This is a genomic window from Acrocarpospora pleiomorpha (assembly GCF_009687885.1).
Classification (GTDB): domain Bacteria; phylum Actinomycetota; class Actinomycetes; order Streptosporangiales; family Streptosporangiaceae; genus Acrocarpospora; species Acrocarpospora pleiomorpha.
In genome coordinates, this window is record NZ_BLAF01000015.1 from 1 (window position 1) to 55,624 (window position 55,624).

The following is a 55,624-nucleotide window of genomic DNA, read 5'->3' on the forward strand; positions in this document are numbered from 1 at the left end:
GCGGTGGGGAAACACCCGGTTACATTCCGAACCCGGAAGTTAAGCCCTCCAGCGCCGATGGTACTGCACCGGGGACGGTGTGGGAGAGTAGGACGCCGCCGGACAATCTTTATCGAAAGCCCCAGCCGTTTGGCTGGGGCTTTCGTGTTTTCTGAGGCTTCTCTGGGAGCTTCGCCAGGCAGGGGACAACACGCCCAAACCCCCACTAAGTTGGGTCCCAGACCCGACGCCCCTCCCCGGAGACTCCCCCCATGGCGCCCAGGCACGCGACGATCGCAGCCGCACTCGCCCTGGCAGTGGCCTGCGCCCCGGCCTCCCCGTCGGTCACTCCTGCGGCGACTCCCCAGCAACAATCCGCTCTCGTCCGCCTCAGCGCTGTCGCCACGGAGAGAACCGAACACGTCCCCCCGATTGACCAGGCGAAGCTCACCAAGCAGCTCCGCATTTTCGTGGCCAAGCACCCCGGTCGGACGTCCGCCGCGGTGGAAGACCTGCTAACTGGCCGCGTTTACCGCTTCCGTCCCAATGAGCTGCTCCCGACCGCCAGCACCGCCAAGGTCAACATCCTCATGGCCGCCCTCCGGACAACCCGCTGGAAGAGCCTCCCCGCTTCGGCCCGCCACGACGCCGACATCATGATCCGCGTGAGCGACAACAAAGCCGCCGACCGCCTCTGGGAGCGAATCGGCCGAGAAGGCGGCCTGACCAGGGCCAACAAAGCCTTCAAACTAAAGAAGACCACCGCCATCGGCGGCAGCTGCGTAGACCTCTACTGCTGGGGAATCACCAGAACAACCGCCCCCGACCAGGTCCGCCTGATCAAACTCCTGACCCGCAAGAACAGCCCCATCAAAGACCGCCGAACCATCCTGACCCTGATGGAAAAGATAGTCCCCGAACAAAAATGGGGCATCAGCGCCGGCGCCTGCGAAGGCGAATCCGTCGCCCTGAAGAACGGCTGGCTCAAACACGTCGCCAACAAACAATGGGTCATCGTCAGCGCCGGCCTCATAGCCAACAGATTCGCCGTGGCAGTCCTCACCGAGGACAACCCATCCAGCGAATCCGGCATCGCCAAGGTAGAAGGCATCACCAAACAATTGATGACCGCCTTCCGGACCTGCCCGTCTACGGAGTGACTAGGCGGTAGCCGACGCCTCGGACTGTTTGGATTAGTTTGTCGTCTTCGTCGCCTAGGCGGGCGCGGAGGCGTTTGACGTGGACGGCGATGGTGTTGGTGGACATGGCGTCTACCGAGTGCCAGACGTGGCGCATGATCTGTTCGCGGGTGACGGTGCGGTCCGCGTTGCGCATCAGGTAGTGGAGGAGTTCGAATTCGCGCAGGGGTAGGTGGACCACGCGGCCGTCGACCTTGACCTGGTAGGCGGTGACGTCGAGGGACACCTCGCCGATGGTCAGGACGGTGCGCTGGATGCCCTGGCGGCGGAAGGCGGCCTGGACCAGGGGGAGGAGTTCGGGGACGCGGTAGGGGCGGGCGACGCAGGCGGTGGCGCCGGCGGCGAGGGCCTCCATGGCCTGTTCCGCGTGGCCTTCGCCGACGCCGAGGAGGACGGGGATGGCGCGCGCCAGCCGTACCGCGCGGACGAAGTCGACGGGGCCGATGATGGGCAGCGAGGCGCTGATCAGCACGGCGTCGGGGCGCAGGGCGCCTGCTTGAAGCAGGGCCTGCGCCCCGTCGAAGACACCGGTGACGTCGATGCCCTCGGATTCGAGTTCGGACGTCAGCGTCTGCACCATGTCACTGTCGGGATCCGCGATCAGTAGCACCGGCGCCGATCGAGTGTCCCCCTCCACTGCGGGTGCCGTCACCCGGGTCCTCCCTGCGAGTGTGCCTGTGAACCAGAGCGAGTTCGAAGAAAACGATCAGCCGAAGCGTCCGGTGATGTAATCCTCGGTTCGCTTGTCGGAGGGCTTGGTGAAGATCCGGGTGGTCTGGTCGAATTCGACCAGTCGCCCGTGCCGCACCCCGGCGTCGTCGACGTCGGCGGTGAAGAACGCGGTCCGGTCGGAGACGCGGGCCGCCTGCTGCATGTTGTGGGTGACGATCAGGATCGTGTATTCCTGGCGCAGTTCCTGCATCAGGTCTTCGATCTTCGTCGTCGCGATCGGGTCGAGGGCCGAGCAGGGCTCGTCCATGAGGATGACCTCAGGCTTGACCGCGATGGCCCGGGCGATGCACAGTCGCTGCTGCTGTCCGCCGGACAGCGAGAGCGCGTTCTGCTTGAGCTTGTCCTTGACCTCGTCCCAGAGGGCGGCCTTCTGGAGCGCCTCTTCGACGATAGAGTCCATGTTCTTCTTGATGCCGTTGACCCGCGGGCCGTACGCGACGTTGTCGTAGATCGGCTTGGGGAACGGGTTCGGCTTCTGGAAGACCATGCCGATGCGGCGGCGGACTTCGATCGGGTCGACGTGGTCGCCGTACAGATCCTCCTCGTGGTAGAGGATCTTGCCCTTGATGTGGGCGCCGGGGATCAGGTCGTTCATCCGGTTGAAGCAGCGCAGCACCGTGCTCTTGCCACAGCCGGACGGGCCGATCATGGCGGTGATCTCGCGGCGGCCGATCATCATGTCGACGTTCCGGACGGCCTCGTAGTCGCCGTAGAAGACGCTGAGGTCCTCGACGGTGAAGACGGGGTCGAGTGAGCCGGGGGTGTTGGGGACGTCGGGGCCGCGGAGGGTCACGTTGGGCTGAGTCACTCTGCCTGCCTGAGTCGTTCCGTGCGTCAAGGGATTCACCAGCGCTTCTGGTAGCGGTTCCGGAGCCAGATGGCGAGGGAGTTCATCAGCAGCAAGATCGCGAGCAGCACGACGATCGCAGCCGCGGCGAGGATGTGGAACTCCTCGCGGGACTGGCTGATGAGGTTGTAGATCTGCAGCGGCAGGACGGTGAAGCTGCTCCAGATCCCATCGGGGTTGAAGCGCACCAGTGTCGCGGCGCCGAGCATGAGGAAGGGGGCGGCCTCGCCGATGGCCCGGGACAGGGCCAGGATGGAGCCGGTGGCGATGCCGGGGATGGAGGCGGGCAGCACCTGCCGGTAGATCGTCTGCCACTGGGTGGCGCCCAGGGCGAGCGAGCCTTCCCGGATGGAGGGCGGCACCGCGCGGATGGCCTCCCGGGCCGAGATGATGACGATCGGGAGCACCAGCAGCGAGATGGTGACCGCGCCGGTCATGACCGTGAATCCGAAGTCGAGCCAGCGGGCGATGATGCCGAGACCGAGGATTCCGTACACGATGGAGGGGACGGCGGCCAGGTTGGCGATGTTGAGCTCGATCAGCCGGTTGTACCACCTGGTGTTGTCGGCGTACTCCTCCAGGTAGATGGCGGCGAGGACGCCGGTGGGGAGCGCCATCAGGGCGGTCAGGCCGATGATCCAGAGGGTGCCGGTGATGCCGGAGAGCACGCCGGCGGTCTCGGGACGCCGTACTGACGGGAAGTTCTCCCAGAGGCGGGAGTCCAGGCGCGGCCAGCCTTCGGTCAGCGTGTACGCCAGGAGCAGGGCCAGGAAGATCAGCGCGATCGCCAGGCTGGACAGGAGGGCGATCCTAAACAGATGCTCCCGGAGCGGGCGTCCCTTGCCGACCAGATCAACCTGGGACCGCGGTGTCGAGAGGATAGCCATTACTCGTACACCTCACGATATTTCTTCACCATGCGGGCGCTGAACCAGTTCATCGCGAAGGTCATGATGAACAGCAGCGACCCGACCGCGAAGATGGTCTTGTACGCGATGGACCCCACCGGAGCGTCCCCGGACCCCGCGCTGGCGATGAAGGCCGCCATGGTGGCCATCTCACTGCCCGGGTTGAACGTGAAGATCGACTTGAAGCCGGCCGCGATGGCCACGATCATCGTCTCGCCCGCGGCGCGGGAGATGGCCAGGATGATGGCCGCCACGATGCCGGAGAACGCCGCCGGGAGCACCACGCTCACCGACGTCGTCATCTTCGAGGCGCCCAGCGCGAACGAGCCTTCGCGCAGGCTGCGCGGCACCGCCGACATGGCGTCCTCGGACAGTGACGCCACGATCGGGATGATCATGACGCCGACCAGCAGACCCGCGCTCAGCGCGTTCCTGGGGTCGAGCGAGAACGGCAGGATGTCCTGCAGCAGCGGGGTGACGAAGCTGAAGGCGAAGAAGCCGAAGACCACGGTCGGGATGCCCGCCAGCACTTCGAGCACCGGCTTGAAGATCTTGCGGATCCTGGGGGTCGCGTACTCGGACAGGTAGATCGCGGCCGCCAGGCCGAGCGGGATCGCCACGATGATGGCGATCAGGGTGATCTCCAGGGTGGCCACGATGATCGGCCACACGCCGAAGCTGGGCGGCGAGAACAGCGGACCCCACGAGGTGGAGCCGAAGAACTCGCCGAAGCTGACCTCGGAGAAGAACTCGATGGTCGGCTCCAGCAGGGCCGCCACGATGCCGAGCGTGGTCGCGATCGACACCAGCGCGGCGGCCAGGAGGAGCACCTTGACGGCGGCCTCTCCATAACGCGGGCGCGACCGCGCCAGGGACCGGTTGGGCCCCGGCGCGGTCGCTCGGTTGTTCGCCGAAGTCATCAGCCGGCCTGCGTCTTGAGGGACGCGGAGTCCGTCTTGAGCTTGGCCTCCTGCTCAGGGTTGAGCGTGATGAACTTGGCGTCCTTGGCGATGGTCGCGATGTTGGCCACCAGGTAGTCCACGAACGCGGTCACTTCGGGCTTCTTCAGCTCAGCCAGGTTGGGGTAGATGAACAGCGGCCGGGACAGCGGGGTGTAGGTGCCGTCCTGAGCGGTCTGCGCGCTCGGCCCGACGCAACCGGCGCCGGAGTCGACCTGCACGGCCGTCAGCTTGTCCATGTTCTCCTCGTAGTAGGTGAAGCCGAAGTAACCAAGGCCACCCTTGGCGCCGGCGACACCCTGCACGATGACGTTGTCGTCCTCGCTGGGGGAGTAGTCCTTGCGGCTGACGTTCTTCTCACCGTTGATCTCTTCGGTGAAGTACTCGAAGGTGCCGGAGTCGGTGCCCGGGCCGAAGAGCTTCAGCGGCTCCTTCGGGAACTTGGCGTCGACCTGGTCCCAGCTGTTGATCTTGCCCTCGGCGCCCGGCTCCCAGATCTTCTTGAGCTGGTCGACGGTGAGGCAGGTGGCCCAGGTGTTCTCCTTGGGCACGACCACGGTCAGGGCGTCGGTCGCGACCCGCAGCTCGCCGAAGTTGATCCCCTTGGCGGTGCAGGCCGCCTTCTCCTCGTCCTTGATCGGGCGGGAGGCGTTGGCGATGGCGGTCTCACCGGCGCAGAACTTCTCGAAGCCGCCGCCCGTGCCGGAGGTGCCGACCGCGAGCTTGACCTGCGGCTGCTCCTCACCAAAGATTTCCGCGGCGACCTGGATCAGCGGGGCCACCGTGCTCGAGCCATCGATCTTGATTTCGCCGGCGAGCGCGGCCGGAGCGCTTTCCGCGCCACCCGTGGCTTCGGTGCTGGGGTCGGCCGGAGTGGCCGTTTCCCCGCCGCCACATGCAGCGAGCGAGAGCACACCGGCGAGCGTCACCGCGGCGAGTCGACCTGCATACTTCACGGTCTTCGTCCTCCCATTTGTTTCATCAACGGGTAGGACGCTAAGGAGCCAAGGTGACCTAATCCCCAGGCAAAGGTGAACGCATAATGAACGGGCTAGGTCATCTCGCTACTGATAACGAGCAGGTCACGCCGGTGACGTTCATCTGAGACCGGGCGTAACACCACGCCCGGTTCAGTTAAACGACAGTTGAACGCAGCCGGTCATCGAATTCGCGGACCAGCAGAGAGGGCGGTCCCTCGTAGTCGCGCCGGAACCGGCGGACCCGCTGGAGCACCCGCTCAGAGGAATAGACGACGCCCGCTTTGAGCGCTTCCTGGGCGAGGGTGAACGCCTCGTCCACCTCGCCGGCCATGCGCCGGGCGGTCGCGATCTCCAGCATCAGCAGGGCCTGCTGCTTGGCGGCGGGCCGCACCGACACCAGGGATTCGGTGAAGGCGGCGACGGCGTCCTGGGGACGGCCGAGCCGGACCATGACCAGGGCTCGGTATCCGGCGAGTTTGCCCGGATCGAAGGGGAACACCCACGGCCATGGCGGCGAAACCGTGCGTTCACCCGCGGCCACCGCGAGTTCGGCTTCGCGTAAGCAGCGCAGGGCGCCGTGCGCGTCGTGGCGGGCCGCGTGGCCGAGCGCCTCGATGCAGGCCAGCCAGGCGCGCGCGGTCGGGGGCGGGTGCGAGCCGGTCCGCGCCCGGGCCTGGGCGACCATGGACAGGCCCAGCTGCGGGTCGTCATGATCGATCTCGAAGGCGGCCAGGCTGCCCAGCATGTACGCCTCCAGCAGCGGATGCTCGGCCCGGCGCGCCGAATCCACCGCGAACCGGTAGAACATCCGGGCGGTGCCGATGTCCTGCATGTCGGCGTGCAGCCAGGCGGCGAACCCGGCGGCCTCGCTGACCGTCGGGCACACCTCGATCGCGAACGGCGTCTCCGCCGACCGGACCAGGGCGCGCTTGGTCAGCTCCACGTGGGCGACCGCCCCCCGGGCGAGCTCGCGGGCGGGCGTGTCGGACTCCAGCCTGCGCTGCGCGCCGGTGATCGCGGCGAGCGAGGCGGCGGTGGTCTCGTCGGCGGCGCGGTAGGAGATCGACGGCGTCACCGGCAGCGCGGCCAGGAAGGCTACCTTGCTGAAGTCGCGGCGTTTCGTGGGATCCTCACCGCCCCGGTCGCCAATCCGGAGGAGGTACTGGGGCACGCCGAGCGTCCGGGCGATGTCCCTGATCTGGTCGACCGAGAGCATCTGCTGCCCGCGCAAGACCTTGGACACCCAGCTTTGCGAATAGCCGACCGCGTGGGCGAGCTGGCTCTGGGTCCAGCCATGAGCGGACCGGACCTCGTCGAGGAGTGTCGCCATGTCGCATTCCGCGAGCGCGGTGGCGACGAGGGGGCGGGCCCAGAATTCGGGCTGCAGACCGTTTCCGTCATGACCCATGACCGTAAGTTACTCCCGATCCCGGCGTCACGCAGGAATTCGTCTCACGAATAGTGCGATTGCTGATCGTGGTGGCGTATTCCTCCGGTCGCTCGACCCTGTTGAGGATCGCGAGTATGGATGCTCTCACCAGGACAGGCTCGCGTGGAAAGGTCATGACCAGCTATCACGGCCCGCACGTGCCCAGTCGGCCGGAGCCGGACGCGAAGCAGATCAACTGGCGCCCCGGGATTCGGCGGACCGATCGGGAACGTGTTCGGGCTCATTCGTGCTCGTGCCGGGGTGTGGTGTACGAATTCGTCGGCGCGGCGGGGCAGTACTTCATCCGCAGGACGACCCTGCAGACCGGCGCGATGGAAGAGACCGAGCGCATGCTGGCGGTGCGCGCCGAGCAGATGTGGGCCGATCTCTTCGCGGGCCGTGTCTATTAATGAGAAAGTCGTGATCTGGACAACCGCAGCGGTGAATCGCCTGGTCGGCGGCTATGCGGCTGGCTATGGGGCGGGTTTCTCATTAATTTGATCAGCCGCCGAGGCGCTTGAGCACCTCGCTGTGGAGCAGGCCGTTGGTGCTGACCAGGTTGCCGGCTTCCAGGGGTGACGCGCCGTTGAGCCCGGTGCAGGTGCCGCCCGCCTCCTCCACGATCACGGTGATGGCGGCCATGTCCCAGGGCGACAGTTCGGGTTCAGCCGAGATGTCGACCGAGCCCTCCGCCACCATGACGTGCGACCAGAAGTCGCCGTAGCCGCGGCTGCGCCAGACGGCGCGGTTCAGGTCGAGGAAGTTGTCGAGTTTGCCCGCCTGCTCCCATTCGTGCAGGTCGGAGAAGGACAGCGAGGCGTCGTCCAGGCGGTGCACCGAGGAGACCTGGCAGCGGCTGGCCTTCGTCAGGCTGCGGCCGGTCCACGCGCCGCCGTCCTTCGCGGCCCACCAGCGGCGTTGCACCGCGGGGGCGGAGACGACGCCGACGACGACCTTGCCCTCTTCCATCAGGGCGATGAGGGTGGCCCAGACGGGCACGCCGCGGACGTAGTTCTTGGTGCCGTCGATGGGGTCGATGACCCAGGAGCGCATGCCGTATCCGGTCTTGCCGAACTCCTCGCCGATGATGGCGTCGCGGGGGCGGGCGCGGCGCAGGGTGCCGCGGATGGCCTCCTCGACCGCGCGGTCGGCGTCGCTGACCGGGGTGAGGTCGGGTTTGGTGTCGATCTTGAGGTCGACGGCTTTGAAGCGGCGCATGGTGATGTCATCGGCGGCGTCCGCCATCACGTGCGCGAGGCGCAGATCGTCGCTGTATCCCATCACGGGACACAACGCTACCGCGTATACACGGGCCGCATCAGAGGCGGGACCGGTCCAAATGCTACGTGCTGGTAGCTAATCCTCGGCGTTTCCTTCGCGGCTGAGGAGGAGCCTGCGCAGCGACTCGAGGCGGGCGGGCTCGGCGTGTCCCTCGGCCACGAAGGCGTTGAGCGCGCAGTCGTCGCCCAGATGGGTGCACCCTTTGGGGCAGTTGACGGTGGCTTCATTGAGGTCAGGGAAGGCCACCAGGACGTTTTCCATCTCCACATGGCCGAGTCCGAAGCTGCGCACCCCGGGCGTGTCGATGATCCAGCCGCCCTCCGGCAGCTCCAGCGCGACCGCCGAGGTGGAGGTGTGCCGCCCGCGCCCGGTGACCGCGTTGACGTCGGAGACCGCCCGCGCGGCGGTCGGCACCAGCGCGTTGACCAATGTGGACTTGCCCACGCCCGAATGCCCGACGAGCACGCTGACCCGGTTGACGAGATGGTCGCGGACCTCGCCCAGCTCGCCGCCCTTCCGGTGCACCAGGTACTGCACACCGAGTGGCTCATACTGCGCCACCAGTGGCCCGGGCGAGGCGAGGTCGGCCTTGGTGAGGCAGAGCAGCGGTTCGATGTCGGCGTCGAAGGCGGCCACCAGCATGCGGTCGATCATCCGGGGCCGGGGTTCGGGATCGGCCAGCGCGGTCACGATGACCAGCTGATCGGCGTTGGCGACGATCGGGCGCTCGATCTCGTCGTTGTCATCCGCGCTGCGGCGCAACATCGAGCGGCGCTCCTCGCGGCGCACGATCCGGGCGAGCGTGTCGGGCCGCCCGGACACGTCCCCGACGAGGGCGACCAGATCGCCGACGACGATGCCCTTGCGGCCGAGCTCGCGCGCCTTCATGGCCACCACGACCGCGGAGCGTTTGCCCCGGCGGCGCGGGATGGGCGCCTCGCCGTCCACCAGCGGGGGGAGGGCGGGGATGCTGGGACCGATCAGGCAGGTGTAGCGCCCGCGGTCGACGGCGATCACGAAGCCTTCGACGGCCTCCTCGTGGGCAGGGCGGAGCCGGGTCCTGGGGCGGGAGCCCTTCCCCGGCCGGACCCGGACGTCGTCCTCGTCGTATTCCCTCTTTCTCAGGACATGTCCCCCAGCATGTGCGCCCACATCCGGGTGAAGTCCGGGAGGGTCTTGCGCGTGGTGGCGATGTCCTCCACCTGGACTCCGGGTACGAGCAGGCCGAGCACCGCGCCGGCGGTGGCCATGCGGTGGTCCTCGTAGGAGTGGAAGACGCCGCCGGTGAGCGGGCGCGGGCGGATCTCCAGGCCGTCCTCGGTCTCGTTGGCGTCGCCGCCGAGGCGGTTGATCTCGGTGACCAGCGCGGCCAGGCGGTCGGTCTCGTGGCCGCGGATGTGCCCGATGCCCCGCAGCCGGGTGGGCGAGACGGCCAGCGCCGCCAGGGCCGCCAGCGTGGGCGCCAGCTCGGAGGCCTCGCGCAGGTCGGCGTCGAGGCCGGTGATCGTGCCGGTGCCGCGCACTTCGAGGCCGCCGGGCACCCGGGTCACCTGGGCGCCCATATCGGCGAGGAGATGGCGCAGGTGGTCGCCGGGCTGGGTGGTCTGCTCCGGCCAGTCCGGCACGGTGACCGTGCCGCCGGTGGCCATCGCGGCGGCGAAGAAGGGGGCCGCGTTGGACAGGTCGGGTTCGACGGTGAAGTCGGTGGCCGCGATCGGGCCCGGGGCCACCCGCCAGAGGTCGGGTTCGCTGTCGTCCACCTCGACGCCGCGGGCGCGCAGCATCTGGACGGTCATCTCGATGTGCGGCATCGAGGGCACCGGCGGGCCGACGTGCCGGACGGTCACGCCCTTCTCGAACCGGGCGGCGGCCAGCAGCAGGCCCGAGACGAACTGGGAGGAACCGGAGGCGTCCAGGGAGACCTCGCCGCCGGTCAGCGGGCCGCGGATGGTGAACGGCAGGGTGTCGGCGCTGACCTGGGCGCCCAGGGTGCGCAGCGCGGTCAGGATGGTGCCCATCGGGCGTTTGCGGGCGGCCGGGTCGCCGTCGAAGGAGACCTCGCCGTCGGCCAGCGCGGCCACCGGGGGGACGAAGCGCATCACGGTGCCGGCCAGGCCGACCTCGATGTGGCCGCCGCCGGTGAGCGGGCCGGGGGTGAACGCCCAGTCGGCGCTTTCCGCGGTCTCGTTGGAGGCGGTCATGCGGGCGCCGAGCGTGCGCAGCGCGGCGGTCATCAGATCGGCGTCCCGGCTGCGCAGCGCGAGCCGCACCGAACCCGGGCCGTCGGCGAGCGCGGCCAGGAGCAGCGCGCGGTTGGTCACCGACTTCGAGCCGGGCAGGCGGACGGTCGCGGTGACGGGCTCGGAAGCCGTCGGCGCGGGCCACAGAGGAGCGGACATGCGTCCCAGCCTATCGTTGGGGCAGGCTGGGGGTTTAACGAGAAAGGCGTGATCCTGGACAACCGCGGCGGTGAGTAGCCTGGTCGGTGGCCATGCGGTTGTCTATGGGGACGGGTTTCTCGTTGAAATGTGCGGAAGATATGCGTCGGCGCGCAATCGGCATGATCTGCTGGAGGAGTTCGAGGTCGAGCTCGACTCGGAGGAGGAGATCGAGCCCGACTACAACGTGGCTCCGACCAAGGACGTGTACGCGGTCATGAGCCGGGTCCCCAAAGTCGAGGGCGCCACCCAGCCGGTACGGCAACTGCGCGTGATCCGCTGGGGCCTGGTCCCCAGCTGGGCCAAGGACCCGTCGATCGGCTCCCGCCTGATCAACGCCCGGATGGAGACGCTGGCCGACAAGCCCGCCTTCCGCAAGGCGTTCGCGTCCCGGCGCTGCCTGCTCCCGGCTGACGGCTATTTCGAGTGGATGCCGACCCCGGACAAGAAGAAGCAGCCGTACTTCATCCATCCGGCGGACGGCGGCGTGCTGGCCATGGCCGGCCTGTACGAATTCTGGAAGGACCCCGACGGCGAGTGGCTCTGCACCTGCACGGTGATCACCACAGCCGCCGAGGACCACCTGGGCGAGATTCACGACCGCACCCCCATGTGCATTGAAAAAGACCACTGGACAGATTGGCTCGACCCGCGCATTACGGACGCCTCTGAACTCCTGGTTCCGGCCAGTGCCGCGGGGCTGGTCGCGGAGCCCGTGTCAATGGCGGTCAATAACGTCCGGAACAACGGCCCGGAACTTATCCACCCACTTCAGGACACTGGGGACCCCAGCCCGCTCTTCTAACCGCCCACTGGTGTAAGAACAGCCCGGTGAGGAAAGCATGTAACAAATGGCCCTTGCCGGGAGACCGGGGGATATCTCCGGCGGGGGTTTCCCCCCATTTTCCCGGAGGTGCGGATTCGTGGACGACGCGACCGCGCGTATGCGCCTGGAGAGCATGCTCGAAGAACTGGACCGCTCGATCGGGGTGCTCACCGGCGATCCGGTCGCGGTGCGGGAGCGGTCGGCCGCCGACGCGGGCTCCGATCTGACCGACGCGGATCGCACCCGGGCGATGATCGACGTCGCCACCCGGCAGCGCACGGCCGTGCTGGCCGCGTTGAAGCGCCTGGACGAGGGCGGTTACGGCCGCTGCGTGGACTGCGGCAAGATCGTCCCGGAGGGCCGCCTGGAGGCACGCCCCGAAGCCGCCAGGTGTGTGCTGTGCCAGGCCCGGGTGGAGCGCCGCCGCTAGGCGGGTTTGCGCGCGCTCGCCACCAGATGGATGCCGACCGTGTCGTCGTCGTCGGGGTGGGCGTCCAGCTCGGTGCGTACCAGCCAGGACAGGGAGCGGCCGTCGGCGCCGAGGACGTGGTCGACCGTGGACGGCGACAGCACCGTGCGCGGGCGGATCCACTCCACCTCCAGGCCCGCGTCGTTGAGCACCTCGCGCAGCTGCAGGCTGGTGAAGCACCGGGTGATGCTGCCGTCGGGCCACGGCACCAGCATGACCTCGCCGGTCTGGCACAGATGCGCCCAGTAGTTCTGCTCGGCCAGGATCGCCATGCCCAGCACCAGCGAGTCCACGCAGACCAGCGCCCGGCCGCCGGGCTTGAGCACCCGGGCCACGTCGGCCAGCGCCGACTCGGCCATGATGTCCATCGACAGGGCGCGCTCCTCGGCGACCACGGCGTCTACCGAGGCGTCCGGCAGGAACCCCAGATCGTCGGCGCGCACCTTGTGGATGGGGCTGTGGATCACGTCGAAGGCCTCGCGCAGCCAGGGCTCCCCGTTCCTGCGGAAGTCCACCAGCTCCACCACCCGATGCCCGGCCCGCGCCGCCTGGGCCGGCCAGCGGCCGCGGCCCCCGGACAGGTCGAGCAGGAGCGAAGGCCGGGTCGGCAGCCAGCGCCGCAGTTGCTCGGCGACGACCGCGTGGTAAAAGGTCCAGTACGGCCCGAGGGTTCCCGTGCCGTTCAGTTCGGTGGCCGGAATGGGCAGCACGCTAGGCTCCTGGACGTTGGGTTCCGGGCTACCAGCCGGTACGTAGCTTTTTCCCCGAAGTTGGCCACCCGTACCTTTCCACGGGAACAGACTCTACGCGTGCCCTGTTGCAAAGGGGCATGAACGCGTTGCTGGAGAGGCCTTTCCAGGCTGCCGATGTCGTGCCGGTATTCTCGGGTGCGAACGGTGTCCTTGAGGGGGTGGGTCCGGTCTCCAAGACAGTCGAGGAGACTCTGGAGCAGCGCAGTGAGCGGTTCGAGCGGGATGTCATGCCGTATCTGGACCAGCTCTATTCCGCCGCGCTCCGGATGACCCGTAACCCCGCAGACGCGGAGGACCTCCTGCAGGAGACCTTCGCGAAGGCCTTCGGCTCGTTCCACCAGTTCCAGGTGGGCACGAACCTCAAGGCCTGGCTTTATCGAATCCTGACGAACACCTTCATCAACAGTTACCGCAAGAAGCAGCGGGAGCCCAAGCAGGCCGGGACCGAGGAGATCGAGGACTGGCAGCTCGCGCGGGCCGAGTCGCACACCTCCAGCGGGCTCAAGTCGGCCGAGATCGAGGCGCTCGAACACCTGCCCGACAGTGACGTCAAGGACGCCCTGGCGGCGCTGCCGGAAGAGTTCCGCATCGCGGTATATCTGGCTGATGTAGAAGGCTTTCCCTACAAGGAGATCGCCGACATCATGGGGACCCCCATCGGGACCGTGATGTCGCGTCTGCACCGCGGCCGCAGGCAACTGCGGGCGCAACTGGAGGATTACGCGCGCGAGCGCGGGCTTGTGCGATCGGAGGACGAGGCATGAGCTGTGGTGACCACCACGACACGGACTGCGGTGACGTGCTGGACCGGGTGTACAGCTACCTCGACGGCGAGCTGGACGAGGCCGGGTGCGCCGACATCCGGCAACATCTCGACGAGTGCAGCCCGTGCCTGCGGGAATACGGCCTGGACAAGGCCGTGAAGCAGCTGGTCGCCAAACACTGCGGCTGCGATCCGGTCCCGGACGATCTCCGGGCCAAGATCCGCTCCAAGATCGACGAGGTCCGCGCCGAACTGGTCGAGTGACCAGTCGAAAGTGACCTAGGATCGTTCCATGCGGATTCTGGTCACCGGGGGCGCGGGGTTCATCGGTTCAACGCTGGTCGACCGGCTGCTCTCCGACGGCCATGACGTCGTGGTCGTGGACGATCTGTCCACGGGTTCCCACCGCAATCCGGACGCGCCGCTGCACGTGCTGGACGTGCGCGATCCCGCGCTGGCCGACGCCGCGAAAGGCGCCGAGGTGGTCTGCCACCTGGCCGCCCAGATCTCCGTACGGCGAAGCGTGGCCGACCCCGTCCTCGACGCCCAGGTCAACGTCCAGGGCACGGTCAACGTCCTGGAAGCCGCCCGCAGGGCAGGCGCCCGCAAAGTCGTCTTCGCCTCTTCTGTCGCCGTGTACGGCAAGCCCCCGACGATCCCCGTCCCCGGCGATGCCGTCCCCGACCCTCGTTCCCCCTACGCGGCCGGCAAGCTGAGCGCGGAGACGTACCTGTCGTCCTATCGCGCCCTCCACGGGCTCGAATACACCACGCTCGTGCTCTCCAACGTCTACGGCCCACGCCAGTCCCCCGACGGGGAGGCCGGCGTCGTCGCCATCTTCACCGACGCGCTCCTGGTCGGGCGCCCCACCGTGCTGTTCGGCGCGGGCACCCAGACCCGCGACTACGTCTTCGTCGAGGACGTGGTGGACGGCTTCGCCCGCGCCTGCGGCCCGCCCGGCGACGGGCGGCGCTTCAACCTGGGCACCGGCCTGCAGACCACCGACCGCGACCTGCACACCCTGATCGCCGCCGCCGCCGGAGCGCCCGACCTGCCGGGCCTGGCCCCGGCCCGCCTCGGCGACCTCCCGGCCATGGCCGTGGATCCGGGTCCGGCCCGGGACGGCCTCGGCTGGCAGCCCAGAACCGACCTGGCCACCGGCCTGAAGATCACTGTGGAATGGGTGCGCGGCCACGCACCGTGATTGCTTGGTTACGTTTTGGCGGCGGTTCGCCGACATCCCTGACCAGGCACGTTGATTTCTGTAGCCTGAGTGGCGAATCGAGTGGAGGCAGCGCATGTCAACAGCGCACCCGGGAATCTCCTGGACCTGAGCACGCGCCTTCGTGAGGGATGGCCGCATTGCGGGAACTACCGTGGCCTGCCAAGGTCTACTTCGTCGTTCTCATCGGGGCCGCCGGAGTGCTGCTGGCTCGCAGCGGGCTGGCTTACGACCGCCTGGAGTGGTCGACGCTGCTCGTGCTCGCGCTGCTGTTCCTGGTGTGCGAGTCCGTCCCCACCCTGTTGAGCGTGCGGCAGGCGGCGGTGTCGGTCAGCTACTCGGCCGCGCTGGCCGCGGTCGTGCTGGTCGGGCCGCAGGGCGCGGCGCTGGTCGCGGCCACCGCGGTGCTCAGCGTGCGGCCGGGCCTGCCGATGGTGAAACGCCTGTTCAACGGTGCCCAGTTCGCGGTCTGCGGGTATGCGGCGGGGCTGGCCTACAACTGGGCGGGCGGCACGGTCGGGCTGCCGCAGAAGACCGACTTCCCGGAGATCATCCTGCCGTACGGGGCGGCCACCGGCGCCTTCGTGGCGATCAACTTCGTGCTGACGGCGTTGATCCTGGCGCTGGCCGAAGGGGTGGGCAAGCGGCAGGTCCCGGTCCGGAACATGGTGCAGTTCCTCGTCTCGTACTGCGGGTATGCGACGTTCGGGCTGCTGATCGCCGGGCTGTGGGCCACCGTGCAGTCGATCTCGGCGGTGCTGGTGCTGCTGCCGCTGTTCGTGGCCCGCTGGGCGTTCGGGCAGTATCACGCCCAGCAGCGCTCGTACGAGGCGACGATCGCCGCCCTCTGCCAGGCTGTGGAGACCAAGGACTACTACACGCGGGGCCACTGCACCCGGGTGTCGCTGGCCTCCTCGATGATCGCTGAGGAGATCCGGATGGGCACCGAGCGCCTCAACGCCATCCGGTATGCGGGCATGCTGCACGATGTCGGCAAGCTCGGCGTGCCCACCAAGGTGTTGCAGAAGGACGGCGTGCTCACCGAGGAGGAGTTCGCCGCCATCCAGCTGCACCCGATGCGCGGCCTGGAGATCGTGCGCGGCATCGACTTCCTGGACGAGGCGTTCGCCGGGATCATGCACCACCACGAGAAGTACGACGGGCGTGGTTACCCGATGGGCCTGGCCGGGGCCGAGATCCCGGAGTTCGCCCGGATCATCGCGGTGGCCGACGCGTTCGACTCGATGACCTCCGACCGCTCCTACCGCAAGGCCAAGCCGATCACGGACGCGATCGGCGAGCTGCGCAAGAACGCGGGCACGCAGTTCGACCCGGTCATGGTCAGCGCGTTCATCCGGGCGCTCGACCGGGTCGGCTGGCAGCCGCGTACCATGCCGGAACCCGCCGAGCCGGTGCGGGAGATGGCCGCGAAGGATCACGACGACCCGACCACGCCGATCCAGGTGGTGTCGGAGCGGTGACGATGACCAGCCGGAACATGGAAGGGCTCGACTCGGGGCAGTTACTGCTGATCTGCGCGGCCGGGCTGCTCACCATCGCCGGGATCGCGCACACGGCCGCCGTCGGCCTGGTCGGCTCGCAGGTGGCCATCGGCTTCGGCGCGCTGATCGCGGGCGGGGAGCTGGCCCGGCTGACCATGCCGGGCAACCGCGAGGTGGCCCCGATCAGCACCGCCGCCGCGCTCGGCTACGCGCTGCTCCTGGACGTGGGCGGCGAGCCCGCCACCCATTCGGCGCTGCAGGTGGTCGCGGTGATGGCGGTCGGCATGATCGCGGGCGGGCTGCCGCACCTGGCGGTCGGCCGCGCGCCCCGGCTGGACGCGATCGCCCGGCGGCTGTTCTCCGGCTCGCTGCTGGCCTTCGCGTTCCGCCCGCTGGCCGACGTGCTGCGGCCGGAGCCGGGGCAGGGCTGGTGGGCGCCGCTCGGCGTGATGACCGTGCTGATCGGGCTGATGCTGGCCGCCGACGTGGTCATCGCCTCGATGCTCAGGGCCGAGCAGGTGCGCACCGCGTTCGGCGTGGCCGTACGGGACGAGACCAGGATGGCCGCGCCGCTGGGCGCGGCCGTGGCCGCCTCCGGCATCCTGCTGGCGCTGGCCTCGCACAGCATGGACATGACCGCCCTGCTGGCCTTCGCCGCGCCGCTGCTGGTCACCCAGGTCGCCTTCCGCAAGTACGCCGGGATCAGGGCCACCTACCTGCAGACCATCCGGGCGCTGGCCCGGGTGACCGAGGTCGGCGGCTACGTCGAGCCGGGGCATTCGCGGCGGGTCAGCCGCCTGGCCGTGGCGGTCGGCCGCGAGCTCGGCATGGCCGAGCCGGAACTGCTGGAACTGGAGTATGCGGCGCTCATGCACGACATCGGCCAGCTCTCGCTGAGCGACCCGATTCCGGGCGGCGCGACGGTGCTCACCGACGCCGACCAGGCCCGCCGGATCGCCGCCCTGGGCGCCGAGGTGATCAGGGAGACCGGCGTGCTCGGCCGGGTGGCGGAGATCGTCCGCCGGCAGTGCGACGGGCTGGAGAAGAACCCGCCGGCGGCCAGTAGGATCATCAAAGCCGCCAACGCCTACGACGATCTTGTCAGCGGTTCCACCGACCGGGATCGGGCCGCCGCCGCGCTGGAACGGCTGCGCTTCGACGGCGGCGCCGAGTATGACCAGGACGTGGTCGCCGCGATGGCCCGGGTGATCGACCGCCTCGCCCCGGTGAACCGGCTCTGAGTTGTGGGCTTTCTACAGATTGTGGCCGAGTGATCGGTGGTTTGCGATGTACGGCTGACAACAGGCACTGCCCGTAGGGTTGGCTGCGTGTTCGACTCTGTACTGATCGCCAATCGTGGTGAGATCGCGCGCCGGATCATCAGGACCGTGCGCGGCATGGGCCTGCGGTCGGTCGCCGTGTACTCGGAGGCCGACGCCGATCTGCCGTTCGTGCGCGAAGCCGACCAGGCCATCCCGATCGGCCCGGCCAACCCCGCGCAGAGCTACCTGGACCAGGACAAGGTCCTGGAGGCCGCGCGGGAGACGGGTGTGGGGGCGATCCACCCCGGTTACGGCTTCTTCTCGGAGAACGCCGACTTCGCGCAGTCCGTGATGGACGACGGGATCGTCTGGATCGGCCCGTCGCCGGACGCGATCCGCCGGATGGGCGACAAGATCAACGCGCGGAACCTGATGGAGGCGGCCGGAGTCCCGGTGGCCGCGGGCACCCGCGAGCCGGTGACCGAACCCGGCGCGGCCGCGGTCGCCGCAGAGCGGATCGGCTACCCGGTCATGGTGAAGACCGCCGGTGGTGGCGGGGGCATCGGCATGGGCGTCGCCCACGACGAGGAGTCCCTGGCCAAGGCCTTCGAGCAGGCCTCCCGCGCGGCGGCCAGGTTCGGCGGCACGCCCGCCATCCTGCTGGAGCGCTACATCGAGCGGGCCCGCCACGTCGAGGTGCAGATCCTCGGCCTGGCCGACGGCACCGTGGTGGCCCTGGGCGAGCGCGACTGCTCGGTGCAGCGGCGGCACCAGAAGGTCGTCGAGGAGTCCCCGTCGCCCGGGATCACCCCCGAGTTGCGGGCGCGCATGCTCGCGGCAGCCGTACGGGCCGGGGAAGCGGTCGGCTATCGCGGCGCGGGCACGGTGGAGTGCCTGGTCGACGCCGACGCGCAGGACTTCGTGTTCCTGGAGATGAACACCAGGCTCCAGGTGGAGCACCCGGTCACCGAGCTGGTCACCGGGGTGGATCTGGTCGAGGCCCAGCTGCGGATCGCCGCGGGCGAGGACCTGGTCCTGGACGCCACGCCGACCGGCCACGCCATCGAGTTCCGGGTGTATGCGGAGGATCCCAAACGTTTCTTCCCCGGTCCTGGCAAGATCGCCCTGTGGAAGGAACCCACCGGCGAAGGCGTCCGGGTCGACTCGGGCTATGCCGAGGGCAACACGGTGACGCCCTTCTACGACCCGCTGATGGCGAAACTCTGCGTGCACGGCGCCACCCGCGCCGAGGCCCTCGACCGGGCCCGCGCGGCGGTCGCCAGCTTCGCGCTCGAAGGACCCAAGAACAACCTGCCGTTCTGCGCGGAACTGCTGGAACACCCCGAGTTCGTCAGCGGCGACTACGACACCGGCCTGGTGTCCCGCATGAGATCGTGATCCGGAAAGATTGAAGGGGAGACAACCATGGCTGAAGTGCGCGCGGAGATGGTGGCGAACGTCTGGAAGGTCGTCGTCGCCGCGGGAGACGCCGTCGAGGACGGCGACACCCTGGTCATCCTGGAGTCCATGAAGATGGAGATCCCGGTGCTGGCCGAGGACGCCGGTGTGGTGGCCCAGCTGAAGGTGGCCGAGGGCGACGTGATCCAGGAGGGCGACCTGATCGCCGTCATCGAGTAATTCTGGCCAGGAAACGTTCCCGGTCGACGAGCATCCGTTCGATGGTCGCGGTGAACACCAGAGTGCCCCGCCGGTCGACCGCGGTGACCGAGAAGACGAGCCGTCTCCCCTCCACTTCGGTCAGCTCGGCGGCGATCTCGACGTGCGCGCCGACGCCGGTGGCGGCCAGGTGGCTGAGCTCGACGCGGGTGCCGACCGACGTCTGCCCAGGCTCCAGCTCCTTGGCGATCGCCGCCGTGGTGACGCCTTCGGCGAAGGCGAGCAGCCGGGGGGTGGCCAGCACGGGCACGTCCCCGCTGCCGGCGGCGATGGCGGTGTCCTCGCGCTCAACCATGATCGTCCGGGAGGCGCGCAGGCCGGGTGCCAGAGTCATGTGCGCGATTGTATTGGGAGGGCCGTGAACACTTATTGCGATCATTGCGGCGCGCCGGTGAGTGAAGGCGATCATGGCGGATGTCGTGCCGCACGGGCGATGGAGCCGCCGCGTTACTGCGGCGAATGCCGTCGCAGGATGGTCGTCCAGGTGACGCCGACCGGGTGGACCGCGCGGTGCGCCGAGCACGGCACGATTAGCTCGTGACCCTTTTCGCGGGGGTAAAACCCATTCGCCCGTAGCCCGCTACACTTCCGCTCAGGTTCTTGTGACCGTGACGTGACCCGCGTCTGCTTGGTTGGACAGCTCCGGGGTGGATGTGATTTAGGGGGTAAAGGGGCGCCATGGTTGCCCGAGGGACGACGCTCGACGGGCGCTACCGCTTGGACGTCCGTATCGGCGCCGGTGGTATGGGCGAAGTGTGGCGGGGCGAGGACACGGTTCTGGCTCGCACCGTCGCTGTCAAGGTGCTGCTCCCAGGCCGCCTGGACGACCCCGGCTTCGCCGTGCGGTTCCAGGGCGAGGCCCGCGCGATGGCCACCATCAACCACCCGGGCGTGGTCGACGTCTATGACTACGGCGTCACCGAGGTCCCCGGTGACGGCCCCACCGCCTACCTGGTGATGAAGTTCGTGGACGGCGAGCCGCTGGACAAATTGCTGTCCCGGCTCGGGCGGATCCGCCCGGAACCGGCCATGGAGCTCATCGCCCAGGCCGCCGCCGCGCTGCAGGCCGTGCACGACCGCGGCATCGTGCACCGCGACGTCAAACCCGGCAATCTTCTCGTACGGCCTGACGGCACGCTGGTCCTCACCGACTTCGGCATCGCGCGCTCGGACGCGGCCAGCCGGTTGACGGACGCGGGGATGGTGCTGGGCACGGCCGCGTACTGCGCGCCGGAGCAGGCCGAGGGTGAACCGGTCACGTTCGCGGTGGACATCTACGCGCTGGGCGTGGTCGCGTACGAGTGTCTGCGCGGGCGGCGCCCGTTCGAGGGCGACACCCCGGTCACGATCGCGCTCAAGCACATCCGCGAGATGCCGCCGCCGCTGCCCGCCGACATCCCGCCCGCCATCCGGCACGTGGTGGAACGTGCCCTCGAAAAGGCCCCGGCCGACCGCTGGCCGACCGCCGCCGCGATGAGCCAGGCCGCCGCGCAGTCGGTCCACGCCGGTCCGGTGTCGGCGGCTTTCCCCGAGCCGTTCCCGCAGACCGGCGGGTTCGCGGCCGAACCGGTCGGTCAGGGGTACGGCGGGCCGGTCAGCCAGGGCTTCAGCGGGCCGGTGACGGGGGCGACCACCTGGAACGAGGAGGTCCGGGTGGGCGAGGGTCCGCCCACCGGGATCACCGCCGTCACCCCGCAGCAGCCGAACCGAGCGTCCCGCCGGGCCGCCAGGAAGCTCGGCAAAGGGCCGGCCATCGCGGCCGCCGGGGTTGGCGTCGCGGTCTTCTCGGGGCTGGCGGTGCTCGGCATCAACCTGGCCAACGCCGGTTCGGGTACGGAGCCCACGACGGAACCGAACATCGGCATTGTGAGCGACACGCCGAGCCCGACGCCGTCCAACACGCGCAGGACGCCGCGCCCGCCGAGGACGCCCACGCCCACGGTGACGAAGGAACCGGTCACGCCGAGCGTGGAGCCCTCTACGGAGGAGCCGACGCCCACACCCACGCCCACGCCGACCAAACGTTCTCCGTCGCCGTCGCCGACTCCCGCCGGGCCGACCAAGACGGTGCCCATCCTGTGGAAGCGGACCGAGGCGCAGGCCAGGACCATCCTGCTGGACGCCGGTTTCAAGCCCAAGTTCACCTTCAAGGGAGACTCGTCCCTGGGCTGCACGTCGGTGTTCAAGCAGGTTCCGCAGGCGAACACCAAGGCTCCCGTCGGTTCGACCGTCACCGTGTCGGTGGACTATGTCGCGTGCCCGTCGCCGACTCCCAGCCCGTCGCCGAGCCCTTAGACGCCGGTCGTGGTGCGCGGGTAGGCGACCTCCGGGTCCGTGGCGATGTTGACCAGGTAGGGCACGCCCGAGTCGAAGGCCCGCTGGAGCGCCGGGCCGATCTCCGACGGCTTGGTGACCAGTTCGCCGCCGCCGCCGAGGGCGGTCACGACCTGGTCGTAGCGGGCCTGCGGTTGCAGGTCGGCGGCCACGTCGTAGCCGTACAGCATGCGCATGGGGTGTTTTTCCAGGCCCCACATGCCGTTGTTCCCGCAGATCATGACGACTGGGAGGTTGTGGCGGACCAGGGTGTCGACGTCCATCAGGGAGAAACCGGCCGCGCCGTCGCCGAGCAGCAGGACGACCTGGGAGGACGGGCGGGCGATCCGGGCCGCGATGGAGTAGCCCAGGCCGGTGCCCAGGCAGCCGTACGGGCCTGGGTCGAGCCAGTTGCCTGGTCTGCGGGGTTCGACGTACTTTCCGGCGTAGGAGACGAAGTCGCCGCCGTCGCCGATGACCACGGCGTCGTCGTCGAGCTGGCGGTTGAGCTCGCCGTACACGCGCATGGGGTGGATCGGGTCGGCGTCGGACTCCAGTAGATCCGCGTCGGCGGCGATCGCGCTCGTGGCGGCTTCGCGGAGCTTCTCCGTCCAGTCCGGGCGCGGGGTGACGCCCGCGGTGGCGCAGGCCTGGGTGAGGGCCCAGAACAGCATCGACAGGTCACCGGCCGCCGAGCCGGACAGGCCGGTGTGGGTGGCCAGCTGGGAGGGCGCGTCGGCCAGGTGCACGACGCGGGCCAGCGGCGCGCCGTCCTTGCCGCCGAACCAGCCGTAGCCGAGCCGGAAGTCGAGCGGGGTCCCGGCCACGATGACCAGGTCGGCCTGGCCGAACGCGAGGCCGCGGGCGCGGGTGGCGAGCAGCTCGTGCCCGGCGGGCAGGATGCCCCGGCCCTGGCCGTTGGGGATCACCGGCAACCGGAACTCCTCGGCGAAGTCGCGGGCGGCCTCCTCGGCGCGGTCCATCCAGACGTCGGAGCCGAGCACCAGCACCGGGCGCTGCGCCTCGGCCAGCAGGCGCGCGATCTCGGCCAGCCGGTCCGGGTCGGGTTCGAGCGGGGACGGCGCCAGCGTCTCGGTCGCGCGTTCCTCGGCGGGGGAGAACAGGTGGTCCATGTAGAAGTCCAGGAACACCGGGCCGCGATGCGGGGCCAGCGCGGTGCGGAACGCCATCTCCACGTCCTGGCCGATCGCGTCCGCGCCGGACCCGGTGAAGGCCAGCTTGGTGATCGACTCGAACAGGGGCGGATGGTCCATCTCCTGCAGCGCGCCGGAACCCCAGCGGGACGCCGGCGCCCTGCCCCCCAGGACCACCACCGGGGAGCCGTTGAAATGGGCGGTCGCGACGCCCGACACCCCGTTGGTGATCCCTGGTCCCGCGGTGAGCACCGCGAGCCCGGGCTTGCGCGTCAGCCGCGCGGTCGCCTCGGCGGCGAAGACCGCGCTCTGCTCGTGGCGCACGTCCAGAATGCGCATATTCTCGTGCACGGCGCCGTCGTACAGGGGGAAGACGTGGCCACCCGACAGCGTGAACATCGTGTCGACGCCGTAGGCCTGGGAGACGGCGACCGCGATGTCACCGGCATGCTTGTCCATGCGCTGAAACCTACCAGTCGGTTAACTAGCGGGGCAGGAGATGTTCTTGCTTCCCGCCCCGCCCGTGTTCACAACGTCTGGGACAGCGCCTTGATCGGCATCTTCAGGTCCTGGAGCAGCCCCAGGTCCTGCTCGGCCGAACGGCCCAGCGTGGTGAGGTAGTTGCCCACGATGATGGCGTTGATGCCGCCGAGCATGCCGTCCCGGGTGCCCAGGTCGCCCAGGGTGAGTTCGCGTCCGCCCGCGTAGCGCAGGATCGTGCGGGGCAGGGCCAGCCGGAAGGTGGCGATCGTTTTGAGCGCTTCGGTGCCGTCTACCAGGGGGTAGTCGGCGAAAGGCGTACCGGGCCGGGGGTTGAGGAAGTTGAGGGGGACCTCGTCCGGCGCCAGCTCGCCCAGCTGGGCGGCGAACTCGGCGCGCTGCTCCACCGTCTCGCCCATGCCGATGATGCCGCCGCAGCACAGCTCCATGCCCGCCTCACGCACCATCAGGCAGGTGTCCCAGCGCTCCTCCCAGGTGTGCGTGGTCACCACGTTGGCGAAATGCGACTCGCAGGTCTCCAGGTTGTGGTTGTAGCGATGCACGCCCATCGCCGCGAGCTCGTCCACCTGCTCCTGCGTGAGCATGCCGAGCGAGCAGGCGACGTTGATGTCCACCGCCGCTCTGATCGCTTTCACACCCTCCCGGACCTGCTCCATCAGCCGCTTGTCCGGCCCGCGCACGGCGGCCACGATGCAGAACTCGGTGGCGCCCGTCGCGGCCGTCTCCTTGGCCGCCTCGACCAGCGACGGGATGTCCAGCCAGACGGCGCGCACCGGTGAGGAGAACTGTCCCGACTGCGAGCAGAAGTGGCAGTCCTCCGGGCACCCTCCCGTCTTCAGCGAGATGATCCCCTCGACCTCCACCTCCGGCCCGCACCACTTCATCCGCACTTCGTGCGCGAGCGCGAGCAGCTCGGGCACCCGCTCGTCGGGCAGGGTCAGGCAGGCCAGCGCCTGGTCCCGCGAGAGCCCTCGCCCCTCCTCCAGAACCTGTCGCCGCGCGACATCGAGAATGTCGGCCTGAACGTCACTGCGAGTCTCCATGGTCTCCGTCACAGGCCAAAGCCTACGGGTGACCGAATTCCTCCGGGCTTCAACCCACACCGGTTATTCATCACCGCTGCCGGCGCCCTTGACAAATTGGTTTGTCAAGGGGCTTCCTGAGTGCCATGCAGGACATCGAGGTGATCGCTGATCCCGCCACCGCCGTGGTGGCGCTGGACCCGGTGCGCGCGCGGTTGCTCGCCGAGCTGCGCGAGCCCGCCTCCGCGGCGACGCTCGCGGCGCGCGTGGGGCTCGCCCGGCAGAAGGTGAACTACCACCTGCGCCAGCTCGAGGCGCACGGCCTGGTGGAGGTGGCCGAGACCCGCGTCTGGGGCGGGCTCACCGAGCGGTTGCTGGTGGCCACGGCCGCGGGCTACGTGGTGGCGCCGGAGCCGCTCGGCGCGGAGCGCGACCAGGTGCGCGGCGGCAACCAGCTCTCGGCCGCCTACCTGATCGCGCTCGCCGCCAGGGTGGTCCGCGAGGTCGGGGCGCTCGCCCGGCGGGCCGCCCGCGCGAGCAGGCCGTTGCCCGTCTTCGCGCTGGACACCGAGATCCGTTTCGCCGCCCCGGGCGACCGCGCCGCCTTCGCCGACGAGCTCGCCGCCGCGGTGTCCCGCCTCGCGGCGAAGTACCACGACGAGGGCGCGCCCGACGGCCGGTGGCAGCGGGTCATGGTCGCCGTCCACCCCCGCCCGGGGGACGCCGCGTGACCGACGATCGCGACGCGCACGTGACCCGCGCCGAGGTGGAGATCGCGGCCGGTCCCGAGGAGGTCTGGGCGGCGATCACGACCGCGTCCGGCAGCGCGGCCTGGTCCTTTCCCGCCGACGTCGAACCGCGCGAGGGTGGCGCCGTGCGGCTGCACAGGGGACCGTTCGGTCCGGACGCCGCCGCCACGGTGACCGCCTGGGAGCCGCCGTACCGGTTCGCCTACCTGGAGCGGGCAGTCGCCCCGGATCCCACGATCGCGACCGAGTTCCTCGTGGAGGCGCGTGCGCACGGCAGCTGTGTGGTGCGCGTGATCAGCAGCCTTTACGCCGACGGCGAGGGCTGGGACGACATCGCCGAGGAGGCCGGCACCGGGTGGCGGATGTCGCTGCTCCTTCTGCGCTCCTACCTCACCCACTTCTCCGGCCGGCCCGCGGCCCGGCTCGACCTCACGGTGCCCGTCAGCGCACCACCGGCGGCACGCGCCGAGGTCGGCGCGCTCGTCGCGAGGGCACTGGGGGTGGGCGGCCTCGCCGCGGGCGCGCCGTTCCGCACGCCGGAGAACGCGCCGCACACCAGCGGGACTCTCGAGCACCTCGGGCCCTTCTTCGTGCTGCTGCGTGCGGCACAGCCGTGCCCCGCGCTGCTGGCGATCTCCAGCTTTCCCATGGACGCCGTCACGCTCTCGGTCAACGTGGCCGGGCGCCTGTACGGCCCGGGCGCCGACGCGGTCGCCGCGCGGGAACTCCCGCACTGGCACGAGTGGCTGACGCGCCTCGTGGCCGGAATCGAACACTGATCGAGAGAAAGGAATACATCATGTTGCTGGACGGCAGGAACGCCATCGTCTACGGGGCCGCGGGACAGGTCGGCACCGCGCTCGCCACCGCCTTCGCCCGGGAGGGGGCGAGGGTCCACCTCGTGGGCCGCACGGGCAAGACGCTCGGCGAGGTCGCCGACCGCGTCCGCGCCGACGGCGGCCTCGCCGAGACGGCCGTCCTCGACGCGCTCGACGAGGCGGCGGTGGACGAGCACGCCGACGCGGTCGCGGCGAGTTGGGGCAGCGTCGACATCTCCGTCAACGTCATCGGCATCGAGGACGCCCAGGGCACGCCGCTGGCCGAGATGTCGCTGGAGGACTTCGAACGGCCGATCCGCATCGCGACGCGGTCGACGTTCCTCACCACCCGTGCCGCGGCGCGGCACATGATCCGGCAGCGGTCGGGCGTCATCCTGACCTTCGGCGGCGACGGCGGCGGCGAGCCGATCCGCGACTACGCGATCGGCGGACTTCAGGTGGCGCTCAACGCGGTCGACTTCCTCCGCCGCCAGCTGGCGGCGGAGCTCGGCGCCTACGGGGTCCGGGTGCTGGCGCTGCACACCGGCGGCATCACCGAGGGCCTGCCCGAGGACTTCGCCGCCCGCGAGGCCATCACCGACATGATCGTCGGCAAGACGATGCTCAAGCGGGCGGCGACGTTCGCGGACGTCGGCAACGTGGCCGTCTTCGCGGCGTCCGACCTCGCCCGTTCGATGACCGCCACGTCGCTCAACATCACCGCCGGCGCCGTCACCAACTGAACCGGCATGGCTCCGGCCCGGGACGGGACGTCCAGGTCGGCTCAGTGGGGCAGGGCCAGGGTCGACCGGAAGGCCTGGGCGTCGAAAGCGCCGCCCAGGCTCGGGCCGAGTGAGCGGTGCGCCAGTTCGAGGAATTTCCCCGCCGAGAGGTCGCCCGCCGCTTCGGGGAGGGCGCCCGTCAGGGGGCGGGCGGCCAGCATTTCGAGGTCGGGGACGTTGCAGCGGTCGGCCAGGCCGGGATCGCGCGGCCAGGAGCCGATGACCACGCCCGCCAGTTCAAGACCACGATGGGCGAGCACTTCCAGTGTCAGCGCCGTGTGATTCAGCGTGCCCAGGCCCGAGCGCGCCACCACCAGAACCGGCACCTTCAGCGCGTGGGCGAGATCGGCGATCGTGCCGCCCTCTTCGTCGAAGCGAACGAGAAGACCGCCCGCGCCTTCGACGAGGACCAGCCGATGGGATTCGGCCAATTCGGTGATTCGGGATGCCGCCGAACTCAGGGAGAGCGGAGGCAAGCCGGAGACGCGCGCGGACGCGGCAGGGGAGAGGGGGTCCGGGTAGCGGGCGAACTCGAAAGTCGTCGTCACGCCCGCAAGGCGGATGATCTCGTCCAGATCCCCGGGCTCTCCGGGCCCGACCCCGGTCTGGGCGGGCTTCACCACCGCCACAGAGGAACCTCGCGCCATGGCCAAAGCCGCTATCGCCGCAGTGACCACCGTCTTGCCGACACCCGTATCGGTTCCCGTAACCACGAGCACACTCATTCGCCCCACCTTAGGCGCAACGATGTCACCAGGAGTGACCCTGACGCCGATCTCATCGGGACCGGAGACCGCCAGGAGGCTCATTCAGCCGGCGCTGGGCAGACGTTGCGGCGGGGACCGGTCGCACGGGGTGAGCCCTGGTGGAGGAGAGGCGCGGGCGCGATGGTCGGGTTGGAAGCGGCGGAGCCGTAACGAGAAATTACGGTCGACGCAGCCGGGTGACGAATTTGTAGCGGTCGCCTCGGTAGAGGGATTGGGCCCATTCGACGGGGTTGCCGTCGGCGTCGAAGGCGTGGCGGGTGAGCAGGAGCATGGGGAGGCCGACGTCTACGCCGAGGACCTGGGCGTCGTAGGGGGTGGCGAGGACGGTTTCGATGATTTCCTCGGCGTCGGTGAGGCGGACGCTGTAGGCGTTGTGGAGGGTTTCGTAGAGAGAGGGGTGGCCTTCGAGTTCGCGGCGCAGGCGGGGGAAGCGGCGGGCGGACAGGTGGGTGGTGTCGATGGACATGGGTTCGCCGTTGGCGAGGCGGAGGCGGTGGATGCGCAGGACGCGGCCGCCGGGGTTGATGGCGAGGCGGCGGCCGAGGGCCTCGTCGGCGGTGATGTAGCTGATGTCCAGGATCTTGGTGTCGGGCTCGAGGCCGACGGTGCGCAGGTCCTGGATGTAGGAGGTGAGCTGGAGCACCTGGGCGACCTTGGGCTGGGCGACGAAGGTGCCCTTGCCCTGGATGCGGAGCAGGCGGCCCTCGACGACCAGTTCGGTGAGCGCCTGCCGTACCGTCGTGCGGGAGGTTTCGAAGCGGACGGCGAGCGTGCGCTCCGGCGGAAGGGCGCTGCCGGCCGACAGGCTCTTGGTCAGTTCGAGCAGGCTGCGCTTGACGTCGTAGTACTTCGGCACCCGGGGAGTGTCTTCGGTCACGCGGTCACCTTCGTTCCGGCCACGGCGGCGAGCGCGCGCCCGATCACCGCGAGATCATCGCACCCCAGATTGGCCCGAGCGGTCAACCTTAGACAAGAGCGACCTTGCGGGACGGAAGGGGGGCGGAAACATCCGACTCGCACCCCGTGCTCCGCGCAGAGCGCGGCGGCGGCCAGCGCGGCCTGGGGCGCGCCGAGCACCACGGGCACCACGGCGGCGGCCGGTTCCGCGCTCTCCAGGCCGAGCTCGCGGGCCAGCGCGGCCAGCTCCCGGGCCCGGGCCCTGGCCTGTTCCGGCAGGTCAGCGTCCTGCTCCAGGATCTCGACCGCGGCCAGCGCGGCCCCGGCGCAGGCGGGCGCGAGGCCGGTGTCGAAGATGAAGGAGCGGCCGGTGTCGATCAGCGTGTCGATGACGTCGGGTCCACCCAGCACGGCGCCGCCCTGCGCGCCCAGGGACTTCGACAACGTGACGGTTCTCACAATTGTAGGATTCCCCGCAAGTCCGGCTTCGTGCACCGCGCCGCGTCCGTGTTCTCCGACAACGCCGAGTGCGTGCGCCTCGTCCACGACCAGCAGCGCCCCATGCCGTACGGCTGCCGCGTGCAACCCCGGCAGCGGCGCCAGATCCCCGTCCACCGAGAAGACCGAGTCGGTCACCACGATCGCCCGCTCCTCGGACCGTTCCCGCAGCGCCCGCTCGACGGCGGCCACGTCCCCGTGCGGCGTGACCACGACGCGGGCCCTGGCCAGCCGGCAGGCGTCCACGAGGGAGGCGTGGTTGCCCGCGTCGGAGACCACCAGCCCGCCCCGCCCCAGCGTCGCCACCGCCGCCAGGTTGGCCAGGTAGCCGGAGGAGAACACCAGCGCCCTGGGCGCCAGCGTGAAGGCGGCCAGCCGCTCCTCCAGCTCGGCGTGGAGCAGCGTGGTCCCGGTGACCAGGCGGGACCCGGTCGAGCCCGTGCCCCACTCCCGGGTGGCCCGTACGGCGGCCTCGACCAGGCGCGGATCCCTGGACAGGCCCAGGTAGTCGTTGGAGGCCAGATCGAGCAGCCCGTCATGGCCGGGGTCGCGCGGGCGCAGCATCCGCCGCAGCCCGGCCCGCTCGCGTGCCGCCGTGTCCGCCCGCAACTGGTCCAGGGGTTTCATGCAGGCATCTTGCCAGGTCGTGTATGTCGATTCGCTTTCGACCCGGCGTAGCACGCATCATGCACAGGTGCCCACCCTTAGCGATCTGGTCGTCAAACACAGTGCACTCGACGCGGCCGACCTCGAATGGATGCACTCGCTGGTCTCGGACTGGCAGTTGCTCGCCGACCTGTCCTTCGCCGACCTGATCCTGTGGATCCCCGGCAGGGACGGGTGGATCGCGGTCGCCCAGATGCGCCCGACCACCGGTCCCACCGTCTATCACGACGACGTCGTCGGCTCGGTGGTGGCCAAGGGGGAGCGGCCGCTGATCGAGACGGCCTGGAACGAGCGCCGGATCTGCCGGGAGGGCGACCCCGACTGGTCGACCGGGGTGCCGGTGCGGGAGGAGACGATCCCGGTGCGGCGGTCGCTGGAGGGCGACTTCATCGCGGTCATCCAGCGGTCCACGAACCTGTCGTCGGCGCGTACGCCGTCGCGGTTGGAGCTCACCTACCTGCAGAGCGCCTCGGATCTGGCCCAGATGGTGTCGGAGGGGCGGTTCCCGTTCGCGGAGGCCGAGCCGATGCTGGTCAGGTCGCCCCGGGTGGGGGACGGGCTGCTGCGGCTCGATCGGGCCGGGCGGGTGACGTACGCGTCGCCGAACGCGCTGTCGGCCTACCGGCGGCTGGGGCTGCACGCCGATCTGGTCGGCTCGGAGTTGGGGAAGACGACGGCGGAGCTCTGCTATCGGGATGAGCCGATCAACGAGGATCTGATGCTGGTGGCCAGCGGGAAGGCGCCGCGCGAGACCGAGGTGGAGAAGGGTGGCACGGTCGTGCAGCTGCGGGCCATCCCGCTGATCGTGGGCGGCGGGCGGATCGGCGCGCTGGTCCTGGTCCGGGACGTGACCGAGCTGCGGCGGCGGGAGCGCGAGCTGCTCACCAAGGACGCCACCATCCGGGAGATCCACCATCGGGTGAAGAACAACCTGCAGACGGTGGCGGCGCTGCTGCGGCTGCAGGCGCGCCGGATGCGCATGCCGGAGGGCCGGGAGGCGCTGGAGGAGGCGGTCCGGCGGGTCGGCTCCATCGCGATCGTGCACGAGACGCTGGCCCAGATGCCGGAGGAACTGGTCGAGTTCGACGACATCGCGGACCGGGTCATCCAGATGACCGCGGAGGTGTCGGTCACGCCCGCCATGGTCCGGCGGGTGGGGTCGTTCGGCATCCTGCCGGCGGCGGTGGCGACGCCGATCGCGATGGTTCTCACCGAGCTGCTGCAGAATGCGGTCGAGCACGGTTTCGCGCATCAGACCGGAAAGGTGGAGGTGCTCGTCTCGCGCGATCAGGACCTGCTGGAGGTGGTCGTCGCCGACGAGGGCCGTGGTCTGCCGGATGATTTCGATCTGGAGGTCAGCGCCAACCTCGGCCTGCAGATCGTACGGACGCTGGTAGTGGGAGAACTGTCGGGCCGGTTGGGGATCGCGCCTCGACCGGAGGGCGGCACAGAGGTCTCGCTCAGCATCCCAGTCAGTCCTGCGTGAGCGTCTGCCGGTGAATGTCGCCGAATGTCGTATGACAAATGACATTCACCGGAATTGACGCGGGGGTCGGCCCGCGTCGGTGATGTCTAAACTCAGGCGTTGGCGCGGGCGCGGGCGCGAGCCACGCGGCGCTTTACGGCGCGGCGTTCGTCTTCGCTCAAGCCGCCCCAGACGCCGGCGTCCTGGCCGGATTCGAGGGCCCACTTGAGGCAGTGCTCGCTGACCGTGCACGAACGGCAGACGGCCTTGGCCTCTTCGATCTGCATCAGCGCGGGCCCGGTGTTGCCGATCGGGAAGAACAGCTCGGGGTCCACGTCACGGCAGGCAGCGCGGTGGCGCCAGTCCATGCGTTCCACTCCTTCGTAAGTGGAGCCTCCGCGGCTCCTGCACCTTTGTGAACTCTTTCACTAACTGGGGCGAACGCTTGCCCCCCGGAGTCGGGGCCAGTGTCCGCCGATTGATCGCCGGGGACCCTCCGGAAGCTGTGGCTCCCGCAAAGGTCCTACGTTCCGACGTCGCGTTCAGCCTTTCAGGCACGTCTAGCGCACACAAGAGGTTTGGGAGAACGTTTTGCCTGTTATAGCTGTCGGATGCGTCACACTATGACGGCATGTAACGGGCTAGACCAGAACTTGTAACGCGTCCGGGATAGAGCGAAAAACCACCCGTTCCCGTTCCCCCAGGTAATCGCCGTCAAGCTGGAAAGCGACCGGCCGTTCCGCCGACAGGGTGAACTCGGCCTCGTCATGCGCCTGAACGAGGTGTTTACCTGCCGGCAACCCGGAACGCTCTCCGACGATCTGCCGGAAGAGCCTCAGCATGGCAGGCAACCCCATGCGCTGCAGGCCGATCAGGTCCAAACCCGTGTCGAATCCCGCCCACGGCGTCGGATTGACCGGACGGTTGCCGACATACGTCCACGGCGCCGTGTTCGACACGATCGCCTGGAAGATCCCGCGATCGTCGGCGAAGCCCGGCCGCCGCAGGGTCATCGCGGGATGCCGCCGGTCTGTCATGAAATAGTGCCGCAGCGCGGTGTGCACGTAGAGCGTCGGGGAAGCCCGGTAACCCGCGCTCCGCAGGCCTTCCACCGCCCTGATGACCTCGGCGTCCCAGCCGAGCCCGGCACAGAAGGTGAAGTACCGGGACCCGCGGTCCGCCATCGGCAGCCCGCCGTTCCCCAGGGTCTCGTCCAGGTCCCAGGCAGCCTGGCCCAGGCTGATCGTCCGGCGGCGACCGTCGCGCAGGGCCTCCAGGATGGCGCCGGTGGCCTCGATCGGGTGGTTCGGCAGGCCCAGCGCCCGGGCCAGCACGTTCGCGCTGCCCCCCGGGATGATGATGAGCGCGGGCCGCACCTCGTCGGCCATCAGCCCGTTGGCCACCTCGTTGACCGTGCCGTCCCCGCCCAGTACGGCTACCGCGTCGAAACCCTTGGCCCCGGCCGTACTCGCCAGAACGGCGGCGTGACCGCGATAGCCGGTTTCCTCGACGGTGAGGTCCACCGCGGCGCCCAGCGCCCGGAGGAGCACGTCGCGGGAGCGCCGGTTGGTGGAGGTCGCCTTGGGATTGACCAGGAGTAGAGCCCGCATGCCTGAAGGTTAGACCAGCGGTAGGGTCGGCAACTGTGTCGAATCGTCCGGTGACCTTGACCGTGGCAGCCGCCGTCCTGGCCCTCGAAGGCCTGACCGCCCTGGTGTGGGGGGGCTATGCCGGCTACGAGATCGTGATCGGCAAGGCCGAGGATGTGCCGAGCGCGCTCGCGCTGGCCGGGTTCTGCGTCGCGGTGGGAGCGGGTTTCGGCTGGGTGGCCCTGGCCGTGTGGCGCGCGCTGCGGTGGAGCCGCGGCCCGGCCGTGGTGGCCCAGATCTTCCTGCTGCCGCTGGCGGTCAACCTGATCCAGGCCGAGCAGTACGGGTGGGGGATCCCCCTGGTGGCCGCCGCCGCGGTCGCCCTGGTCACGCTGCTCGCCCCGCAGTCCACCCAGGCCCTGATGGACGAGTGACGGGCCCTGCCGGGCAGTCCCTCGCTGATGGCGGCACTGCCCAGCCGGGCGGGGGATCAGAGCGAGAGCTCGCGCTCGATGCGCTTGAGGTGGTGGCGGGCCAGCGCCAGGTTGGCGCGCTCCCGGTCCAGGACCAGGTAGAGGAAGAGCTGCCCGCCGGGCGCGGCCAGCAGCCGGATGATGTGGTACTGCTTGTTCAGCGTGATGAGGATGTCCTCGATCGTGTCGTCGAGCGCCAGCGAGGCCATGGTCCGCAGCTTGGCACGGACCACATCGGTGTTACCGGCGGACGCCACCTCCAGATCGAGGCCCCTCCCCCCGCCGATCGTCCCGAGGGACATGCCGCTCCCGTAGTCCACCAGCGACGCGCCCAGCGCGCCGTCGATGGCCATGGCTTCCTTCAGTGCGGTTTCGATGTTCATAACGCTCTTTCGACTCAGCGGGTGATCCAGAAGATTCGGCCCAGTAGGGGGATTTTTGGTGTCACCCGCTCTTGCAGTTGTAGGGACATAAAGTACTCTTGCGGCCTCAGATAGTGAAGGGGACATAGTGTGCAGAGTGACAACACCTCCGGTTAGGACCTTCTGACCAAATCTCGACCCCCCGACCGGCACCATCACGCAGGACGTCAACGTGAACGGGCAATACTCCACCGGCCTCTCCACCCCCTCCACCGCGTCGTTGGACGACCTCGGCCCTGTCGGGACGATGTTGCGCGAGCACGGGCGAGCCAAACTCTCCGGCCTGCTGCGGATCAGCGGCAGCCCCGGGGGAACCGTGTTCCTCCGCGACGGCCTGATCGTCGCCGCGTCGACCCCTGCCTCGCCGGGACCCGAGTCGCTCCTGCTGCGCTCGGGCCGGGTCAGCGAGGAAGCCTGGAACCTGGCCTTCACCGCCGGCGCCCCGTCCGGCCACCTGGCCGCCGAACTGGTCGCGCAGAGCGCCATCGGCTCGGCCGGGCTCGAGGTGGTGTGCCTGTCCGCGATCTTCGACGCGGTGTTCGCGATGGAGCTGTTCGGCGCGGAGACCTGCGAGCCCGAGACGACCGGGCCGCACGGGCTGCTCCCGCCGTTACCGGTGCTCCCCGGGATCACCAGCGATCGGCTGGTCCGGGATCTGACCCGCCGGATGGCCATGACCGCGGTGTGGCAGGAGATCGGCGTCTACGCGCAGTGCCGCCCGAAGGCGATCCGGCCGCTCCCCGAGCCGTCCCTGCCGGTCGAGAAGATCCGCCACGACGTGCTGCTCAAGTGCAACGGGCGCAGAACCCCCCGCGACATCGCCTTCGTGCTCGGCCAGGGCCTGTACGTGATCATGCAGGAGATCGCCTCACTGGTGGAGGCCGGCGTACTGGACTCAGGCTCGCCGGCAGCACCCAAGACCGTGTCCGCCGAAGACCCGACAAAACTCCCCACGCTGCCGCAGCGCCGCCGGGGGGCCAGCAAGGTCGCCAAAGCAGTGCCCCCACGTCCCGGCCGCTCGACGCTCGGCCCGCGCATCCCACCTGACCTCACGGTGCGCCCAGAGGAAGACCCCGAAACCTGACACCTGTCCACCGGGCCGTACGAGGGCGACCCAGCACCACTTACCGCACCAAGAAATAGAAGGTCAGAACATGACGCACAACGCGTTACTTTCCGAGTTGCATTCGCTGCGCGACCAGGTCACGGGGGTGATGGAGTCCGCCGTCGCCACCGTCGACGGGCTGCTGGTCGTCGCCGACACCGATGGGGCGCGGCCGGAGGTGGTGTCCGCGCTCGCCGCCGCCACGCTGGGCCTGGGCAAGCGTACGGGGCACGAGGTCGGCATGGGCGAACTGCGCGAGGTGGTGATCCGCTGTCGCGGCGGGTACATCGTCGTCTACGCGGTGGGACAGGTCGCGTTGCTCGCGGTGCTGGCCGACGAGGGCCTCGACGTCACCCGCCTGCACATCGAGTCCCGCCCCGCCGTGGAACGTCTCGGCGCCCTGCTGACCCGGGAGCACAGCACGAACTGACGGGGACGGGTCGGCCGCGCGCACCTCGCCGTGCGCGCGGTCTCAGTCCTCGGCCGTGAGGCCCTCGCGGAGCTGGGTGAGCGTGCGGGCCAGCAACCGCGAGACGTGCATCTGCGAGATGCCCAGTTCGGTGGCGATCTGGGATTGGGTCATGTTGCCGAAGAACCGCAGCAGCAGGATGCGCTTCTCGCGCGGCGGCAGCCGTTCGAGCAGCGGTTTCAGCGACTCGCGGTATTCGACGCCCTCCAGCGACTCATCCACGATGCCCAGCGAGTCGGACACGGCGGGCGCGTCGTCGTCGCCCGAGTCGGGCGCGTCCAGGGAGACCGTGGAGTAGGCGTTCGCCGACTCCAGGCCCTCCAGGACCTCTTCCTCGGTCATCTGCAGGTGCGCGGCCAGCTCGGCCACGGTGGGCGCGCGGCCCTCTCGCTGGGAGAGCTCGCTGATCGCCTTGGTCAGCGACAGCTTGAGCTCCTGCAGGCGGCGCGGCACCCGGACCGCCCAGCCCTTGTCGCGGAAGTGCCGCTTGATCTCGCCGACGATGGTCGGTGTCGCGTACGTCGAGAACTCCACGCCGCGGGCCAGGTCGAACCGGTCGATCGACTTGATCAGGCCGATCGTGGCCACCTGGGTCAGGTCGTCGAGCCACTCGCCGCGGTTGCGGAACCTGCGGGCCAGATACTCCACCAGCGGCAGGTGAAGCTCGACGAGCTCGTCGCGGATACGCTGGCGGCGCGGGTCGTCGGTCGGCAGCTCCGCCAGCTCTCCGAAGAGCGTGCGCGCGCGCACCCGATCCGGCACGCCGGAGTCGCTGGAGGCCATGGCACGGGTCCTTTCCGTCACGCCGGCCTCGCCGCGCCTCGCCGCTTGCGCAGCACGATCGCCATGTGATCGGGGGAGTCGGACACGGCGTCGACGTCGTCGGCGAGTGCGGTGAGCACCATCCAGGCGAAGTCATCGCGTTTGGGCTCGGCGATCCCGACCGTGCTGACCTCGACCCGGATCGACATCTCCTGCCCGGTCAGCTCGAATTCAGCCGTGAGATCGGTGCCGGGCACCGCCTGCCTGAGCAGCATGGCGCACGCCTCGTCCACCGCGATCCGCAGGTCCTCGATCTCGTCGAGCGTGAAATCGAGCCGCGCCGCGAGGCCGGCCGTGGCCGTTCTCAGCACGGACAGATAGGCGCTGGCCGCGGGTAGCCGGACGCTCACCGCGTCCCTGATCCCGGCCAGATCCCCTGTGACATCAGTTGCGTCGGTCACGTTCCTCCTCGCCCTGCCGGCCCGAGTTCTGTGGGGGGCCGCTTCCCTGCAACCTACCGCCATCAGCACCGGATTGCTCGGCTTGGACGCGCCGATGCCCGAAATGCGAGGACCCCGCACCATTTCGTGCGGGGTCCGTGGCAAAAAGCAGGTATATGCCCTACGCTGCCTTGGTCTCCCAGAAGATCTTGGAGATCTCGTCGATCTTGGCAAGCAGGTCGTCGGCCTTGCCGACGTCCACCGTGCCCTTCGCGCCGGCCGCGCCGGCCAGCTTGGTCGCATCCCAGAAAAGCTGGTGGAGCTGGGGGTAGGTCTCCAGGTGCGGCGGCTTGAAGTAGTCCGTCCACAGCACCCACAGGTGGTGCTTGACGAGCTCCGCCCGCTCCTCCTTGATGTTGAGAGCACGCGCGCGGAACACCGGGTCCTCATTGTCGGCGTACTTGGCCATGATGGCCTTGACCGACTCGGCCTCGATACGGGCCTGCGCGGGGTCGTAGACCCCGCACGGCAGGTCACAATGGGCCGATGCCACATGCTTGGCAAGCATCGGGGTTTCCTTTCCTCGGACTGGCTACAACATCCGACCCTACTCCCCTCGCCGAGGCTGATCATGTTCACCACCGTCCGAGTGACCGGAGACTCGATGTTGCCGGTTCTCCGCCCAGGTGACTGCCTGCTCGTACGGCGCGGAGCCCCGATCCGGGCGGGGGATCTGGTCATCGCCCGCCGCCCGCACGGCCTGATCGTGAAGCGCGCTTTCCGCCGTACGGAGGAGGGCTGGTGGCTGGAGAGCGACAACCAGAGCGCGCCCGGCCGCCAGGACAGCTGGGACTTCGGCGCGATCCCCGAACAGGACATCCTCGGCCGCGTCCTGTTCCGCTACTGGCCGCTCAGGCGTTCCGCTTCCTAGCCCGGTACGCGGCGACATTCGCCCTGCTCGCACACCGCTCCGAGCAGTACCGCCGGGACTTGTTGGACGAGGTGTCCAGATAGGCGTTCCGGCACGGCGGCGCCTGGCAGATCCCCAGCCGATCCGCCCCGAGCCCGGTCACCACGCTGGCCAGCCCCATCACCGACCCGACCGCCACGGTGTCGGCCACCCGGCCGCCCTCGGTCAGGTGCATGTGCCAGGACTGCCCGTCATGACCGGAAATTTGCGGATGCACGGGGTGACGTACCAGAAGTCCGTTGAGGCGCTCGACCACGTCGGCCTCATCCCCCTGCGAGGCCGACTCGAACACCCCGGTGAGCTCTTCCCTGAGCTCGCAAATGGCGTCCAGATCGCGCCGCGTCGCCCGTGCGGCCGCCTCGGTCCTCCCCGTCTCCGCAAGAAGATCGCGAAGCGCTTCGAGGCTCCTCAGCTCGTACTTCCTGTTGACCAGAAGGACGGCGAGTTCTGCATAAGACGTCAGATCCACCGTGAGACCTTGTAAGAAGTGACTCCGGACTTTGAGTATTACATGGTTCAAAGAAGTTCCATAGGTCTTACGAGGTCGATAAATCCTCATCAGATGGGCGTGCACCCCGGCGGGGGTCGGTCATCTCAGCATGTGGCACAATCGAGCGCACGCGGGTGACCCCCGTACCCCGTCAGGAGACACCGTCAACGGCGACGGCCGAGGGGCATAACCCATGCCTGGGCCCTCGTTCTCTTGCGCTGTCTAACGTGCTTTCTAGACAAACTGGGGTCATCGATGACTGCTTCCCTCGACGCTCTTGATCTGGATCCGGCGTTCGCCCTGCATCGGGGCGGCAAGCTGGAGGTCCGCTCCACCATTCCCGTGCGCAACGCGGACGACCTCTCCCTGGCGTACACGCCGGGGGTCGCGCGGGTCTGCAGCGCCATCGCCGACAATCCGGAGCTGGTCAACGACTACACCTGGGCGTCCAACGTGGTCGCCGTGGTCTCCGACGGCACCGCCGTGCTCGGGCTCGGCGACATCGGGCCCGCCGCGGCCATGCCGGTCATGGAGGGCAAGGCGCTGCTGTTCAAGGAGTTCGGCGGGGTCGACTCGGTGCCGATCTGCCTGGCCTGCACCGACGTGGAGGAGATCGTCGAGACGGTGGCGCGGCTGGCGCCCTCGTTCGGCGGGATCAACCTGGAGGACATCAGCGCGCCGCGCTGCTTCGAGATCGAGGAGCGGCTGCGCGAGCTGCTGAGCATCCCGGTCTTCCACGACGACCAGCACGGCACCGCGATCGTGGTGCTGGCCGCGCTCCGCAACGCCGCTCGGCTGACCGGCCGCCCGCTGTCGGAGCTGCGCGCGGTGGTGGCGGGCGCGGGCGCGTCCGGGGTCGCGGTCACCCGGATCCTGGTCAACGCCGGGATCGGCGACATCGCGGTGGCCGACAGCAAGGGCCTGATCTTCGAGGGCCGGGAGGGCATGAACCCGGTCAAGGACGCGCTGGCCAGGGACACCAACCGGCTGGGGCTGAAGGGCTCCACCGAGCAGGCGCTGGCCGGAGCCGACGTGTTCGTGGGCCTGTCCGGCGCGACCGTCTCCGAGACGGCCATCGCGGGCATGGCGGCCGGTTCTATCGTGTTCGCGCTGTCCAACCCGACCCCCGAGGTGCACCCGGAGGTCGCCGCCCGGTATGCCGCCGTGGTCGCCACCGGCCGCTCCGACTTCCCGAACCAGATCAACAACGTGCTCGCCTTCCCCGGCGTCTTCCGCGGCGCGCTGGACGTGCGGGCCAGCACGATCACCGAGAACATGAAGGTGGCCGCCGCCACCGCGCTGGCCGACGTGGTCGGCGACGAGGTGGCCGCCGACTACATCATCCCCTCGCCGTTCGACGTCCGGGTGGCCCCCGCGGTGACCGCCGCGGTGGCGGGCCAGGCCAGGATCGACGGGGTCGCGCGTAAGTAAATTTGAGATTCCTTTAACGGAAGGTGCTATAACAAAAGCTCTCCGTCACCGGGGGAGAGCGATGCGACGCGAGCCCAATCCGTTACTGCACCGGCACATCGCCGAAGCGGGCCTGTCCCACAAAGGGCTGGCCCGCCGGTTGAACGACCTCGGGCAGGCCCGTGGCCTGCTCGGGCTCCGGTATGACCACAGTTCGGTGCTGCGCTGGATCAGCGGCCAGCGGCCGCGCGACCCGGTGCCCGGGCTCCTTGCCGAGATCTTCTCGCTGCGCCTGGCCCGCCCGGTCTCCGCTGAGGACATCGGCATGCCCCGCACGGCGATCCCCCTCGACCTCGGACAGGAATTCTCCCACTCGTGGCAGGAGGGTGTGCGGATCGTGACTGCACTCTGGCGGGCCGACGTGGAAAGACGCCGGTTCCTGATCGACTCCACGTTCGCGATCGGCGCGGGTTCCGCGGGGATCGTGCGCTGGCTGACCTTCCCGGACGGCGAGCGGCCCGCCGCGAGCGGCGCCCGCCGGGTGGGCACCTCCGACGTCGCGGCGATCCGGGAGGTCACCCGCTCGTTCGGCGAACTGGACAACCGTTTCGGCGGCGGCCGGGTCCGCGCCGCTGTCGTGAAATATCTGGACACGGGGGTCGCGCCGCTGCTGTCCGGCTCGTACGGCGAAGCCACCGGCAAAGCCCTGGCCGGAGCCGCCGCCGAACTCACCCGCCTGGCCGGCTGGATGGCCTACGACCTGGAGCAGCACGGCCTGGCCCAGCGTTACCTGATCCAGGCGCTCCGGTTAGCCCGCCGGGCCGGGGACCACGGCCTGGGCGGCGAGATCCTGGCCGGCATGAGCCACCAGGCCCTCTACGTCGGCCAGCCCCGGCACGGCCTCGACCTGGCCAGGGCCGCCCTGGTGGCCGCCCGCGACTCCGGCGTGCCCTCGCTGCTGGCCGAGGCGCACGCCCTGGAGGCCCACGCGCACGCGCTGCTGTCCGAACCCGCCGCGTGCGCGACCGCCCTGCACGCGGCCGAGCTGGCCTTCGACCGGCGGGTCGGCGGGAGCGAGCCGGAGTGGATCGGCTACTTCGACGAGGCCTATCTGGCGGCCAAGTTCGCCCAGTGTTTCCGCGATCTCGGCGAGGGCCCGGACGCGGTCCGGCACGCGACCCGATCGCTGGAGATGGACGGGCGCTACGTGCGCGGCCGGATGTTCAACCTGACCCTGCTGGCCTCGGCGCACGTGCTGGAGGGCGAGGTGGAGCAGGCCTGCGTGGTGGCCGCGGAGGCGGTGGAACTGGGGGAGGGGCTGGAATCCGCCCGGACCCGGTCCTCGTTCGCGGACCTGTGCCGGCGGCTGGAGCCGTACGAGCGGGAGCCGGCGGTGGCGGCGGTGCTGGATCGGGGCCCGGCCTGGACCGGGCCCCGAGAGGTTACTTGACCGGGGTTATTTGACCTCGGTGAGGCCGAGCGTGCCGTCCTTCTTGACGATCGAGCCCGACCACAGCGGGGCCGCGGCCTTGTAGACGCTGTAGGTCTCGCCGTCGAAGTAAGGCGAGGTGATCAGGTCGCTGCGCAGGTTGCCGTCGGTGTCGCCGCCGAGGCTGGTGACGCCGTTGAGGTAGCCGAGGCGGCGGTTGGAGCTGTAGCCGATGATCCACGGGCCACCGGAGGCGCCGCCGGTCATCGAGCACCGCAGCGCCACGTGCTCCTCCACCTTCACGCTCGACTCCACCCGCGGGTAGGTGGGCTTGCCGTAGCAGAACTTGAGCGTGTGACCGGTGTAGGCGTAGTCGCCGTCCCCGTGCGCGGCGGTCGGGTAGCCGAACACGTAGGTGGCCTGGCCGACCTTCTGGTTGTAGGCCAGGCCCTGACCGCCCACCTTGGCGCCCAGCGGCCCGACGTCGATCCAGCGGCCGCTGGACCTGGCGATGCCGTTGTAGACGGTGACGAAGGCGTAGTCGCGGTCGGCGTCCTCGTAGACGTCCCAGTCGTAGTGGGTGAACGCCTGCTTGCCGATGTAGACACCCCAGGGTGCCTTGCCCTGGTAGTAGCCGGGCACGAAGACCCACTTGTCGGCCACGCTCTGGTTGCCCACCGGGTCGTAGACGCAGTGCCCGGCCGTGGCGACCAGGTTCTTGTACGTCGACTGCACCGAGGACGCCGAGCAGGAGTAGAGATCCTCGCCGAGCACGAAGAACACCCGGCCCGCCGTCTTGGGCAGGTTGACGTTCTTGGTCCTGGCCGCGGCGGCCGGGATGTCGGCGGTGGCCGGCACGATGCCCGGCTTGCCGTCGGCGGCGGGCCCGCCGGTGGAGACGTGCTTGGGCACGCGCTTGTGCTCAAGGCCGAAGGGGTCGGCGGCCTTGAAGTTGGCGCCGCCGTCGGCGGTCCAGAACTCCAGGGTCGTCGCGGCGTTGGCGGCCGTGTTCAACTTCGCGGAGGTGGTGACCTTCGGCGCCGCCGTCGCGATGCCCGCGAACGAGGCGGCCAGCAGGCCACCGGCGGCCAGGCAGCCGCCTAAGGGAAGAAGCTTCAAGAGGGGTTCGCTCCTCGCGCTGTACGTGGGACGCCACATGGGCCCCATGCGTCAGTAAAGGGATGTAAAGGAACTTACCTCACAAGTGATCGTGACATAAGCAGAGATCGTCTGAAACGCGAAAAGGGCCCGGCCAAACCGGCCGGGCCCCTTCCCCAGGCGTTTAGGCGATCGAGCCCGACCACATGTTCTTGGCCGCGCTGTAGACGCCGTAGGCCTCACCGTCGAAGTACGGCGAGACCGAGGTGTCGATCCGCAGGTTGTTGTCGGTGTCCGAGACGGCGCTGGTGACGCCGTTCAGGTAGCCGAGCCGGCGGGTGTTCTTGTACTGCAGCAGCCAGGCCGAACCCAGCGAGCCCTGACCGGTGAAGCTGGACTTGACGCCCTGGAGCTCCTCGGCCTTGCGGGCGGCGGCCGTGGCGGCGAAGGTCTTGCCGTACGACCACTTCAGGGTCTTGCCGGAGTAGGCGTAGTTGCCGTCCGGGTGCGACCCGCTCGGGTAGCCGAACACGAAGACGTTCTTGCCCAGCTTCTGGTTGTAGGCCAGACCCTGCCCACCCACGTTGTCGCCGAGGCGACCGGCGTCGGTGAACTTGCGGAAGTAGTACTTGCCGCCTTCGGTCTTCTTGAAGCCCTTCCAGATGTCCGCCTTGTTGTAGACCTCCGCGGTGACTTCCTTCCAGTCGGTCGGAGTCACGGACGGCACGTACGGCGTGCCGGTCTCGCCCGGCCGCGGGACGTACTTGAGGCCGTTGTACACGGTGACGAACGCGTAGTCGCGGTCGCCGTCCTCGTAGACGTCGAAGTCGTAGTGGGTGAACGCCTGCTTGCCCACGTACAGACCCCACGGGAGCTTGCCCTGGTAGTAACCGGGGACGAAGACCCACTGGTCGAGCGTGGCGCTGTTGGTCTCCGTGTCGTAGACACAGCGGCCCGCGGTCGCGACGAGGTTGCGGTAAGTCGACTGCACGGAGGTGGCGGTGCACCAGCGCGCGTCCGGCTTGGAGTCCGCGTCGGAACCGTCGGGAACGGTGAAGAACACCTTGCCCGTGGTCTTGGGCAGGTTGACGTTCTTCGAGGTGGAGGTGGACTTCTTCTCGTCGCCAATGGCCGGGACGACGCCTGGTTTGCTGTCCGCCGCCGGGCCGCCCGAAGAAACGTGCTTGGCCGCGACTTTGGTCTCCACGTTGTACGGCGTGGCGCCGATGAGGTTTTCCGCCTGGTTGCCGAGCCAGAAGGCGGCAACGTTGTAGGCCGCGATACCGGAGGTCGCCAGCGGGTCGCTGGCGACGTCGGACACGGCCGAGGCGGGCTGGCTGACGAGCGCGGTGGCCAGAAGGCCGGCCGCGACGCCACCCAGAACGAGGGTGCGCTTCAAAGGGGTGCTCCTTGGTCTGTCGTGGGACGGCTCATGCGTCCCATACGTCAGGAAAGGGTCAACCCGGAACTTACAGCGCAGATCTTGAGAAGAGGAACCCGTTCGGACAGGACCGTAGGCCACCTCAGGTGCGTTATCTTTTCGTGACTTGTCAGGATTTGCTGTCAAGTCGTGATGCTTCGGCGATGTTTGGCCAGATGGTTGACTGGATGATGACTCTGGCGTCCGAGATAATCTTGTGATGAGAGTGACCTGGGCGATCATATGTGTGTGATGTAAATCACATCGTGCAGATGGCACCGATCTAGCGGCGATTACGTCTAAGGGACCTTCTCAAGGGGCTCCACAACAGAAAAGGCCCGGCCGATAGGCCGGGCCCTTCCTTACCGCTTGGCGATCGCTACGCGATCGAGCCCGACCACAGGTTCTTGGCCGCGCTGTAGACGCCGAAGAGCTCACCGTCGAAGTACGGGGAGACCGAGGTGTCGTAGCGGTTGTTGCTGTCGGTGTCGGAGACGCCGATGGTCACACCGTTCAGGTAGCCGAGACGGCGGGTGTTCTTGTACCCGACCAGCCACGACGACCCGAGCGCGCCCTCACCGGTGAAGGACGACTTGACACCGATGAGCTCCTCGGCCTTGATGGCAGAGGCGCTAGCGGCGAACGTCTTGCCGTAGCTCCACTTGAGGGTCTTGCCGGAGTAGGCGTAGTTGCCGTCCGGGTGCGACCCGCTCGGGTAGCCGAACACGAAGACCGGCTTGCCGACCTTCTGGTTGTAGGCCAGACCCTGTCCACCGACGTTGTCACCGAGGCGACCAGCGTCGACGAACTTCCAGACGTAGTACTTCGCCGACGCGCCTTCACCCTCCTGCTTCTTCAGGTAAGGCGCGTACTTCTCCCAGGTCGCCTTGTCGATCTCGACGAAGCCACCGATGTCGGTCAGCTTCTTCACGTCGGCGAGGCCGCCGTGCGGAAGCTTGACGCCGTTGTACACGGTGACGAACGCGTAGTCGCGGTCGCCGTCCTCGTACACGTCGAAGTCGTAGTGGGTGAAGGCCTGCTTACCCACGTACACGCCCCACGGGGTCTTGCCCTGGTAGTAACCCGGGACGAAGATCCAGTAGTTCAGCGTGGACTTGTTGTTCACCGTGTCGTAGACACAGCTACCAGCGGTGGCGACCAGGTTCTTGTACGTCGACTGGATGGACGTGGCGGTGCACCAGTGCGGGTTGTCCGCGACAACCTTCTTGTAGTTCGTCCCGGGAACGGGGACCAGCTTGAACCCGTCGGCGAAGAAGACCTTGCCGGAGGTCTTGGGCAGGTTCACGTTCTTGGACTTGGCGGTCGACTTCTTCTCGTCGCCGATCGCCGGAACCACACCGGGCTTGCTGTCCGCAGCGGGACCACCGGTCGAAATGTGCTTGGCGACAACCTTCGTCTCCACGTCATAAGGCGTGGCGGCGATCAGGTTGGCCGCGCCTTCGGCCAGCCACAGGGCGGCGATGTTCTTGCCCGCGATGCCGCTGGCGGCAAGCGGGGTGCCGACCACGTCGCCGGCAGCACCGGCGGGAGCGGCCAGGCCAGCGGCCAGGAGGCCGGCGGTGGCGACAACGCCACCAAAGGCGAGAGTGCGCTTCATGGGGGAACTCCTTGGTCTGTCGTGGAACGCCTCATGCGTCCCATGCGTCAGGAAAGGGATAGCCCGGAACTTACAGCGCAGATCTTGATAGGAGGAAGTCGTTCCGACATCTCCGTGCGACCACTCGTAGGCGCGTTATCTTTTCGTGACATGTCAGATTTCTTGTCAAGCCGGGCCAGGAAGTGACATTTGTCCAGCTGGTTGACTCGGCGATGACCATGGAGTCCAGGATGATCCTGGGGCGAAGGGGGCTCGCGAGGCAACTGGTGTGTGACGTAAATCACATCGAACTGATGGCACTGGGATGCGGTTGCGCGCGTCTAACCGCGCGCACGCCAGGAACGAACAAGGGGCCCGGCCGAGCGGCCGATGCTGCCGCTCCACTTGTTGGCGACAGCCTTGTAGACGCCGTAGAGCTCGCCGTCGAAGTATGGGGAGACCGAGACGTCGATCCGGTTGTTGCCGTCGGTGTCCGACAGCTTGGATGCCCCACGGGAACATTTCCGGAAACGACAAAGGGCTCGGCCAGGAGGCCGAGCCCTTCATGGTGTCAGTCAGGGTTCGAGAACCCCGGCTTCGCCTTGGCTTGCTTAGGACGGAACCGCGATCGAGCCGGACCACAGGTTCTTGGCCGCGCTGTAGACGCCGTAGAGCTCACCGTCGAAGTACGGGGAGACCGAGGTGTCGTAGCGGTTGTTGCTGTCGGTGTCGGAGACGCCGATGGTCACACCGTTCAGGTAGCCGAGGCGGCGGGTGTTCTTGTACCCGACCAGCCAGGACGAGCCCAGCGCGCCTTCACCGGTGAAGCTGGACTTGACCCCGATCAGCTCCTCGGCCTTGATGGCCGAAGCGCTGGCGGCGAAGGTCTTGCCGTAGCTCCACTTGAGGGTCTTGCCGGTGTAGGCGTAGTTGCCGTCCGGGTGCGAACCGCTCGGGTAGCCGAACACGAAGACCGGCTTGCCGACCTTCTGGTTGTAGGCCAGACCCTGTCCACCGACGTTGTCACCGAGGCGACCGGCGTCGACGAACGCCCAGACGTAGTACTTGAAGGTGGCGCCGACCCCGTACTTGAAGCACAGGAATTCCTTGTCACGCCATTCCCTCGGGAAGTTGTCGTAGACCTCCTTCGACACTTCCTTGTACCCGTTCACGGGGCCGGAGCCCAGCACGCCGCCGCCGTTGGGCAGACCCTTGACGCCGTTGTAGACGGTGACGAACGCGTAGTCGCGGTCGCCGTCCTCGTAGACGTCGAAGTCGTAGTGCGTGAAGGCCTGCTTGCCCACGTAGATGCCCCACGGGGTCTTGCCCTGGTAGTAACCCGGGACGAACACCCAGTTGTCGAGCGTGGCCTTGTTGTTCACCGTGTCGTAGACGCAGCTACCAGCGGTGGCAACCAGGTTCTTGTACGCCGACTGGATCGACGTGGCGGTGCACCAGTGCGGGTTCTTGGCCTTCTTGTACCACCAGTTACGGCCGTACTTGTTGACGCTGGCCCACTCCCAGCCGTCGCTGAAGAACACCTTGCCCGTGGTCTTGGGAAGGTTGATGTTCTTCGACTTGCTGGTGGTCTTCTTCTCGTCGCCGATCGCCGGGACGACGCCGGGCTTGCTGTCCGCAGCCGGGCCGCCGGTGGAGATGTGCTTGGCGACAACCTTCGTCTCCACGTCGTAAGGCGTGGCGGCGACCAGGTTGGCAGCCTGCTCGGCGAGCCAGAAGTTGGTGATCTCGTAGGCAGCGAGACCGGTGTTGGCCAGCGGGGTGCCGACCACGTCACCGGCGGCCTGAGCCGGGGCGGCGAGGCCCGCGGCCAGGAGGCCAGCGGTGGCAACAATGCCACCAAAGGCGATGGTGCGCTTCATGGGAACTCCTTGGTCTGTCGTGGAACGCCTCTTGCGTCCCATGCGTCAGGAAAGGGATAGCCCGGACCTTACAGCGCGGATCTTTGGAACGTTAAGACGAAAGAAGAAGTTGATCGGTTACAGCGAGTGGCCGATGTGATTCCGTTATTTACATGACTCGCAGTCAACCTGTTGATCCGAATGTTGCGGATGATGTTCGAGCAGCTGAATGGCCTTGTGAGGTTTTCCGGGAGGCGGAGACGGGCGGGGCGAGGGTTGCCTGGTACCACTCGTGAATGTGACATAGATCACACAAATCCGGGGGTCCTTTCTGCTGGCTCGCGCGTCCAATAAGGCCTGGTCAGCGGGCCTAGTCGCTTGACTAGGCCATTTGGTTTACCTCGTTGGCGGGGAAATTTTTCCGGACATGGCGAAGGGCCTGGCTGATGGTGTGCGCCGCAGCCAGGCCCTTCGGTCTATGGGGTGATTACGCGATAGAACCCGACCACAGGTTCGCCGCGTGCTTGTAAATGTCGTAGGTCTCGCCGTCGAAGTAAGGCGAAAGGCTGGTGTCGATCCGGTCGTTGCCGTCGGTGTCGGAGACCGCGGCCGTGACACCGTTCAGGAAGCCCTTGCGGGTGCTGTTGCTGTACTTGTACAGCCAGGCCGAACCCGAGGAGCCCTCACCGGTGAAGCTGCACTTGATGCCCAGCAGCTCCTCCGCCTTGATGGCCGCCGCCGAGGCGCCGAAGGTCTTGCCGTAGCACCACTTGAGGGTCTTGCCGGAGTAGGCGTAGTTGCCGTCCGGGTGCGAACCGCTCGGGTAGCCGAACACGTAGTCGGTGACGTTGCGCTTCTGGTTCCAGGCGATGCCCTGCCCGCCCACGTTGTCGCCGAGGCGGCCGGCGTCGACGAACTTCCAGATGTAGTACTTGCCGCCGCTCTTCTTGGTGTACTTGGTGACGATCCAGGGGTAGGTGCCATAGCTGCGGTACTTGTCGTACTCCGCCTTGGTGACCTGCTTCCAGTCGCCCTCGAGCGGGCCGCCGCTGTGCGGGGCCTTCAGGCCGTTGTAGACGGTGACGAAGGCGTAGTCCCGGTCGAAGTCCTCGTACACGTCGAAGTCGTAGTGGGTGAAGGCCTGCTTGCCCACGTAGATGCCCCACGGGGTCTTGCCCTGGTAGTAGCCGGGCACGAACACCCAGTACTTCATCGTGGCCGCGTTGGACTCGATGTCGTAGACGCAGTGGCCCGCGGTGGCGACCAGGTTGCGGTACTTGGACTGCAGCGAGGTGGCCGTGCACCAGTGCGGATTTTTGTCGTCGTCAAGGAAGAAGACCTTGCCGGTGGTCTTGGGCAGGTTGACGTTCTTGGACTTGGTCGATCCGGCGCCGCCGATGGGCTCGACCTTGCCGGCCTTGCCGTCGGCGGCGGGGCCGCCCTTGGACAGGTGCTTGGCGACGACCTTCGTCTCCACGTCGTACGGCGTGGCCGCGATCAGGTTGGCCTTGTTCTGGCCGTACCAGAAGGCGACGACGTTCCAGGCGGCGACGCCGCTGCCGGCCAGCGGGTCGGCGGCCACGTCGTCGGCGGCCGCGGCGGGGGAGACCAGCGCTGCGCTCAGCAGGCCGGCGGACGCGGTGAGGAGGACGAGGTTCTTCGCACGGGGGTGCATGGGACTCCTTCAAGCCAGAGGGTGTGCTGGGATGAAGGTAAAGACATGTGCTTTCAAGTGGCTTGCAGACCACTTAGCGTTAGCCCGTGGGCTGTTTGGCCGCCTCGGCGTACACGCGCTGGGTGACCGCGTTGAAGTAGGGCGTCGAGATCGCGTCCAGCTTGCCGTCGCCGTTGACGTTCCAGGTCAGGCTGGTCACGCCGTTGATGAACCCGGTCTGCCTGGCCTGGTTGTAGTTGAGCACCCAGGGCCCGCCGCTGGCCCCGGCGGTGAACCCGCAGGATCGCAGCAGCACGCCGTGGCTGAGCAGGTAGGTCGGGGCGGTCACGTACTTCCGGTCGGTCACCCCGCTGCACGGGCGTACGGTCTGCCCGCTGTACGGCCTGCTCCCGTCCGGATGCGCCCCCGCCGGGTAGCCGAACGCGTTGACCGCCAGCGAGGTGCCCTTCGTCGCGGCGAATCGGAACGCGCCAACCTTGTCCTCCAGGCGCCCCACGTCGGTGCGCTGGTAGCCGCCCGAGGTGGTCTTCCAGGTGAAGCCGCGGTTCACGGTCACGAACGCGTAGTCCCGGTCGAAGTCGCCCTTGCCCGGGTAGTCCAGGTGCAGGAAGAGCGTGTGACCGACGTAGATCCCGGCGTCGGTGCTCCCGTTCGCGTACGACGGGATGAAGATCCAGTTCTCCACCGTGCGGTTCTGGGAGAGCGAGTAGCCGCAGTGGCCTGCGGTCGCCACCAGGTTGCGGTTCTTGGAGTGCACCACCGAGCCGGAGCACCAGTACTCCTTGGACCCGAGCTTGAAGAACACCTTGCCGACCATGGGCGGCTGGTTCGGAGCCTTCTTGGCCGTCTTCTTCTTGTCGGGGGCAGCCTTCTTACCCGCAGCCGCGACCTCCGCGACGGACGGGGTGGCCTTCGCGCTGCCGGACGGTTTGCTGCTCGGCACGTAGGTGCTGGCCTGCCTGAGGCGTTCCGGTGTCCAGTAGGCGGCGATCCGCTGCATCTCGGTCGCGCTCGCGCCGAGCGAGTAGGTCACCACATCGTTCGGCAGCAGGGTCTTTTGGGGTACGTGCGCCAGCGCCGGTCCCGAGGTCACGAGCATGGCGGCCACGCTCACGCCTAGGGCGGTGAGGGGGGTTCGCCTGGACATCGGGGGCCTTTCCGCTGGTGATATCGATCGTAAGGGGTGATTTTTCCAGATCCACTGTGATCCGGCACACCTTCTTGACTTTCTCGTTATGAAACAGGTGGAACCGAACGCGCCTGGCGTGCGTCAGATTTCCCCATGGTGCGGAGTGGGTGCTTGATCACTCTGTGCGCCCGCGGAGATCGTTGCGCTCATGCGCATGCCGTCCGGGGGCCGTCTGCCCGCCCTTCTCGCCGCCACCGTCATCATGACCTGCTCGGCGGCCACGCCGCCGCCACCGGTCCAGCCCGATCTCCCGCAACCGGGGAAACACCGGGAGTTCACGCTCAGCATCGGCTATGACGCGGCCGGGGCGGCAGCCAAACGCTTCGTGCTGCTGGGGTGCTCGCCGCCGCGCGGCACTCACCCGAAGGCCGCCGCGGCGTGCGCCACGCTGGCCAAGGTCGGCGGCGACCTCTCCGCGCTGGAACCCGACCAGGACGCCATGTGCACGAAGGAATTCATGCCGGTCACCATCACCGCCAACGGCGTGTGGGACGGCAAGTTCAGCTGGTTTGAGCGTACCTACGGCAATGCCTGTGAAATGCGCTCGATGATGGGCCCGGTGTTCGACTTCTAACGCACGAAGGGCCCGGCCCCCAAGGGGAGCCGGGCCTTTCGTCTATCGATGGATCACTGGGTCCACCGGTTGGCCGCGACCTTGTAGACGTCGTAGGTCTCGCTGTTGAAGTACGGCGAGGACAGACGGTCGTACCGGTCGTTTCCGTCGGTGTCCCAGGCGACGCTGTTGACACCGTTGAGGAGGCCGGTGCGGCTCTTGCTCTTGTAGTTCAGCAGCAGCGGGCCGCCGCTGGCGCCCGCGGTCATGCCGCACTTGAAGCCGATGTGCTCCTGCAGGTTGTACTTCGCGGCGGCAGGCATCGGAGCGGTCTTGCCGTAGCACCACTTCATCGTCCGCCCGGTGAAGGGACGGTCGCCGTCGGGGTGCGGGCCCGCTGGGTAGCCGAAGGAGAACACGGTGACCTTGGTGCTGCGGTTCCAGGTGAAGCCCTGGCCGCCCACGTTGTCACCGAGTCGCCCGACCGGCGTCTTGGTGAACTTCCCCTTGTCCCAGGAGACCTTGAACCCGGAGGAGACGTTGACGAACGCGTAGTCGTAGTCGTAGTCCTCCTTCACGACGAAGTCGTCGTGCGCCTGGTACCACTTGGCGGGGTAGATCCCGTACGGGGTCTTGCCCTCCCACGCCTGGTTCCCATCCCAGTACGACGGGATGAAGATCCAGTTGTCGTAGAACCGGTTGCTGTCGGGGTCGTACACGCAGTGTCCCGCGGTGGCGACGACGTTGCGGTACTTGCCCTGCAGCGACGTACCCGAGCAGTACTTCCAGCTCTTGGGGTCGAGGGGGTTCTTGCCCGGCAGGGTGAAGAACACCCGGCCGACCGTGTTGGGCAGGTTGACCTGCTTGCTCTTGGTGGTCACCTTCGCTTCGCCGCCGATGGGCGGGACCACGCCGGCCTTGCCGTCCGGCTCGGCCGCGCTGGGCTTGCCCGAACCCTTGACGGAGTTGCCCAGATCCTCGGTGCGGTCCTTGGCCGCCCGAAGCCGCTCGGGCGTCCAGAACGCGGTGGCCGCGTCCGCGGTGGTGACGGCCGCCTTGGCGGTGACGTCCTGGGGGTCGGTGGCCGACGCGGAGGTGCTGGCGCCGACGACGCCGAACGCGACCAGCGCGCCGGCGACGGGGATGGAGATGCGCCGTGCTCGGGAGATCAATGTGACTCCTTTCTTAACGAGTCCGGCGCGCTTGGACGGGCCGCGCAGGTGCCCACCGGGGCTGCCTACTGTCGCGGCGATCCACTTCACGCTTTTCTCGTTAAACGGTTGGGACGAATTGAGGGCACGTCCCAATTCAGAGGAAACGCATAGAACGTTAATGACCGCTCGCCGCGTGCGGCGCAGCTATAACGAGAAGGCTCGGCGTGGTGGCCCTTCCGTTATCCATAACCGCCGGTTATGAATTGTCTGGGCAGGTCATCGGGCATGTGGAGAAACGGTTGACAAGTTATTCTCGGCCGGTCTCCATCGATTTCCATCTCGCCTGTAACAGGCGTCTCAAAAGTGTTGGTTGCCAGCCGGACGCCTGGGGCCGATGATTTCGGTGTGGACGTGATCGAGCAGCGGCCGTCCCGGCGGCGCTGGATCGCGGGAGTGGTGATCGCGCTGGCGGTGGCTGTCCCTATTGGCGGCGTGCTGTTCAGCCGGAACACCCGCGCGCCCGAGCCGGAGCCGGAGCCGACCCCGCTTCCGGAGGTGTCCGCGTTGCCCCCCGCCGCGAACATGGTGCATCCCGCGGAGACCGGGGACGAGGTCCGGACGATCAAGGTCGTCTTCCCCGACGGCAGCCGGGCGCGGGTCAGCTATCCGGCGGATCTGCGCCTGGCCGAGCTGGGGCTCCGGCCGTACGCGACGGTGCTGATGGGCACGGCCTTCCGCGAGCTGATCGCGCCCTACCAGGGCGCCGCCGAGGTGGCCGCGGGCGGGCCCATGATCAGGAGGCTGACCCCGCAGGTGACGCTCTGGCCCCGCCAGGTGGGCGGCGGCGGCCAGATCCTGCTGTACGGCTTCGACGACTGGCAGATCACGCTACGGGACCAGCCGATGCCGCTCACCTTCGAGGACCGGATCACGCTGGCCGAGAGCGTGCACGGCGAGGTGACCCCGGAGGGTTTCCTCACCTTCCGTACCGATCCGCCGGTCGAACTGATGAAGCCGGGGCGAATCCTGGCCGGGCAGCCGGTAGGCCCGCAGCTGTGGATCGGCGGCGGGATCGGGCCGCTGGTGGCCCTCACGCCGCTGCCGGACTGCGGCCCCGACTCCCGGGTCCCGCCCGCCGTCACCCGCCGGTCCGGGGCCTTCGGCACGACCTGCGGGAACGGCTACCAGGTGTCGGCGTCGGGGCGGCGCGACTTCGTGGAGCGGGCCCTGGCGACCATCAAGATCCGGGCAGAGTAATGTTCTGGCATGTTCGCTGTCACCGCGTCGCAGACCGATCCCGACGACCCGCTGAGCGGCCTGACGCTCGGCGAGCGCCCTGACCCGGCGGTCCCCGACGGCTGGACCACGGTCAGCGTCCGGGCCGCTTCGCTCAACCACCACGACCTGTGGACGCTCAAGGGCGTCGGCATCAGGCAGGACCGCCTGCCCATCGTGCTCGGCTGCGACGCCGCCGGAGTGGACGCGGACGGGCGGGAGGTCATCGTGCACGCGGTCATCGGGACGCCGGTGCACGGGGACGAGACGCTGGATCCGAAGCGGTCGCTGCTGTCGGAGGTCCACGACGGCACGTTCGCGGAGAAGGTCGCGGTGCCGCGCGGGAACCTGGTGCCGAAACCGGCCGGGCTGTCGTTCGAGGACGCCGCCTGCCTGCCGACCGCCTGGCTGACCGCCTACCGGATGTTGTTCGAGAAGGCGGAGGCGGAGCCGGGGGCCACCGTGCTGGTGCAGGGGGTGGGCGGTGGCGTGGCGACCGCGCTGATCGCCATGGGCCGGGCCGCGGGCCTGCGCATGTGGGCCACCAGCCGGTCGGCGGACAAGCGCGAGCGCGCCCTCGAGCTGGGCGCGGACCGGGTCTTCGAGAGCGGGGCCACGCTGCCGGAACGGGTGGACGCGGTCATGGAGACCGTCGGCCTGGCCACCTGGGACCACTCGCTCGGCGCGGTGCGGCCGGGCGGGCGGGTCGTGATCAGCGGGGCCACCAGCGGGCTGGTAGCCCCCACCAAGCTGGCCCAGGTGTTCTTCCAGCAGAAGTCGATCATCGGCTCGACGATGGGAACCCGGGAGCAGCTGGCCCGGCTCGCCGTCTTCCTGGACCAGACCGGCCTGCGCCCGGTGATCGACCGGGTGCTGCCGCTGGAGCGAGCCGGGGAGGGTTTCGCCGCGATGCACGCGGGAGACCTGTTCGGCAAAGTGGTGTTCACCGTTTAGGCGTCGAAGCGGGACTTGATCCGGTCCGCGGCCTCCTCCAGGATCGCCCGGCAGGCGGCCAGATCGGCGTCGGACAGGCGGGTCTCGGCCGCGCCGGAGCGGATGTCGGAGACGAAGTCCGCCAGCGACTGGCCGAGGGCGGCGTCGTTGGCGGTGGCCTGCTCGGCGGAGACGTCACCGCCGCGTTCCGGGCCGAACGGGAAGCCGGTCATGGACCAGGTCTCGGTCCAGATCCGCCGCCACTCGCCCTTCCAGCGGTCGGTCTCGTCCTTCCACTGCCGCTTTTGCCGCCGCCACTCCTCCTTCTGCTCCTCCCGCTGCCGTCGCCACTCGTCTTTCTGTTCCTCCCGCTGGCGCCGCCACTCGTCCTTCTGGCCGCGCCAGGCGTCCCTGGAGTCCCTGCCGTGCTCCTGGTTGATGTTCCTGGCCATCTGGGTGAGCTCCTGGCGCAGCGAGCGCACGGTCTGCCGCACGTCCTCCTTGACCTCGCGCGCGATGTCCTGCACCGAGGCGGTGATCTCGCGCTCCAGGTCGGCCAGCTCGTCCATCCGGTCGACCAGCTCGGCCCGGCCCTGGTCGGTCAGGGTGAACACCTTCTTGCCCTCGACCACCTCGTGGGTGACCAGGCCCTCCTCCTCCAGCCGCGCCAGCCGGGGATAGATCGTGCCGGGTGAGGGGGAGTAGACGCCGAGGAACCGGTCCTGGAGCAACCGGATCACCTCGTAACCGTGCCGCGGGCTCTCCTCCAGCAGCTTCAGCAGATAGAGCCGGAGCCGTCCATGCCCGAAAACAGGACTCATGCCTGGGTGTCCTTACTTAGCAGGGTGATCTCTCCCGAGACGGTGGTGGCCCGCAGCGAGGCCATGCCACCGCCCAACCGGCCCGACAACGACCGCTGGCCCGGCCCGCCGCCGTTCACGAGCCCGGGGAACTCGCTCTCCAGCGTGCCGGAGGTGGATTTGAGGGACACGTCGGTCTGAACCGTACGCGGAAGGCGGACGAAGACCGCGCCCGAGATGCTGGAGAACGTGACGTTGCCGGTCGGGGTCAGCTCCAGGTCGGCGGTGATCCGGCCGGTCACCGTCTTCGCGCGCAGCCGGTGCGGCACGCCGTCGGCCACGGTCAGCTCGCCGGAGACGCTGGTGAAAGTGAGATCCCCGGCCAGCGCCCGGCTCTCCACCGCGCCGGCCACGGTGTCGGCGGCGATATCGCCGCTCACCCCGTCCAGCACGATATTTCCTGACACGCTCTTCACTCGGGTGCGGCCTTCGAACCCGGCCACCACCGCGCCCGCCGTGATCACCCCGGCCTGCACCGGGCACTCCTTCGGCACGGTCAGCGTCAGCACGCAGCGCCGGTCCCCGGACCGCAGCCAGCCGAGCACCCCGTCCCAGGTGAGGTCGCCGTAGCTGACGGTCAGCCGGCCCTCCTCGTCGTGCTCCACCACCAGCGGCGCGCCGCTGATCTCGCTGACCTCCAGGGTGGGCGGTCCTTCGCTGGCGAGCACCGCCAGATGACCCCCGACGATCCGCACCGACAGCCCGGTGACCGGGCCGAACGTCAGCTGCTCGGGTTTCTCTATGGTCCAACGGGACATGACGCAGCGCCTTTCACGCGAACATCTCTACAAACACGATATGTCGCGTCAGGCGAAAGTCAAGATGTATCGCGTCACTGGGAAGCCGCGGCAGGCCTCCCGCGCTCGCTCAGCCCCTGTCGAAGACCAGCGTTCCGCCGATCCAAGTCTGCCGGACGGTCAGGGCGGCCAGATCCGTCGGCTCGGTTTCCAGCGGGTCCGCGGCCAGGACGACGAAGTCGGCGAACTTGCCCACCTCGAGCGAGCCGACCCGGTCCTCCCAGCCGATCGAGAACGCCGACCACTCGGTGTACATCCGCAGCGCCTCCTCGACCGTGACCGCCTCCTGGGCATCCAGCACGTCGCCGTCGTTGGTACGCCGGGTGACCGCGGCCTGCATCGCGGGGAACGGGTCGTGCTGGTCCTCGGTGATGCCGATCGCGTCGGAGTTGCCCGGAATCGGCAAGCCGTGGTCAATCAGCCTACGGAACGGCATCACGGTCCCGATCCGGTCGCTGCCCAGGTGCGCGACGTATCCGGCCGCGGTGGTCAGGATGAAGGCCGGCTGCGGAACGGGGACGACTCCGGAGGCTACCAGCCGCTTGATCCGCTCGTCGGTCATGAACATGTTGCCCGCGTGCTCGATGCGGTGCCGGCCGACGCCGTGCCGCCCGGCCGGCAGTGCCAGCGCGCCGTCGAGAGCCTGGTCCAGGGCACGGTCGCCGATCGCGTGGATGGCGATCTGCAGTCCCGCCTCATCGGCGGTGGCGACCAGGGCGGCGACCTCCTCGTCGGTGAACGCCAGTTCACCGCGGTAGCCGGGCTGGCCTGGGTAGTCCTCGTGGAGGGCGGACGCCC

General features: G+C 68.6%; 59 protein-coding genes and 1 rRNA gene (1 of these 60 cut by a window edge). 27 read left to right on the forward strand and 33 right to left on the reverse strand.

Going from position 1 to position 55,624, the window contains the following annotated elements; all coding sequences use genetic code 11:
- Both rrf and Aple_RS14860 read left to right on the forward strand, forming a co-directional pair.
- Positions 1-104, forward strand: a 5S ribosomal RNA gene (gene rrf / locus Aple_RS14855); the annotation flags it as partial.
- A 147-nt stretch (positions 105-251) separates the two neighbouring features.
- Positions 252-1,139, forward strand: a complete 888-nt coding sequence (locus Aple_RS14860) for a serine hydrolase (RefSeq protein WP_155345176.1) — start codon at positions 252-254, stop codon at positions 1,137-1,139.
- Here Aple_RS14860 and Aple_RS14865 read toward each other — a convergent pair.
- The 6 genes from Aple_RS14865 to Aple_RS14890 form a co-directional block, all read right to left on the reverse strand.
- Positions 1,129-1,830, reverse strand: a complete 702-nt coding sequence (locus tag Aple_RS14865; protein WP_246264475.1) for a response regulator transcription factor — start codon at positions 1,828-1,830, stop codon at positions 1,129-1,131. The two genes, Aple_RS14860 and Aple_RS14865, sit on opposite strands and share 11 nt — an antisense overlap.
- Positions 1,831-1,884: 54 nt before the next feature.
- Complete coding sequence (gene pstB, locus Aple_RS14870; RefSeq protein WP_218038341.1) at positions 1,885-2,703, reverse strand: phosphate ABC transporter ATP-binding protein PstB; 819 nt, start codon at positions 2,701-2,703, stop codon at positions 1,885-1,887.
- A gap of 50 nt (positions 2,704-2,753) precedes the next feature.
- Positions 2,754-3,644: a phosphate ABC transporter permease PstA gene (pstA, locus tag Aple_RS14875; protein WP_155345177.1), complete on the reverse strand. Its 891-nt coding sequence runs from the start codon at positions 3,642-3,644 to the stop codon at positions 2,754-2,756.
- Positions 3,644-4,585 (reverse strand): phosphate ABC transporter permease subunit PstC, encoded by a 942-nt coding sequence (pstC, locus tag Aple_RS14880; RefSeq protein WP_155345178.1) that lies wholly within the window; start codon positions 4,583-4,585, stop codon positions 3,644-3,646. Before pstC ends, pstA begins: the two co-directional genes overlap by 1 nt.
- Positions 4,585-5,580 (reverse strand): PstS family phosphate ABC transporter substrate-binding protein, encoded by a 996-nt coding sequence (locus Aple_RS14885; RefSeq protein ID WP_218038332.1) that lies wholly within the window; start codon positions 5,578-5,580, stop codon positions 4,585-4,587. Before Aple_RS14885 ends, pstC begins: the two co-directional genes overlap by 1 nt.
- A gap of 178 nt (positions 5,581-5,758) precedes the next feature.
- A complete protein-coding gene (locus tag Aple_RS14890; RefSeq protein WP_155345179.1) occupies positions 5,759-7,012 on the reverse strand; it encodes a helix-turn-helix domain-containing protein in 1,254 nt (417 codons plus the stop codon).
- Positions 7,013-7,167: 155 nt separating this feature from the next.
- Here Aple_RS14890 and Aple_RS14895 point away from each other — a divergent pair, with 155 nt between their 5' ends.
- Entirely contained in the window at positions 7,168-7,443 is a 276-nt protein-coding gene (locus Aple_RS14895) for a NifB/NifX family molybdenum-iron cluster-binding protein (protein ID WP_155345180.1), read from the forward strand.
- A gap of 91 nt (positions 7,444-7,534) precedes the next feature.
- On the opposite strand, the gene hisN is transcribed toward Aple_RS14895, so the two are convergent.
- The 3 genes from hisN to aroA form a co-directional block, all read right to left on the reverse strand.
- Positions 7,535-8,314 carry a histidinol-phosphatase gene (gene hisN / locus Aple_RS14900; RefSeq protein WP_373869586.1) on the reverse strand — a complete coding sequence of 260 codons (780 nt, stop codon included), beginning with the start codon at positions 8,312-8,314 and terminating at the stop codon, positions 7,535-7,537.
- 75 nt (positions 8,315-8,389) lie between these two features.
- Positions 8,390-9,439, reverse strand: coding sequence for a ribosome small subunit-dependent GTPase A (gene rsgA, locus Aple_RS14905; protein WP_155345328.1), 1,050 nt, complete (start codon positions 9,437-9,439; stop codon positions 8,390-8,392).
- Positions 9,436-10,713: a 3-phosphoshikimate 1-carboxyvinyltransferase gene (gene aroA / locus Aple_RS14910; RefSeq protein WP_155345182.1), complete on the reverse strand. Its 1,278-nt coding sequence runs from the start codon at positions 10,711-10,713 to the stop codon at positions 9,436-9,438. The genes rsgA and aroA overlap by 4 nt, the downstream gene beginning before the upstream one ends.
- 127 nt (positions 10,714-10,840) lie before the next feature.
- Between aroA and Aple_RS14915 the strand changes: the two genes are divergently transcribed.
- Positions 10,841-11,557, forward strand: coding sequence for an SOS response-associated peptidase (locus tag Aple_RS14915; RefSeq protein WP_155345183.1), 717 nt, complete (start codon positions 10,841-10,843; stop codon positions 11,555-11,557).
- A gap of 118 nt (positions 11,558-11,675) precedes the next feature.
- Positions 11,676-12,008, forward strand: coding sequence for a TraR/DksA family transcriptional regulator (locus Aple_RS14920; protein ID WP_155345184.1), 333 nt, complete (start codon positions 11,676-11,678; stop codon positions 12,006-12,008).
- On the opposite strand, the gene Aple_RS14925 is transcribed toward Aple_RS14920, so the two are convergent.
- Positions 12,005-12,757: a class I SAM-dependent methyltransferase gene (locus Aple_RS14925; RefSeq protein ID WP_155345185.1), complete on the reverse strand. Its 753-nt coding sequence runs from the start codon at positions 12,755-12,757 to the stop codon at positions 12,005-12,007. The genes Aple_RS14920 and Aple_RS14925 overlap by 4 nt on opposite strands.
- 200 nt (positions 12,758-12,957) lie before the next feature.
- Here Aple_RS14925 and Aple_RS14930 point away from each other — a divergent pair, with 200 nt between their 5' ends.
- The 7 genes from Aple_RS14930 (at position 12,958) to Aple_RS14960 (ending at position 19,186) form a co-directional block, all read left to right on the forward strand.
- On the forward strand, positions 12,958-13,563 hold the full coding sequence (locus Aple_RS14930; RefSeq protein WP_155345329.1) for a sigma-70 family RNA polymerase sigma factor: 606 nt from the start codon (positions 12,958-12,960) through the stop codon (positions 13,561-13,563).
- Entirely contained in the window at positions 13,560-13,826 is a 267-nt protein-coding gene (gene rsrA, locus Aple_RS14935) for a mycothiol system anti-sigma-R factor (RefSeq protein WP_155345186.1), read from the forward strand. Before Aple_RS14930 ends, rsrA begins: the two co-directional genes overlap by 4 nt.
- A gap of 28 nt (positions 13,827-13,854) precedes the next feature.
- Complete coding sequence (locus tag Aple_RS14940; RefSeq protein WP_155345187.1) at positions 13,855-14,766, forward strand: NAD-dependent epimerase/dehydratase family protein; 912 nt, start codon at positions 13,855-13,857, stop codon at positions 14,764-14,766.
- 158 nt (positions 14,767-14,924) lie between these two features.
- The gene (locus Aple_RS14945; RefSeq protein WP_344316154.1) at positions 14,925-16,265 is read left to right on the forward strand and encodes an HD-GYP domain-containing protein; all 1,341 of its coding nucleotides are present in this window, start codon (positions 14,925-14,927) and stop codon (positions 16,263-16,265) included.
- Positions 16,266-16,267: 2 nt separating this feature from the next.
- Positions 16,268-17,527: an HD-GYP domain-containing protein gene (locus tag Aple_RS14950; RefSeq protein WP_155345189.1), complete on the forward strand. Its 1,260-nt coding sequence runs from the start codon at positions 16,268-16,270 to the stop codon at positions 17,525-17,527.
- 87 nt (positions 17,528-17,614) lie between these two features.
- On the forward strand, positions 17,615-18,946 hold the full coding sequence (locus Aple_RS14955) for an acetyl-CoA carboxylase biotin carboxylase subunit (protein WP_155345190.1): 1,332 nt from the start codon (positions 17,615-17,617) through the stop codon (positions 18,944-18,946).
- A 27-nt stretch (positions 18,947-18,973) separates the two neighbouring features.
- Positions 18,974-19,186, forward strand: coding sequence for a biotin/lipoyl-binding carrier protein (locus tag Aple_RS14960; protein WP_155345191.1), 213 nt, complete (start codon positions 18,974-18,976; stop codon positions 19,184-19,186).
- Here the strand turns inward: Aple_RS14960 and Aple_RS14965 are convergent.
- Complete coding sequence (locus tag Aple_RS14965; RefSeq protein WP_155345192.1) at positions 19,176-19,559, reverse strand: thioesterase family protein; 384 nt, start codon at positions 19,557-19,559, stop codon at positions 19,176-19,178. The two genes, Aple_RS14960 and Aple_RS14965, sit on opposite strands and share 11 nt — an antisense overlap.
- Positions 19,560-19,583: 24 nt before the next feature.
- Between Aple_RS14965 and bsaP the strand changes: the two genes are divergently transcribed.
- On the forward strand, positions 19,584-19,766 hold the full coding sequence (bsaP, locus tag Aple_RS56625; RefSeq protein ID WP_444978881.1) for a biotin synthase auxiliary protein BsaP: 183 nt from the start codon (positions 19,584-19,586) through the stop codon (positions 19,764-19,766).
- 137 nt (positions 19,767-19,903) lie between these two features.
- Positions 19,904-21,520, forward strand: coding sequence for a serine/threonine protein kinase (locus tag Aple_RS14970; RefSeq protein ID WP_155345193.1), 1,617 nt, complete (start codon positions 19,904-19,906; stop codon positions 21,518-21,520).
- Here the strand turns inward: Aple_RS14970 and Aple_RS14975 are convergent.
- Positions 21,517-23,151, reverse strand: coding sequence for an acetolactate synthase (locus Aple_RS14975; RefSeq protein WP_155345194.1), 1,635 nt, complete (start codon positions 23,149-23,151; stop codon positions 21,517-21,519). The two genes, Aple_RS14970 and Aple_RS14975, sit on opposite strands and share 4 nt — an antisense overlap.
- A 68-nt stretch (positions 23,152-23,219) precedes the next feature.
- Positions 23,220-24,248, reverse strand: a complete 1,029-nt coding sequence (bioB, locus tag Aple_RS14980; protein ID WP_155345195.1) for a biotin synthase BioB — start codon at positions 24,246-24,248, stop codon at positions 23,220-23,222.
- Positions 24,249-24,361: 113 nt separating this feature from the next.
- Here bioB and Aple_RS14985 point away from each other — a divergent pair, with 113 nt between their 5' ends.
- Genes Aple_RS14985 through Aple_RS14995 form a run of 3 tightly spaced genes read left to right on the forward strand, consistent with a single transcriptional unit; the run spans position 24,362 to position 26,525 of the window.
- Positions 24,362-24,946, forward strand: coding sequence for an ArsR/SmtB family transcription factor (locus Aple_RS14985; protein ID WP_155345196.1), 585 nt, complete (start codon positions 24,362-24,364; stop codon positions 24,944-24,946).
- On the forward strand, positions 24,943-25,743 hold the full coding sequence (locus tag Aple_RS14990) for an SRPBCC family protein (RefSeq protein WP_155345197.1): 801 nt from the start codon (positions 24,943-24,945) through the stop codon (positions 25,741-25,743). Before Aple_RS14985 ends, Aple_RS14990 begins: the two co-directional genes overlap by 4 nt.
- A gap of 20 nt (positions 25,744-25,763) precedes the next feature.
- Positions 25,764-26,525: an SDR family NAD(P)-dependent oxidoreductase gene (locus Aple_RS14995; protein ID WP_155345198.1), complete on the forward strand. Its 762-nt coding sequence runs from the start codon at positions 25,764-25,766 to the stop codon at positions 26,523-26,525.
- A 41-nt stretch (positions 26,526-26,566) separates the two neighbouring features.
- Here the strand turns inward: Aple_RS14995 and bioD are convergent, their stop codons facing one another.
- The 3 genes from bioD to Aple_RS15010 all read right to left on the reverse strand — a co-directional run bounded on the left by bioD (position 26,567) and on the right by Aple_RS15010 (position 29,353).
- The gene (gene bioD, locus Aple_RS15000) at positions 26,567-27,289 is read right to left on the reverse strand and encodes a dethiobiotin synthase (RefSeq protein ID WP_155345199.1); all 723 of its coding nucleotides are present in this window, start codon (positions 27,287-27,289) and stop codon (positions 26,567-26,569) included.
- Positions 27,290-27,488: 199 nt separating this feature from the next.
- Entirely contained in the window at positions 27,489-28,208 is a 720-nt protein-coding gene (locus Aple_RS15005; RefSeq protein ID WP_155345200.1) for a GntR family transcriptional regulator, read from the reverse strand.
- The gene (locus Aple_RS15010; RefSeq protein ID WP_155345201.1) at positions 28,205-29,353 is read right to left on the reverse strand and encodes an 8-amino-7-oxononanoate synthase; all 1,149 of its coding nucleotides are present in this window, start codon (positions 29,351-29,353) and stop codon (positions 28,205-28,207) included. The genes Aple_RS15005 and Aple_RS15010 overlap by 4 nt, the downstream gene beginning before the upstream one ends.
- A 67-nt stretch (positions 29,354-29,420) precedes the next feature.
- Here Aple_RS15010 and Aple_RS15015 point away from each other — a divergent pair, with 67 nt between their 5' ends.
- Complete coding sequence (locus Aple_RS15015) at positions 29,421-30,878, forward strand: PAS domain-containing sensor histidine kinase (RefSeq protein ID WP_155345202.1); 1,458 nt, start codon at positions 29,421-29,423, stop codon at positions 30,876-30,878.
- 92 nt (positions 30,879-30,970) lie between these two features.
- On the opposite strand, the gene Aple_RS15020 is transcribed toward Aple_RS15015, so the two are convergent.
- Positions 30,971-31,225 (reverse strand): WhiB family transcriptional regulator, encoded by a 255-nt coding sequence (locus tag Aple_RS15020; protein ID WP_155345203.1) that lies wholly within the window; start codon positions 31,223-31,225, stop codon positions 30,971-30,973.
- A gap of 273 nt (positions 31,226-31,498) precedes the next feature.
- Complete coding sequence (locus tag Aple_RS15025) at positions 31,499-32,467, reverse strand: diacylglycerol/lipid kinase family protein (protein ID WP_155345204.1); 969 nt, start codon at positions 32,465-32,467, stop codon at positions 31,499-31,501.
- A gap of 50 nt (positions 32,468-32,517) precedes the next feature.
- Here Aple_RS15025 and Aple_RS15030 point away from each other — a divergent pair, with 50 nt between their 5' ends.
- Positions 32,518-32,880 carry a hypothetical protein gene (locus tag Aple_RS15030; RefSeq protein ID WP_155345205.1) on the forward strand — a complete coding sequence of 121 codons (363 nt, stop codon included), beginning with the start codon at positions 32,518-32,520 and terminating at the stop codon, positions 32,878-32,880.
- A 56-nt stretch (positions 32,881-32,936) separates the two neighbouring features.
- Here Aple_RS15030 and Aple_RS15035 read toward each other — a convergent pair whose 3' ends face one another.
- The gene (locus Aple_RS15035) at positions 32,937-33,302 is read right to left on the reverse strand and encodes a hypothetical protein (protein ID WP_155345206.1); all 366 of its coding nucleotides are present in this window, start codon (positions 33,300-33,302) and stop codon (positions 32,937-32,939) included.
- Positions 33,303-33,513: 211 nt separating this feature from the next.
- Here Aple_RS15035 and Aple_RS15040 point away from each other — a divergent pair, with 211 nt between their 5' ends.
- Entirely contained in the window at positions 33,514-34,425 is a 912-nt protein-coding gene (locus tag Aple_RS15040) for a hypothetical protein (RefSeq protein WP_155345207.1), read from the forward strand.
- Between the two features lie 70 nt (positions 34,426-34,495).
- Entirely contained in the window at positions 34,496-34,876 is a 381-nt protein-coding gene (locus tag Aple_RS15045) for a roadblock/LC7 domain-containing protein (protein ID WP_155345208.1), read from the forward strand.
- Positions 34,877-34,918: 42 nt separating this feature from the next.
- Here the strand turns inward: Aple_RS15045 and Aple_RS15050 are convergent, their stop codons facing one another.
- The 3 genes from Aple_RS15050 to sodN form a co-directional block, all read right to left on the reverse strand.
- The gene (locus Aple_RS15050; protein ID WP_174889826.1) at positions 34,919-35,698 is read right to left on the reverse strand and encodes an RNA polymerase sigma factor SigF; all 780 of its coding nucleotides are present in this window, start codon (positions 35,696-35,698) and stop codon (positions 34,919-34,921) included.
- Positions 35,699-35,715: 17 nt separating this feature from the next.
- Positions 35,716-36,138, reverse strand: a complete 423-nt coding sequence (locus tag Aple_RS15055; RefSeq protein ID WP_155340433.1) for an ATP-binding protein — start codon at positions 36,136-36,138, stop codon at positions 35,716-35,718.
- 160 nt (positions 36,139-36,298) lie between these two features.
- Positions 36,299-36,685 (reverse strand): superoxide dismutase, Ni, encoded by a 387-nt coding sequence (sodN, locus tag Aple_RS15060; protein WP_155345209.1) that lies wholly within the window; start codon positions 36,683-36,685, stop codon positions 36,299-36,301.
- 63 nt (positions 36,686-36,748) lie between these two features.
- Between sodN and Aple_RS15065 the strand changes: the two genes are divergently transcribed.
- Positions 36,749-37,048, forward strand: coding sequence for a S24 family peptidase (locus tag Aple_RS15065; protein ID WP_155345210.1), 300 nt, complete (start codon positions 36,749-36,751; stop codon positions 37,046-37,048).
- Here the strand turns inward: Aple_RS15065 and Aple_RS15070 are convergent.
- Positions 37,029-37,556, reverse strand: a complete 528-nt coding sequence (locus Aple_RS15070) for a CGNR zinc finger domain-containing protein (protein WP_155345211.1) — start codon at positions 37,554-37,556, stop codon at positions 37,029-37,031. The genes Aple_RS15065 and Aple_RS15070 overlap by 20 nt on opposite strands.
- Positions 37,557-37,832: 276 nt before the next feature.
- Here Aple_RS15070 and Aple_RS15075 point away from each other — a divergent pair, with 276 nt between their 5' ends.
- Together Aple_RS15075 and Aple_RS15080 are read left to right on the forward strand one after the other, a co-directional pair.
- Entirely contained in the window at positions 37,833-39,008 is a 1,176-nt protein-coding gene (locus Aple_RS15075) for an NAD(P)-dependent malic enzyme (RefSeq protein WP_155345212.1), read from the forward strand.
- Between the two features lie 61 nt (positions 39,009-39,069).
- A complete protein-coding gene (locus Aple_RS15080; protein ID WP_155345213.1) occupies positions 39,070-40,437 on the forward strand; it encodes an NsdA family TPR-like regulatory protein in 1,368 nt (455 codons plus the stop codon).
- A 6-nt stretch (positions 40,438-40,443) separates the two neighbouring features.
- Here the strand turns inward: Aple_RS15080 and Aple_RS15085 are convergent, their stop codons facing one another.
- The 6 genes from Aple_RS15085 to Aple_RS15110 form a co-directional block, all read right to left on the reverse strand.
- The gene (locus tag Aple_RS15085; RefSeq protein ID WP_155345214.1) at positions 40,444-41,535 is read right to left on the reverse strand and encodes a trypsin-like serine peptidase; all 1,092 of its coding nucleotides are present in this window, start codon (positions 41,533-41,535) and stop codon (positions 40,444-40,446) included.
- Positions 41,536-41,698: 163 nt separating this feature from the next.
- Complete coding sequence (locus Aple_RS15090; RefSeq protein WP_155345215.1) at positions 41,699-42,913, reverse strand: trypsin-like serine peptidase; 1,215 nt, start codon at positions 42,911-42,913, stop codon at positions 41,699-41,701.
- Between the two features lie 400 nt (positions 42,914-43,313).
- On the reverse strand, positions 43,314-44,552 hold the full coding sequence (locus Aple_RS15095) for a trypsin-like serine peptidase (RefSeq protein ID WP_155345216.1): 1,239 nt from the start codon (positions 44,550-44,552) through the stop codon (positions 43,314-43,316).
- Between the two features lie 590 nt (positions 44,553-45,142).
- The gene (locus tag Aple_RS15100) at positions 45,143-46,411 is read right to left on the reverse strand and encodes a trypsin-like serine peptidase (RefSeq protein ID WP_155345217.1); all 1,269 of its coding nucleotides are present in this window, start codon (positions 46,409-46,411) and stop codon (positions 45,143-45,145) included.
- Between the two features lie 466 nt (positions 46,412-46,877).
- Positions 46,878-48,065, reverse strand: coding sequence for a trypsin-like serine peptidase (locus Aple_RS15105; protein ID WP_155345218.1), 1,188 nt, complete (start codon positions 48,063-48,065; stop codon positions 46,878-46,880).
- A gap of 79 nt (positions 48,066-48,144) precedes the next feature.
- Positions 48,145-49,212, reverse strand: a complete 1,068-nt coding sequence (locus Aple_RS15110) for a trypsin-like serine peptidase (RefSeq protein ID WP_155345219.1) — start codon at positions 49,210-49,212, stop codon at positions 48,145-48,147.
- Positions 49,213-49,402: 190 nt separating this feature from the next.
- On the opposite strand from Aple_RS15110, the gene Aple_RS15115 reads away from it, so the two are divergent.
- Entirely contained in the window at positions 49,403-49,828 is a 426-nt protein-coding gene (locus tag Aple_RS15115) for an SSI family serine proteinase inhibitor (RefSeq protein WP_155345220.1), read from the forward strand.
- Positions 49,829-49,881: 53 nt separating this feature from the next.
- Here the strand turns inward: Aple_RS15115 and Aple_RS15120 are convergent, their stop codons facing one another.
- Positions 49,882-50,979 carry a trypsin-like serine peptidase gene (locus Aple_RS15120; protein ID WP_155345221.1) on the reverse strand — a complete coding sequence of 366 codons (1,098 nt, stop codon included), beginning with the start codon at positions 50,977-50,979 and terminating at the stop codon, positions 49,882-49,884.
- A gap of 387 nt (positions 50,980-51,366) precedes the next feature.
- Between Aple_RS15120 and Aple_RS15125 the strand changes: the two genes are divergently transcribed.
- Together Aple_RS15125 and Aple_RS15130 are read left to right on the forward strand one after the other, a co-directional pair.
- Entirely contained in the window at positions 51,367-52,218 is an 852-nt protein-coding gene (locus Aple_RS15125) for a hypothetical protein (protein ID WP_155345222.1), read from the forward strand.
- 9 nt (positions 52,219-52,227) lie between these two features.
- Positions 52,228-53,190 carry a zinc-binding dehydrogenase gene (locus Aple_RS15130; protein ID WP_155345223.1) on the forward strand — a complete coding sequence of 321 codons (963 nt, stop codon included), beginning with the start codon at positions 52,228-52,230 and terminating at the stop codon, positions 53,188-53,190.
- On the opposite strand, the gene Aple_RS15135 is transcribed toward Aple_RS15130, so the two are convergent.
- From Aple_RS15135 to Aple_RS15145, 3 genes are all read right to left on the reverse strand, one after another.
- Positions 53,187-53,990 carry a PadR family transcriptional regulator gene (locus Aple_RS15135; protein WP_155345224.1) on the reverse strand — a complete coding sequence of 268 codons (804 nt, stop codon included), beginning with the start codon at positions 53,988-53,990 and terminating at the stop codon, positions 53,187-53,189. The genes Aple_RS15130 and Aple_RS15135 overlap by 4 nt on opposite strands.
- Positions 53,987-54,787, reverse strand: a complete 801-nt coding sequence (locus Aple_RS15140) for a DUF4097 family beta strand repeat-containing protein (protein ID WP_155345225.1) — start codon at positions 54,785-54,787, stop codon at positions 53,987-53,989. Before Aple_RS15140 ends, Aple_RS15135 begins: the two co-directional genes overlap by 4 nt.
- 109 nt (positions 54,788-54,896) lie before the next feature.
- Positions 54,897-55,624, reverse strand: partial view of an amidohydrolase gene (locus Aple_RS15145; protein ID WP_155345226.1) — the 3' portion only. The gene runs 895 nt beyond the window's last position; the window shows 728 of its 1,623 coding nt (coding positions 896-1,623); the start codon falls outside the window, past its right edge — the gene reads right to left on this strand; its stop codon occupies positions 54,897-54,899.

Coding starts and splice junctions, on each gene's coding strand:
- Aple_RS15010 (WP_155345201.1), bottom strand. CDS start 29,353: ATGAAACCCCTGGACCAGTTGCGGGCGGACACGGCGGCACGCGAGCGG.
- Aple_RS15025 (WP_155345204.1), bottom strand. CDS start 32,467: ATGCGGGCTCTACTCCTGGTCAATCCCAAGGCGACCTCCACCAACCGG.
- Aple_RS14950 (WP_155345189.1), top strand. CDS start 16,268: ATGACCAGCCGGAACATGGAAGGGCTCGACTCGGGGCAGTTACTGCTG.
- sodN (WP_155345209.1), bottom strand. CDS start 36,685: ATGCTTGCCAAGCATGTGGCATCGGCCCATTGTGACCTGCCGTGCGGG.
- pstA (WP_155345177.1), bottom strand. CDS start 3,644: ATGGCTATCCTCTCGACACCGCGGTCCCAGGTTGATCTGGTCGGCAAG.
- Aple_RS14975 (WP_155345194.1), bottom strand. CDS start 23,151: ATGGACAAGCATGCCGGTGACATCGCGGTCGCCGTCTCCCAGGCCTAC.
- Aple_RS14915 (WP_155345183.1), top strand. CDS start 10,841: ATGTGCGGAAGATATGCGTCGGCGCGCAATCGGCATGATCTGCTGGAG.
- Aple_RS14940 (WP_155345187.1), top strand. CDS start 13,855: ATGCGGATTCTGGTCACCGGGGGCGCGGGGTTCATCGGTTCAACGCTG.
- Aple_RS15080 (WP_155345213.1), top strand. CDS start 39,070: ATGCGACGCGAGCCCAATCCGTTACTGCACCGGCACATCGCCGAAGCG.
- bioD (WP_155345199.1), bottom strand. CDS start 27,289: ATGAGTGTGCTCGTGGTTACGGGAACCGATACGGGTGTCGGCAAGACG.
- Aple_RS14895 (WP_155345180.1), top strand. CDS start 7,168: ATGACCAGCTATCACGGCCCGCACGTGCCCAGTCGGCCGGAGCCGGAC.
- Aple_RS14970 (WP_155345193.1), top strand. CDS start 19,904: ATGGTTGCCCGAGGGACGACGCTCGACGGGCGCTACCGCTTGGACGTC.
- Aple_RS15035 (WP_155345206.1), bottom strand. CDS start 33,302: ATGAACATCGAAACCGCACTGAAGGAAGCCATGGCCATCGACGGCGCG.
- Aple_RS15100 (WP_155345217.1), bottom strand. CDS start 46,411: ATGAAGCGCACCATCGCCTTTGGTGGCATTGTTGCCACCGCTGGCCTC.
- Aple_RS15050 (WP_174889826.1), bottom strand. CDS start 35,698: ATGGCCTCCAGCGACTCCGGCGTGCCGGATCGGGTGCGCGCGCGCACG.
- Aple_RS15105 (WP_155345218.1), bottom strand. CDS start 48,065: ATGCACCCCCGTGCGAAGAACCTCGTCCTCCTCACCGCGTCCGCCGGC.
- Aple_RS15115 (WP_155345220.1), top strand. CDS start 49,403: ATGCGCATGCCGTCCGGGGGCCGTCTGCCCGCCCTTCTCGCCGCCACC.
- Aple_RS14860 (WP_155345176.1), top strand. CDS start 252: ATGGCGCCCAGGCACGCGACGATCGCAGCCGCACTCGCCCTGGCAGTG.
- Aple_RS14985 (WP_155345196.1), top strand. CDS start 24,362: ATGCAGGACATCGAGGTGATCGCTGATCCCGCCACCGCCGTGGTGGCG.
- Aple_RS14890 (WP_155345179.1), bottom strand. CDS start 7,012: ATGGGTCATGACGGAAACGGTCTGCAGCCCGAATTCTGGGCCCGCCCC.
- Aple_RS15135 (WP_155345224.1), bottom strand. CDS start 53,990: ATGAGTCCTGTTTTCGGGCATGGACGGCTCCGGCTCTATCTGCTGAAG.
- Aple_RS15045 (WP_155345208.1), top strand. CDS start 34,496: ATGACGCACAACGCGTTACTTTCCGAGTTGCATTCGCTGCGCGACCAG.
- aroA (WP_155345182.1), bottom strand. CDS start 10,713: ATGTCCGCTCCTCTGTGGCCCGCGCCGACGGCTTCCGAGCCCGTCACC.
- hisN (WP_373869586.1), bottom strand. CDS start 8,314: ATGGGATACAGCGACGATCTGCGCCTCGCGCACGTGATGGCGGACGCC.
- rsrA (WP_155345186.1), top strand. CDS start 13,560: ATGAGCTGTGGTGACCACCACGACACGGACTGCGGTGACGTGCTGGAC.
- Aple_RS15140 (WP_155345225.1), bottom strand. CDS start 54,787: ATGTCCCGTTGGACCATAGAGAAACCCGAGCAGCTGACGTTCGGCCCG.
- Aple_RS15020 (WP_155345203.1), bottom strand. CDS start 31,225: ATGGACTGGCGCCACCGCGCTGCCTGCCGTGACGTGGACCCCGAGCTG.
- Aple_RS15095 (WP_155345216.1), bottom strand. CDS start 44,552: ATGAAGCGCACTCTCGCCTTTGGTGGCGTTGTCGCCACCGCCGGCCTC.
- Aple_RS15110 (WP_155345219.1), bottom strand. CDS start 49,212: ATGTCCAGGCGAACCCCCCTCACCGCCCTAGGCGTGAGCGTGGCCGCC.
- pstC (WP_155345178.1), bottom strand. CDS start 4,585: ATGACTTCGGCGAACAACCGAGCGACCGCGCCGGGGCCCAACCGGTCC.
- Aple_RS15130 (WP_155345223.1), top strand. CDS start 52,228: ATGTTCGCTGTCACCGCGTCGCAGACCGATCCCGACGACCCGCTGAGC.
- Aple_RS14960 (WP_155345191.1), top strand. CDS start 18,974: ATGGCTGAAGTGCGCGCGGAGATGGTGGCGAACGTCTGGAAGGTCGTC.
- Aple_RS15075 (WP_155345212.1), top strand. CDS start 37,833: ATGACTGCTTCCCTCGACGCTCTTGATCTGGATCCGGCGTTCGCCCTG.
- Aple_RS14965 (WP_155345192.1), bottom strand. CDS start 19,559: ATGACTCTGGCACCCGGCCTGCGCGCCTCCCGGACGATCATGGTTGAG.
- Aple_RS14995 (WP_155345198.1), top strand. CDS start 25,764: ATGTTGCTGGACGGCAGGAACGCCATCGTCTACGGGGCCGCGGGACAG.
- Aple_RS15065 (WP_155345210.1), top strand. CDS start 36,749: ATGTTCACCACCGTCCGAGTGACCGGAGACTCGATGTTGCCGGTTCTC.